We start from the raw sequence: 57,317 nt of genomic DNA on the forward strand, positions 1-57,317 counted from the left end.
GATTCGATCATGGAAAGCATAAAACCCTTAATGCCATACCCATAAAGTTCTAAATTATCCATTTCCTTCCTGAAGAGCTCTTGGTCGATCTTGTTCTTGGTTTCGAAATTTTCGAGCAAATTGGCAAACTGATCCTCGGTTTCACGAAAATAGGTTTCATTTACCCATAAGGTATCGTCCGCATCAAAACCGATTACTTTTATATTACTGAAGTCTATTTCCATGCGGCTTGGGCCTTTTTTAGATCTTCGGGAGTATCAATTTCGATACCACTAACCTTTGTTTCGACCATTTTTATTTTTTTGCCATATTCCAGATACCTAATGGCCTCTATCTTCTCCTTGGCTTCAAGAGGTTTCATGGGCAATCGCTGAAAATCCATCAAGGCCCGCTTTCTAAAGGCATAGATTCCCTTGTGCTTATAATATATATCCTCAATGGTCGTATCTCGGGGATAGGGTATGGGAGACCTTGAGAAATAGAGGGCAAAATTACGATTATCGACAATAACCTTAACCGTATTCGGATCGTTTATTTCATCTTGATCCTTGATGCGCACCATCAGGGAGGCCAGATCGATCTCAGACTCGGTATCCTCCTTGAAAACATTCAAGACACCAGCCAAACTCTCGCGATCGGTAAACGGCTCATCCCCTTGTACATTGACGATAATGTCAACATCCATATCCTGAACTGCCTCCGCAATACGATCACTGCCACAATCATGTTCCTTTACGCTCATGATGGCCTTACCCCCAGCGTTTATTATGGTATCAAAAATGATCTTACTGTCGGTAACCACGTATACCTCATCGAACAATTTTGTATTTACAGCGGCTTCAAAAGTACGCTGTATTACAGGTTTGCCTGAGAGGTCCTGCATTAATTTAGCGGGAAATCTAGAGGCCGCATAGCGCGCCGGGATCATCGCAATAATTTTCACTTTATTTATTTTAAATGTTCGATCAAGATTTTGTTCTAGGTCTAAGTTTTCGGTAAATCATAAAAACGAATACCAAAATAACGATGACCAGAAAGGCAGCCAAGATAGGTGCAAAAATAGATGCTGTGGAAACCAAAACGGCTGTGCCCGTTTCCACGGTAGCTACCAATGGGTTCGCCACTCCCCCTGTCGTCGCCGTCGACGCCAAACGCGTCGAAGCTCCTGCTCCCTTTATGGCCGTTGCCGTACCACCGCCTGCGATAATGGCCAAAGACCATGTGACCACAGGATCTAAATTCGCTACGGTGGACACCATAACCGCAGTACCGGCAATGGCTGCCAAGGGTATGGCTATACTGTCCAATAGATTATCTACCCATGGAATAAAATAAGCGAACACTTCTGCCAAAGTGGCTACCCCAAGGGTCAACAATGCCGCCAAACTTCCTATCCATTGCCAATTTTCATTCAATTCCCAAACTCCAAAATAAGAAGCTAAACTCAACGCGAACAATGGCAAAAAAACACGGAAACCCACCGATGCCGCCAATCCTACGCCCAAGAAAATACTGATTATGGTTTCAGAGGTCATATGTAATACTTTATACTAAAATAGGTTATTCCGAATCAAGAAAAAAATCGGATTTAAAACCGATAAGATACAATTGTTTCTTCGCCCTGGTCACGGCGGTGTACAACCAGCGAAGATATTCCTTATCGATACCATTGGGCAAATAAGGTTGCTCTACAAAAACGGTATTCCATTGCCCTCCTTGCGATTTATGACAGGTAATAGCATATGAGAATTTTACCTGTAGGGCGTTGAAATACTTATTGTTCTTAACCCCTAGAAACTTCTTGTATTTTGATTTTTCATGGGCATAATCCTTCATCACCTCAAGGTACAGCCGGTTACCATCCTCATAGGATAAGGAGGGAGTATTGGCCTTGATCGTATCCAACAGCAATACGGTTTCGAAGGGTTGTTGCTTGGGATAATCGACCATTTTTACTCTTACCTCGGCGAATTTAAATCCATACAGTTCCTTGATTGCAAAAATCTCCAATACCTCGATGATGTCCCCATTGGCAATAAAACCTGCTTCTGAACTAGGCTCTAACCAAAAATAATTGTTCTTGACCACCATCATATAATCCCCTACAGCAAGATCATTTTCCAAATAAAGAATCCTACTTCGAATGTTTTCATTGTACAGATTGGCCCTTTTGTTCGAACGTACGATCAAGGTAGTTTCCTCCTTACCTTCTTCAGCATAAGAAGTTTCAATAGCCTCTTGAATGGCATACCCATCGACCAACCGAACGATATCAGTAAAAGGATTTACATCAAATTTGAACCCGTCAAAGTAAGTGCCGGCCAGCTGTTCGCGCAATAATGTTGCATTGACCAAGATTCCCGAATCCTCAGCTTGGCGCACCACTTCATCCAGCTCGAGTTTGATAACTTCCTTATTGTAATTAAGTGCCAATTTTCCCTCGTCCAAGGCGGGGCTTAGATCTAGATGTACAGGGGGCAATTGCGCGGTATCCCCGATCAAGATCAATTTGCAATTATGGCCCGAATACACGAACATCATTAAATCGTCTAAGAGGGAACCGTTCTCAAAAAGCTTGGTGTCTGTCACGGTGTCCGGAATCATCGAGGCCTCGTCGACGATAAAAATCGTATTTCTATGCTTATTTGGGGCCAAGACAAACTGCACCCCCCCTCCGCTTTGTTTTTTGGGAAAATATATTTTACGATGTATGGTAAAGGCCGGGGCCTGTGAATAATTTGACATTACCTTGGCCGCTCTACCCGTTGGTGCCATGAGGACCGCTTTCATGGTCGTGTGCCATAAATTGCTCACCAAGGTCCCAACAATGGTGGTCTTACCAGTACCTGCGAATCCCTTTAACAAAAACAATCGCTCCTTTTCCTTTGATAGTACATACCCCGACAATTCCTGCAAGGCCACAGCCTGTTTCGGAGTAGGTACATGGGGAAATTTTTCCTTGAGAATGGTATAATAAGAAGAAACTGTAAGGGCTTTCATTGCATCCAAATATAATCATGATTATTCGTCAAAAACAGCATAATCCCAATATTCTATTCACAAGGCCGGCCTCGCGAAAGAATACCCCCCGTCCCGGCAATCTTTTTGGCATCATGTTATAATACCTACTTATCAATGTATATCAAGTGTAAATGGGAACAGTTTAAAAATAAAAAAGGTAAATAAATCCATACAGAAAATATTAGGCGGTTTGCAAAAAAATTGTAGATTTGTGTCAACCACTCAATTAAAATAACACGTACGAAATGAAGACCATCATACAAATTGTACTTTGGATCGCCTGTATCGGATTCGGATACCTTATTTATCAATCTGTTACAGGACCAATTGAATTCAAAAAGGTGAAGCAAGAACGTTTTGCGAAAGTCGTTTCCAAGTTGAAGGACATTCGAAATGCACAGGAAGCCTATAAAACGGCTACTGGTAAGTATGCCAATGATTTCAAGACTCTTATTAGTTTCGTTGATACAGGAAAGTATACCATAACCCAACAGCGGGATTCCTCTTACATGGAGATGGATAAGCATTATGGCATTGAACTTTTAAAAGAAATTAAGATCATCGATACCTTGGGATTTGTTTCCGTTAAGGATTCCTTGTTCAAAAATGACGATCGTTACAAAAGCTTAATGGACGTTCCTTATGCTCAAGGAGGCGAAAAGTTTGAAATGAAATCGGCCATCATTGACAAAGGGGGGTATAAAGCACCTGTTTTTGAAGCCAAGGTTAAAAAGAACGTTATTCTTTATGATCAACCAAAAGACTTACAAGATCGTGAGAATGCGCAGATAAGCGTTGAGGAAGTTAATGGTGATGTTATTAAAGTAGGTTCCCTGGAGCAAGTAAGCACGAGTGGAAACTGGCCTCCGATCTATGACAAAAAAGAAGACTATTAATACGGGAGGGATTCCTTTGGAAAAATTCAATAAATTGTCCATTCAAGTTAACTTGAATGGACTTTCTTTTTGTATCCTAGACACGCTTTCAAACAAGATAATCAAGGCTGACCGACTGCTGTTCGATAAAACACAAAACCCCATCGAGCTCGAAAATAATCTTGAAGCTTTGATGAAAAAACACGAATTGGACAAGGCTTCCTTTTCTGAAGTGATCGTTGTGCATAGTAATGGGCTGTTCAGTTTCGTACCTAAATCCCTATTCGACGAAAAGGAACTGGCCAACTATTTAAAATTGAATGCCAAGTTATTGGCCAATGACCACATAGCGCATGATACGCTGCACAACCATGACATGATCAATGTTTATGTCCCTTTTGTGAATATCAATAATTATATATTCGGGCTGTTCGGCGAATTTGAATATAAACACAATGCGACCGTATTGGTAGAGGCGTTATTGAATAATTCCGGGACCCAAAAAAGTCCGGTGTGCTATGTTCATGTTGACAATAAACAAATGGACATCACCGTAATTTCAAAGAAAAAATTGTTACTCCATAATAGTTTTGAGTATACCACCAAAGAGGATTTTATGTATTATCTACTCTTTACCATGGAGCAACTGAATCTCGATACGGAATCGATAAAACTCAAACTTTTCGGCTTCGTTGAAGAAGATGACGCTATATACCGACTCTGCTATGATTATGTTAAGGATGTTTCGATCTTCGTACCCGCTATAGCTTCGTATCCTATGGCCGAACTACACCAAGACACCATCGATTTCACCATAATCAATGCGCTATAATGCGGATCATTTCTGGCAAACATAAAGGTAAAAGAATAATAGCCCCCAAGAAGTTGCCGGTGCGTCCAACAACCGATATGGCCAAGGAAGCACTATTCAATATCCTGAACAATTCCTATTACTTTGAGGATGTTTCCTTTATCGATCTTTATGCCGGTACCGGTAATATCGGCTTTGAATTTGCCTCACGTGGCACGACCGATTTGGTTTCCGTTGATGTCGATTATGGGTGTATCCAATTCATTGATAAAATATCAAAGGAGCTCGAATATGGGATTTCTACCGTAAAAAGCGATGTCCATCAATTTTTGGAAAAGACCACCCTTAAGGCCGATATAATTTTTGCCGATCCTCCTTATGAATTTCCCTTAGTGGATTTTACCAAAATTCCCGAATTGGTTTTTAAAAACGAACTACTCAAAGAAGGTGGGGTTCTCATTATTGAACATTCAAAACATACCGATCTTTCGCACTTAGGGCACTTTACCAACCAACGCCGGTATGGGGGTAGTGTTTTTAGTTTTTTCGCTTCTAATATACACTAAGCTCTCTCACAACAGCGGGTATCATTTCCCAAAAAAGCAACCATGCCAATCACGTTTTTATGCACTTTGGAACGGAGTATAAAATGTAAGGTTAAAAAAAAGCAGGTCATAAGCCGGATTCTGTAAAGTCATAAAGACCCTCCTTATCATTTATCTGGACCCTTGGTTGCCCAAAGGCTCTAACCGCCTACCCTTCAGCTTGGGCGCGCAACCCTCAAGCACTGATTTACATGACGTTTCACCGCATAGAGTTTACCTGGTTTCACTACAGCATTACCTGTACATACTTTCTGTTGCACTTGTCCGTCCCGCCGGGGCGGGAGACGGGTGTTACCCGCTATGCTGCACTATGGTGTCCGGACTTTCCTCTACATCCCGAACTTGATTCGGGACCGCCTACATATTGAAACAATATACAAGAAGGTGCTGAAACAAGTTCAGCACGCAGCGATAAGGTGACCTGCTATCGGCAAATTTACTTCAATTGTTGATAAAAAAGTGTTTAATCCATCATAAATAATCCCCTAGAACCCCCGCTATTTTTATATTTGTAATTATGCCATGGTATTCCCGAAATGCCTTTAAACACAAACGAATTGGAGCCATTTATTGTATCAGCACGGAAATATAGACCACAGACATTCAAGGATGTTGTGGGGCAACAGGCGATAACCAATACCCTGCTGAATGCCATAGAAAGCAACCATTTGGCACAGGCCCTACTGTTCTGTGGACCTCGTGGTGTAGGAAAGACCACCTGTGCACGTATCCTGGCGAAACAGATCAACCAAGATGGTACCGTTCATGAGGATGAGGACTTTGCCTTCAATATTTTTGAATTGGATGCCGCCTCCAACAATTCGGTCGATGATATCAGGAACTTGATCGATCAGGTCCGTATTCCCCCTCAGGTGGGTAAATATAAAGTGTATATCATCGATGAGGTGCATATGTTATCCCAATCTGCCTTCAATGCCTTTCTAAAGACCTTGGAGGAGCCTCCCAAACATGCCATATTCATTTTGGCAACTACCGAAAAGCACAAAATCATACCAACAATCCTCTCCCGTTGCCAAATATTTGATTTTAAACGCATTACAGTTAAAGATGCGGCGGAATATCTTAAATATATCGCTGAAAACCAAGGGATTGAAGCCGATGATGACGCCCTGCATATCATAGCACAGAAAGCCGATGGTGCCATGCGGGATGCGCTCTCGATCTTCGATAGGGTAGTAAGTTTCGCTGGAAAGAACCTGACAAGAAAAGCGGTTACCGAAAATTTGAACGTCCTTGATTACGATACCTATTTTTCGGCTACCAAGTTGATCTTGAACCATGATATCCCGTCCTTATTGCTATTGTTCAATAAGACCTTGGCCTTAGGTTTTGACGGACAGCATTTCATAGCCGGACTTGCTTCCCACTTCAGGGACCTAATGGTTTGTAAACATGAGGAAACCATTACACTTTTGGAAGTCGGTGAAATGGCAAAAAAGAATTATTTAGAGCAATCCAAGCAGACTTCGAGTTCCTTTTTATTGCAAGCCCTGAATATTGCAAATGACTGTGACCTAAAGTACAAAACCAGTAAAAACCAACGCCTTTTGGTAGAGCTTTCGCTCATGAAATTGGCTTCGATTGACTTTGGGGCTGAAAAAAAAAATCCTGAATCCATTGCTTTAGCCAATAGTACCGTTGAATTCATTGCCCCCGCGGCATTTTACAGACAAAATCGTGCTGTAATCCCAAATATCCCAACCAAAGAGGAAACCATTGCTGACACCTCGGCCACGACCGAAAATGAAAAACCAACGGAAGCGCAAGAATCCAATTTCACTGAAGGTCTTGCGGAGAATGCCCAAACAGATACCGATTCTCCTACCAACGTCGTGCCACCTGTAATGCAAGCTGAAGTTCAGGACGAACCTATCAACATCAAACTCCAAACAAAACGTGTATCGGGTCTCTCTATTTCGAGTTTAAAAGCAAAGAAACAGCATCAAATCAATAAGATCGAAGTAATTATCGATGAAAGCGACCTCCCCAAGGAGGCTTTCACGGAGGAGGATATGCAAAGACATTGGAATGATTTTGTTAAAAAAATCGATGATGAAGGGCGAAAAATATTGGCCTCCAGTTTAAGTACCGATGTTCCCAAACTCAGAAATGAGACTACGATTTGGATTGAGCTTCCCAACGATACCATGAAGAAGGAGGTGGAACGTGAAAAATACCATCTCATGGAACATTTGCGTACCAACCTGAATAACCAATTTGTAACCCTTAAGATCACGGTAAACGAAGAAGTGGCCAAAAAATTCGCCTTCACCCCAGAAGAAAAATACCAAAAACTAAGGGAAAAAAATCCCGCTATCGATATACTGCGTAAAACTTTCGATCTAGACCTTTAATGTTTTTCGCCATCGTATTCTTGCACTGAATATAAGCATAACGATGGCCATGATCAACAGTCCAAAGGCCTCCCTCCCCTCCTCGACATTCTGTTTGTCCCCTTTATTTATATCAAAACCTTCAAATCTAGCCGGAAACTGATAAACAAAACCAAAAAATCCCATTAATCCAACAAACAATGGGACTATATAGGATACTTTGTTGAACAAAAAGCCAAGCATGACCAATGCTGCACTGGTGTAGATGATGATCCACACCAGCGCATCTGGATCATTATACTGCAATAGTGCTGCGGTTGAAAACAAAACCAAAAAGACCCAACCTAAAAACTTAAAAAGAAGTTCCATATGATAAATATAGCCGCCATATTTTGAAACGGATGGCAATCCTGCTATTTTTGAATTCTAAAATATAGCACTATGCTCGGCCTTAAATTACCTACAGATCCTAGATGGGTCAATATCGTGGAAAAGAACATCGATGAAATTCTTACCGATCATGCCTATTGCGAGCAAAAAGCGGCGAGTACAGCAATTTCATTAATCGTGTCCTTTCCTGAATATACAGAACTTACCCAGGAAATGGTTGCCCTTTCCCGAGAGGAAATGGGCCACTTTAAAATGGTGCATGACCGAATAATCGCAAGGGGGCAAACGTTGGGTAGGGACAGAAAGGACCTTTATGTGGTCGAATTGATGAAGTTCTTTCCCAAAGGGGGAAGTAGAACCGACCAATTGGTACATCGGTTGTTATATGCAGCCCTAATTGAGGCCAGAAGTTGTGAACGTTTCCGATTATTATCAGAAGAATTAAAGGATAAGGACCTTGCGGAATTTTATCATAAATTGATGGTCAGCGAAGCAGGCCATTATACCATGTTCTTAAAATTCGCACGTAAATATGGTGACTTGGCAGAAGTAAATAAAAAATGGGAAGACCTATTGGACTATGAAGCCACTATTATGAAGGACTTGGGTAAGAATGAAACCGTTCACGGGTAGTGGATCTTAATTTTCAGAATAATAGAGTGTTTTTATAATACCATCGGAAAGCCCGATTTTAGGCACATGAATTTGTTTGGCACCGCTCCATTTGGCAGCCATAAGGAATATTCGTGTGGCAGGAATTATGACATCGGCCCGATCTGTATTGAGGCCCAATTCAGAAACCCTATCTTCATAACTTAGACTATTCAAGAAATTAAATTGTGCGTTCAGCCAAACGTAGGATAAATGTTCGCCTTCTTTTCTTCCCGACATTTTATGCAACTTATTGATATTGCCGCCAGAACCGATTATCGATATCTTATCGATATTGGTGGTATTCAGTTTTATCCAATCCTCCAATTTTTTCCAGGTGGCCTCCCCGACCATATTATTCAATAAGCGTACGGTCCCCAGTTTAAATGACTTGGAGGTTTGTATTGCTCCTTCATTAAAGAGTGTAAACTCGGTACTTCCTCCTCCGACATCGATATAAAGATAGGCCTGATCTTTCTGTATCAATTGCTTTAAATCTGTAAATGCTATTATTTCAGCCTCTCTTTTACCGTCGATCAATTCGATTTTCAACCCTGCTTCGAGGGCTATTTTCTCAATGATCTCCATGCCATTATTGGCTTCCCGCATCGCAGAAGTTGCACATGCCATATACTTCTCGACCCGATTTACCTCCATCAAAAGTCGAAATGCCTTCATCGCCTTAATGATGCGGTCCGCATTATCTTCCGATATTTCCCCAACCGTGAATGAATCTTCCCCCAGACGAACAGGTACCCGCACCAATTCACTTTTGGTAAACAGGGTCTTTTTCCCTTTTTCCTCTATGACATTGTTTATGAGGAGTCGTATGGCATTAGATCCAATATCTATGGCGGCGAATTTTCGAACTTTCAAATTATGGAAATTTAAGGCATTAATTTTTTTGCGTAATAATCATAGATGGCGAATTGGGACCGTACTTTGGGCTTGTTATCCTTTTTATAGGCATTATCCTGTTTTTGGGAAAAGACCCTGGCTTTCACATTGTCGCTCCAGGAAATCTCAAAAGTATCGATCAATTCCTGTTTCACCTCCTTGTCGTAAATAGGACAACCGACCTCTACCCTATTCAGTAAGTTTCGGGTCATCCAATCAGCTGATGATATATACACCTTAGGGTCGCCTCCATTGCCGAAAATAAAAACCCTGGGGTGCTCCAAAAATTTATCCACGATGCTAATGGCCTCAATATTTTCGCTCATTCCCTCGATGCCTGGAATAAGGCAACAGATACCCCGTATGATCAATTGGATCCTTACACCCGCATTGCTGGCCTCATATAATTTATCGACCATCTTATAAGAGGTAAAGCTGTTCATTTTAATTTTTATATAAGCCTTCTTGCCAGCCTTAACATTGGCAATCTCCCTATCGATCAGTTTAATGAAGTAGGTTTGGGTATAATGCGGGGATACGACCAAATGCTTGTAGGTATTTATTTTATAGGGCGTATCAAAAAAGTCAAAAACCTTGTTCAATTCCCTTAAAATAGGGGCATTGGCTGTGAAAAGGGTATAATCGGTATAAATTCGGGCTGTTGATTCATTGAAATTACCCGTACTGATAAAACCATACCGTCTTATCTTATCTTCTTCTTCCCGTTCAATAACACATATCTTACTATGCACCTTTAAACCGGGAACACCAAAAATAAGCTTCACCCCTTCGGCCTGCAATTCCTCTGCATATTCGATATTGGCCTGCTCATCAAAACGGGCCCTTAGCTCGATCTGCATGGTAACCTGTTTCCCGTTCTTTACCGCATTTACCAATGAAGCGGCTACCTGTGAGTTCGAAGCAAGTCGATATACGGTAATCTTGATACTTCTTACCTTGGGATCTAGGGCGGCCTCCCGTAAGAACTTGATCACATAAGAAAAGGTATGATAGGGGGTATATTGCAAGTAATCTTTTTGGGCTATGCGTTCAAAAAGACTGCCTTCCATACGTAAGCCCTTTACAGGAAGGGGCTTAATGGTCTCATACATTAAATCTCGCCTACCCAAACTCGGGAATCCCATATAATCCCTTCTATTATGGTAGCGCCCACCAGGAATTACACTGTCGGTATCCTCAATATCCATTTTATCCTTAAGAAATTGAAGCGTATCCTTGCCCAAGTTCTTGTCATATACAAATCGAACAGGGTCACTGAGCTTTCTACCTTCAACACTGGAGGATATTTTCTCAATAAAACTTTTACTCAGGTCACTATCGATATCCAATTCCGCATCGCGGGTAATCTTTATCATGTGCGCCGTAATCGATTCATAGGAGAACATGGTGAAGATATTACGCAAGGAGTAACGAATCAAATCATCGAGAATAATGATATAATCCTTATTATCTATTTTTGGCAAGACAATAAAACGATCGATCCCCTTTGGTATTTCAATGAGCGCATATTTTACGTTCCTTTTGTTCTTGGCAGCGCCCTCTTCGGGTATCAGCACCATTTTTATGGCCAGATAAGCTGCGGTGTCCTTTAGGGTCGGGAATTTGGTAAGGTCATTCAAGATAATGGTCATCAGAACCGGACTGACTTTTTGAACGAAATATGTTTTTATAAAGTCCTCATGTGCTTCCTGAATTTGGGTCTCATCGATCAGGAAAATATTCTGGGTCTCGAGTTCTTTTCGTATTTGATTTAAAATATTCAGACTCTTGGCTTGTTGCCGTATGACGATATTTGTAATCTCGGCCAAAAGATTTTTTGCCGTTTCACCCCCCAATTCACTTTTTCCCGTCTTACCTGCCTGCACAATTCGCTTGACGGTCGCATAGCGCACCTTGAAAAATTCATCCAAGTTATTCGAGAAAATACCCAAAAACCGAAGACGTTCGATCATGGGCACTTTCTTATCGGCACATTCCTGAAGCACCCTTTCATTAAAGCTAAGCCAGCTAATTTCCCGATTTACATATTCATTTTTAGCTTTTATCATACTTTTAAGTTTTTTGGAAAAATAATATCCAATGTAGTTCCCTTTGCTATGGTACTCCAATGATCAGTGTCAAAGGTCATTTGCACCAGTCCGCTTGTAGGGACATTATCGATGTACCGACTTCCCAAGCTATTTGCAAGATGTGTGAAAGCGTGGTTATGGCCAAATAGCATTACCGTATTTAAGGAAGGGTCCATTCTTTTGATAAACTCCAATACATACTCCCCTGAAAAATCGTAGAGTTCATTGCTGATCTCAAATTGGTTATATGGAAAATGGAGTTGTCTTAAAAAAATAAGACAGGTATGCAGGGCCCTATTGGCTGGACTGGAAAAAACGGCATCGGGCATCAAATCCTTTTCCTTGAAGGACCCAGCCACCAAATGGCCATCATCGATTCCCCTTTGCAACAAGGGTCTATCTTTATCATTAACCGAATATTCCCATGAGGATTTACCATGCCGAACCAAAATAAGTTGTTTCATTTAGCTTGTTTTTAAGGAGCTAAACGCTCAATTTTCCAATCAAAATCCTCTTGTAAGGCAAACCGGATCCTATCGTGTAATCGGTTGGGACGTCCCTGCCAAAATTCGATGGAAATGGGCCGTACCAAATACCCGCCCCAATAATCGGGACGAGGAATTTCCTTGCCCTTGTATTTCGCTTCCAATGCCTTTACACCATCTTCCAAAACATCCCTCGAAGCGATTACTTCGCTTTGATTGGAAACTATGGCCCCAAGCTTGCTGCCATCAGGTCGGGATTCAAAATAACCATCGGACAAATTTTCCGAGATTTTTTCGGCGGTACCTTTAATGATCACTTGCCTTTCCATGGAATGCCAGAAAAACGAAAGACAGACTTTCGGATTCGCTTCAATGGCCTTTCCTTTTTCACTTTCATAATTGGTATAAAAAATAAAACCCTCGTAGGTGTACCTTTTTAAAAGAACCACTCGACTCTTGGGGTAGCCATCCAGTCCTATGGTTGCAATGGTCATAGAATTGGTTTCATCAACGGTATTGGAGGCCTCGACTTCATAAAACCATTTTTGAAACAACTCCATAGGATTGTCCGAAATGGCATCTTCCATCAATGCGCTTTTTTCGTATGATTTTCTATAATTGCCCAGGTCTTTTTCCATTGTATATCAATCTTTGAACAAGATATACAAAGTTCTTTAAAAGATCGGTAAATGGGAAGGCTTCTGCAGTATTTATTCTTAATTATTAAGTAAAAAAAAGTATCCTATAATAGGGGCTCAATATGAGCTCCTCATGGGTTGACTTTATCATAACCCATTTGGGTTGGTACGGGGGCATCAGCCGGATAAGAAATATAATACAGCATGAGTCTATCAGCTACGATTTTGAATTTAGTGCCATATACTATACCGTTCAACATAATGGTTTGGGGGTCTGGATGAAACCCTTTTTCCCATGAAGTGTTCACTTCTGCCTTTATAAATAGACTGTCACCACTTACCTCATACGTACCGATATTTTCAGATGAACCCATAACTTCCTCAGGATTTTCATCCTCAAACCCATAAATTTCAACCTTATACGAATATTGTTTGTCAGGATCGAACGTATAGGTCGTTATCATATCAAAATATCGTAGATCAGTATTGGATACACCACTCGGAACAACATCGATTCTACTCCAGGAACCGACGATATCCGATTCATACCCATCTACGGCTACAGCATTCTCCTTGTCGCAGGAACTTAGGATAAGAAAGGAGGTAAGTATACTGAAAGAAAGTCTCATGCGCATCACAGGTTTACTTGATAGATACTTTATGAAATAAAGGTTGCGTAACTCACGTCTTATTATAATTCGAATACCTTACCATCATCTGCCAACTCCACCTTCGGGAAAATTTCCGAAGCTTCTTCCTTAAAAAGAGCAATGGACTTATATCTTGTGGAATAGTGCCCTAAAATCAATGTCCCTACCTCAGCCTTTTGGGCAATCGTAGCGGCTTCCTTGGCCGTGGCATGTTTGGTCTTGTTGGCCAAATGTGCCTCAGATTCCAAAAAGGTGGATTCATGGTACAACGTATCCACCTTTTGTATTTGGCCAATGATATCAGGAAAATAGCCCGTGTCGCTGCAATAGGCATAGCTTTTTGGTTTGGGGGGATCGAAGGTAAGTACCTTATTGGATATTACCCTCCCATCCTCTAGGGTTATATCCTTTCCACGTTTGATATTCCGGAAATAACATTTATCAATTTTATATTCGGCTACCGCATCAATGTTGAGCTTTCTTTCGCCTACTTTTTCCTTGAACAGAAAACCGTTCGTATATATTCTATGTTGTAGGGGAATGGTCTCTACCTTTACCTTGTCATCCTCAAAAACAAGTTGGGGATCTTTTGAGGTGAGTTCATGAAAAACCAAGGGATAATTGGTCCAGGAGTCCCCTAATTTCAAGAGCAGGGTTATGGCCTCTTTGGTTCCTTTCGGTCCATAGATATGCAGTTCCTTATCCCGTCCTAAAAGTCGAAATGTAGAGATCAATCCCGGTAAACCAAAAAAGTGGTCCCCATGCAGGTGTGAGATGAAGATATGGTTGATCCTCGAAAACTTGATTTTAAGTTTGCGCAATTGCACTTGGGTGCCTTCCCCACAATCGATCAAAAACATATGATTTCCAATCTCCAGTACTTGGGAGGTCGGGTTGGTCAATGTACGTGGGGTCGCAGCATAACAACCCAATATATGTAATTTCATTAATTCAGAATTGTGAATTCAGAATTCTGAATTCTTGTGTATCAAAGATCAAGATCCCGTTCAATCTCCTCCATTTCAATAATATCCCTGGCTTCCTGAATCGTGGGCACCACACATAATTCTTCCGGAACTTCATCATAAGACACCTTTTCGGTGACCAATACAAAGGATTTCTTTGATTCCCTATGCTTGTTCGAAAAGGGCAGAAATTCCAAAATATCACCCGTGGTAAGCTTAGTGAATGAAAAAAGATTAACAATGATATTGTCATTTTTGATCTTAGGATACTCTTTTTCAAAATTCCTTAGAAATTCCTGGATCGAAATATTCTCTTGGAATACAATCGTGGTGGTATCCTCCTTATCAAATATCATAAGTCTTATTTTATTTTTGAGGCCAAAAGGTAGATCACTGCCATACGAATGGCCACCCCGTTTTCAACCTGATTCAAAATTATCGATTGTTTTGAATCGGCAACATCACTGGTAATCTCAACCCCTCTATTTATAGGCCCTGGGTGCATAATCACAATTTCCTTGTCGAGCGAATCGAGAAAGGCCTTGTTCACCCCAAATTGTTGGGTGTATTCCCTTGTTGTTGGAAAATAACTCATATCCAAACGTTCGTTCTGTATGCGCAGCATATTGGCAACATCGCACCAGTTCAGGGCTTTCCTCAAATCAGTCTCCACCTCTACCCCTAACGATTCAATATGTTTAGGTATCAATGTTTTTGGACCACAAACCTTAACATGGGCACCCTGCAACCTTAATGCAAAGATATTGGAAAGTGCCACCCTTGAATGTAGAATGTCACCTACGATGACAATTTTCTTTCCGGTAACGCCCCCTAATTTTTCGCGAATTGAAAATGAATCCAACAATGCTTGTGTAGGATGTTCATGGGCACCATCACCGGCATTAACGATAGCGGCCTTAACATGTTTTGAAAGAAAGATGCCGGCACCGGGATTGGGATGCCGCATCACCACCATATCGACCTTCATTGATAGGATATTGTTCACCGTATCGATCAAGGTCTCCCCTTTTTTGACCGAAGACTGGCCTGCGGAGAAGTTTATCACATCTGCAGAGAGCCGTTTTTCGGCCAACTCGAACGATAGCCTGGTCCTAGTACTGTTTTCGAAAAATATGTTGGCTATGGTGATGTCCCGTAACGAGGGGACCTTTTTAATGGAACGATTGATCACCTCCTTAAAATGATCTGCGGTTTCAAAAATGAGCTGAATATCTTTTTCATTGATATATTTAATACCCAGTAAGTGCTGTACACTCAGTTCGCTCATCGCTTATTTATTTATCAAATAGATTTCGTCTTTACCATCATTCTCCTCCCACATGACCTTAACCCTTTCATTGTTAATGGCATCGACCTGCCGTCCCCTATAGTCGGGTTGAATAGGCAAGTGTCTACTGAATCGTCTATCTATCAAGGTCAATAATTCTATTTCGGAAGGTCGTCCAAAAGATTGTATAGCGGTTAATGCCGCACGTATACTTCTACCGGTATACAATACATCATCGATCAAAACCACTTTCCTATCCTCAACCAAAAAGTCGATTTTGGTCTGATTGGCCTCAAGGGGCTTTTCCCCTCTCCTAAAGTCATCCCTATAAAAGGTTATGTCCAAAAACCCTAGATCAATGTGCTTTACACCATATTCCTCTTTCAATATTTTGGTAAGTCGTTTGGCCACGAACGTTCCCCTAGGCTGAATACCTATCAATACCGTATTTGTAAAATCGAGATGATTTTCAAGTAATTGGCAAGCCAAACGATGAAGAATGATATTGATTTCCTTTGAGGAGAGTAGTACTTTTTGACTCATAATAGGCCAGCAACACTTTTGTTACACAAAAATAGGGAATTATTACAAATATTCATTGCTTCGGATGCCAACAAAAAAGCCCTGATGGAATCGTCAGGGCTTTTAAAATGCTACTTTTACAGGAAAGACTGCTGTTATGGCGCTTTTATTTCTTTTTAGAATTAGCTTCCATTTTATCCTTTGACGCTTGTAACGCCTCATTGGCATCACCGTGAGTAGGTTTGGCCTCATCAGCAATGGCTGCAAACCTCTAATTATACTTCTTGCCCCTTCATTTTAAACCTTAATTCCCTATTTCCACAGAACTATATTCTATACCGAAGTAGTGCATAGTACCATCCTAGTAATTAAATAGATGTTCTTGATCTATAGTACCGGCTACTTGATCAAAGTATATGGGGCAACTACATAATCATATGAAAAAATTAACACTCCAGCATTTAGAAAATCACAATAAAGTGAAAGAAATCAATAGCGTCTGCGTAGTAATGGGTGAAAACAGAAATAAACTTTCTGTAAAAATCAAAAATCAAATACTATGAAAAAAATATTTTTATTACTAGCGTTTATGATTTTAGCAACTTCAATGCTAACAGCACAAGACAAATACCATGATCAGGATCAAGAACGTATAATGGCAGTTAATGGGGATATACTCTTAATTAAAGACCATAACCCGATACCATTACAAAGCAGGCTAACATTAATTGAGGGTACTATTGTAAATCCAGATGGTACTTATCAAACAAAAGACCTTAAAAAATTGCATTTGCATGAAGGCGAATGTTTAGACAATGATGGTATTAAATATATTAATGATTATCAATATAGATTCAAAGTTGAACAAGAAAATAAGGGCTTATCCCAAACCAAAATTGAGAAACGAAACCAAAATCGATTTCAATTGATTCTTATAAATGGAGAAATGTTCCAAATTATGAACCATTCCCAAAACCGGTTACAGGAAAAGATCAATCTTGGAAATGGAACAGTCGTAAACCCCAGCGGAACTGTCCAAACATCTGAACATAAAAAATTTAGTCTTTTGGATGGTGAATGTTTAAATATGGAAGGTGAAATTTTCCATAACAGTTGTGTTCATCAAAATATGTTCGTCGAAAAAAATACCAAAAAAAATAATGGTTTAAAATAACAGGTGGCCTATTTATATACCCAAAGTTGCACAAAGTATCTGTAAAATTAAATGTTCAACTTATTTTATTCATTCTTAGGTGGTTATGGGCCTTATTAATTCACGCAATAGTTAGTTTTAAATTAAAACAAAATGAAAAATGTAATCAACAACAGCACGTACAGCGTATTGCTTGTACCGCTCATCGCAATGTTCTCTATAATAGGAACGATCAATGCACAAAATACCATTCAAAATAAGCAGCAAAGTACGAACACGGTTCAACGATTTATCGATGTGGATACGAATAATGATGGCTTTATTAGCCAGGACGAATATCAGTTCGGTCCTTTCAACGAATTTGATACCGACAAGGACGGAAGACTTTCACGCAATGAATATCGGGATAAAAACCGCGCCTTAAACAGAAATATAGTGGGCAATGGTAAGGCAGGTATCAACAATGGCAAAGGTAATGGTCAAACCCAAAGGGGTAATGGCAAGGGTCAAAGAATAGGCCAGGGCAATGGCCAAAAAAACGGTACAGGTGTTTGCCCTTATGGTAATCAATGCCCTAGGAAAAAGAGTGGTACAAAAACCAGGGGACGAAGGGCTACGTAATACAAATCGGGTCAATTGGGTCGGTGATTCGAAATTTCTTCCAATATTCCTTTAAAACAAACACCGCTAATTCAACGTTTGGCGCTGTTTGTTTTATTAATTTACAATTCTTGAAATGCCATAGGGGGAGAATAAATACCAGTCTAGTTTTATAACCAATACCATGTGCGCTATATTTAAGTCAATTATTCAAAGATGATGGTCGCCGAAGAGATATGCAAACAATTAAGTGACCGGGAAATCGTAAAGAAATCACTTGCCGATATTGATTACTTTTCATGTTTGTACGATCGGTATGAACCGAGGCTTTTTAGATATATCAAGCGTATCGCTTTGGTCAATGACGAACAGGCCCATGATATTCTCCAAGAAGCTTTTATCAAAATATGGCGGAATCTCAATGACTTTGACCAAAGCCTGAAATTGTCGAGTTGGATCTACAGAATCGTCCACAACGAGACCGTTTCGTATTGGCGAAAACAAAAGTCCTTTGGCAAAGATCGAGAGGTGAAATTGAATATCGATCTTTTTGACAATACTTCAAGGGATCTCGAGACTCATGAGGACCAGGAACAAAACGACGAGCTTACCCATGAGGTTCTGGAACTTTTGCCTTTGAAATACAAGACCGTCTTAGTCTTAAAGTTTATGGAAGATATGAGTTATCATGAAATATCCGATATTTTGAAAATACCTGAGGGCACGGTTGCGACCTGGATCAATAGGGCTAAAAATATATTTATGAAAGTAGCAGCGGATAAGCATATTTCTTTTTTTAACTAAAACTACTTCAATGGAAAGGTCAAAAAAAATAATCGATAAAATAAAGAATGAAAATATCAAACCAATACCAAAATGGTATTTCGTGGTACCGAATATCTTGATTTGGCTGGTTTTTATCATTTTAGTGTTCGTTGGGGCAGGGGCGTTTTCCGTCATTCTGCTTTCCATTCAACAAACAGATTTCGACTTGGTCTCCCATATGTCACATTCCAGAATGGAATGGATATTAGGGCTGCTCCCTTTTTTCTGGATTGTTCTACTGATTATATTCCTTGTAGCAGCCATTTTCACTTTTAAAAAATCAAAAAAAGGGTACAAATTTGGCTGGCCCCGTTTGCTCGGTCTAAGTACTGCGGCAAGTATATTTCTAGGCACCCTTTTTTTTATCGGGGGAGGTAGCCATTGGCTAGAGAATACCTTTGCCCAACAAGTGGGCTTTTATCAAAGCATCCAAGAAAAGAAACAGCGGATATGGATGAGACCCGAAGAAGGGTTCTTGTCCGGGACGATTGAAAAAGTGGACAGTCATAGCTTCGACTTAATCGATTTTAATACAAAAAGGTGGCAGATAGAGTATAGGGATGCTTTTATACCCCCACGTGTTTTGTTAGAAAAAGGGGAAAGCGTGAAATTGATAGGGAAGATAACCCAAGAACATAAATTTTATGCTAAGGAAGTGCGCCCATGGGAAGGTCGTAATTATCTGAAGAAAAGGATGGGAAGGATGAAAAATTCAGGTAAGAAGTAAGGTTTTGGACGACTCCCTTATCAACTAAAGGTAAAACCGATATGCCCGCTATAATATGTTGCTTCAATCGTCACATTGAACCCAGGCTCATTGACCTTAACTTTTGTTCCAACGATGAAGGTGCGTATTTAAAATTGAACGTATTCGGAATATTTGACCAACGAATGTTCTTTAAGATATTGGCTGATGTCGATGATTATGGGATACGGCAAAAATAGGATCAGCAAATTAAATTCAAATGAATAAATTCTTGAATTTACTTTAGGAAAACGGAAAGATTACAATACGTTGATTTTGTATCAACTTATACTAAGAGCGCATCACAATGAAAAAAGCCCTGACGATACCGTCAGGGCTTTTGAAATCCTGTTTAGACAGGAATCTATGCACAATGGATCGCTTATTTCTTTTTAGAATTAGCTTCCATTTTATCCTTTAACGCCTGTAAGGCCTCATTGGCATCCCCTAAAGTAGGTTTGGCCTCATCAGCACTGGCAGCTTGTCTTTTGACCGCTGCTTTAACATTACGTTGCTCTTCTTCTCTAAAGATCGCGGTGTGACTTGCAACAACACGCTTAAAGTCCTTATTGAATTCAATGATCTTGAATTCGGCCTCTTCGCCTTTGCCCAATTTCTTACCGTCCTCTTTTTCCAAATGACGTTGTGGAACAAATGCGGTAATATCCTCATTGAAGTCGATCGTTGCACCTTTATCCACGATATCTGTGATGGCCGCCTTATGTACGGTACCAACGGCAAACTCAGTTTCATATTTGTCCCATGGATTTTCGGTAGTCTGTTTGTGACCCAAACTCAATTTGCGTCCTTCAACATCCAACTCCAATACTTCCACTTCCAAGATATCCCCAACGGCTACAAATTCTGATGGGTGCTTGATCTTCTTGGTCCACGAAAGATCTGAGATATAGATCAACCCGTCGATTCCTTCTTCCAATTCCAAGAATACCCCGAAATTGGTAAAGTTTCTAACGATACCCTTATGTTTAGATCCAACAGGATATTTAGTTGTGATATCGGTCCATGGATCTGGGGTCAATTGCTTAATGCCCAGGGACATTTTGCGATCTTCCCGATCCAAGGTCAATACGACAGCTTCTACCTCATCACCGACTTTTACAAAGTCCTGTGCAGAACGCAAATGGGTAGACCATGACATTTCAGAAACGTGGATCAAACCTTCAACACCTTCTACAACTTCGATAAAGGCACCGTAATCGGCTATGACAACAACCCTTCCTTTTACCTTGTCACCAATTTTAATGTCCTCACTCAAGGCATCCCAAGGATGTTTCTCCAATTGCTTAAGACCTAATTGGATCCTCGATTTGTTCTCATCAAAATCCAAGATAACAACGTTCAATTTCTGATCCAATTCAACAACCTCATTCGGGTGGTTGATCCTGCTCCATGAAAGGTCGGTAATATGTACCAAACCATCAACACCACCTAAATCGATAAAGACCCCGTACGAAGTAATGTTCTTCACAATACCTTCAAGTACCTGTCCTTTTTCCAACTGGCTGATGATCTCTTTTTTCTGTTCTTCAATATCCGCCTCGATAAGTGCTTTATGCGAAACAACAACGTTTTTGAATTCGTGATTGATCTTAACGACCTTGAATTCCATGGTTTTATTCACATACTGATCGTAATCCCTAATCGGTTTCACATCGATTTGTGAACCTGGCAAGAAGGCCTCGATTCCGAAGACATCGACGATCATACCTCCTTTGGTCCTACATTTAACGAAACCACTAACAATTTCTTCTTTATCGTGTGCGGCGTTCACCCTATCCCAAGCCATAATGGTGCGGGCCTTTCTGTGAGAAAGAACCAATTGACCACTTTTATCTTCACGGATATCGATCAACACCTCTACCTTATCACCCACTTTCAAGTCTGGGTTATAACGAAATTCGTTCAAGGAAATAACACCTTCTGACTTTGCATTGATATCGATAATCGCTTCCCTATCGGTCAAATACACTACGGTACCTTGTACAACTTCTGCATCTGCTGTATCGACAAAATTTTCGGCAACCAATGTTTCGAACTCCTGAAGTTTAGAGTCATCAACACGTTCAATGCCTTGTTCGTACTTATCCCAATCAAAATTTTCCAAAAATTCCTTGGGATCCTGTACCGGTGTCTCCACCTTGGTTTCTTGAGTAGCTTCGGTAGTTTCCTCTACCTCAACTGCTTTTGTTGCTTTTTCTTCAGCCATTTGCTGATTTAAATTTGTATTCCGTAGCGCTACAAGAGTTAAACAATTACTACAGAAGCTGTTATATGTTTCTTTTTTTCTTCCCTTTTTCTCTTGATTCTCTGTAAAAAAGGAGTGCAAAACTACAATTTTATTATGGATATACAAACAATCACGGGAACCAGATTCAACAAATCTGGAGTATTTCATTCATTTTTTCGTAAATAAAGCATTAATTCTTATCTTCACCCCTACAAATATTAACCGTAATTAAATTAAAACTATGAGCGTTAAAGCAAAATATCAGCCAGTTTTGGACCTTGGTGAAAAATTGGCCATCAAGGAGGGCAATGTTACTGAAGAAAACGGCATTCTAAAAATCAAGGGAATAGCTGGGACCCAATATGAAAAAAATCTTTTGTGGGATAAAATCAAGGAAATCGGGGGAGAACATCCTGCTGACGTAAAAGCCAATATAACCATTGCCGATGAAACTGTATTTCATAGACATACGGTTAAAAGTGGGGAATCGTTGAGTAAAATCGCCAAACAGTATTATGGTGACCCAATGAAATACAAGCAAATTTTCGCTGCGAACACCAATATTCTAAAGAATCCGGATGTAATCCATCCCGATCAGGTCTTGGTTATTCCGAACTTATAGATAAGAAGATCCAATGATTTAAAAAGGCGTTCATTGAACGTCTTTTTTTTGTTTATCGATGACCCGGTTTGCAAAATCCAAAATCCTGGAGAATTGGTCGGCAAGACCCATATCGCTATTGTCAAAAACAATGGCGTCATCGGCTATTATCAAAGGGGATATCTCACGATGTGAATCGATATAATCGCGATATTCCACATTCTTCAACACTTCGGCATAGTTGACATCCTCCCCTTTATCCAATAACTCCTTATAACGACGGGTCGCTCTTTTCTCTGGCGATGCCGTCATAAAGATCTTGAGTTCCGCTCCGGGGAAAACAACGGTGCCAATATCCCTGCCATCCATGACAATCCCTTTTTCCTGTCCCAACTTCTGCTGAATCGCCACCAATTTTTTCCGCACGGCATCAATGGTAGCCACCTTGCTGACTAATTGTGAAACGGCCATGGATCTGATTTCACGTTCCACGTTCTCGTCATTCATATACATTTCAGCAAACCCCAAAGAGTTGTTATAGACAAAGCGCAGCTCAATCGTATCCAATGCGGCTATCAACCCTTGCTCATCGTTACTGTCCTCATTAATCAAACCATTGCGTATGGCATACAGGGTAACAGCCCTATACATAGCCCCCGTATCTACATAGATATAGTTGAGTGCCTTGGCCAATTGTTTTGCGATGGTACTTTTTCCTGTCGATGAATACCCATCAATAGCAATAGTTATTTTTTCCATACCTTAAAAATAAATAGAAAAAAGAACTTCTTAAAGCGTTACAGCTTTTTTGCGTTCTTAACTTTCTGGCTTGTAATGGCAAGATCAATCACCTCGCTCATATCACTGACATAATGAAAGGTAAGGCCCTTGAGGTAATCTTCCTTAATTTCCAATATGTCCTTTCTATTATCCTCCGATAAAATAATTTCCTTGATCCTTGCTCGTTTTGCCGCCAGAATCTTTTCTTTGATACCGCCTACGGGAAGTACTTTGCCCCGCAAGGTTATTTCACCGGTCATGGCCAAACTTTTCTTTACTTTTCTCTGGGTGAACAAAGATACCAAGGAAGTAAGCATAGTGACACCTGCGCTAGGACCATCTTTCGGGGTTGCCCCTTCAGGTACGTGGATGTGTACATTGTATTTTTCAAAAATAGCAGGATTGATTCCAAAACTCTCGGCATTCGATTTTATATACTCCAATGCGATTGTGGCCGACTCTTTCATCACCTTGCCCAAATTGCCGGTGATATTCATTACCCCCTTGCCTTTCGATAAGATCGATTCTATGAAAAGGATATCCCCGCCAACGCTGGTCCAAGCCAAGCCGGTAACTACCCCAGCCACATCGTTGTTCTCGTACTTATCCCTTTCCAACCTTGCAGGTCCCAGGATCTTTTCAACGTCAGCATTACTGATCTTGATATGGTATTCCTCCTCTATGGCAATTGATTTTGCCGCATAGCGCACCATTTTGGCAATTTGCTTTTCCAAAGAGCGTACACCCGATTCCCTGGTATACCCTTCGACTATTTTTTCGAGTTGTGGTTTTCCTATTTTCAGGTCTTTTGAAGACAGCCCATGTTCTTTCAATTGCTTTGGCAATAAATGCCGTTTGGCGATTTCCACTTTTTCCTCGATCGTGTATCCCGTGACGTTGATGATTTCCATTCTATCCCTTAAAGCAGGCTGAATGTTAGACAAGGTATTCGCTGTTGCTATGAACATGACCTTAGAAAGGTCGTAACCCATTTCCAGAAAATTATCATGAAACGAATTGTTCTGTTCGGGATCCAATACCTCGAGCATCGCAGAGGATGGATCTCCTTGATGGCTACTGGCCAGCTTATCGATCTCATCAAGAATAAACACGGGATTAGAGGTCCCCGCCTTTTTAATACTTTGAATGATTCTGCCGGGCATGGCACCGATGTAGGTCTTACGATGGCCGCGAATCTCGGCCTCATCACGTAATCCGCCCAAGGACATTCGAACATACTCCCTACCCAAGGCCTCGGCCACCGACTTGCCCAAAGAGGTCTTACCGACACCTGGAGGCCCATATAAACAGAGGATGGGCGACTTCATATCATTCCGTAATTTCAACACCGCCAAGTACTCTATAATACGTTGCTTGACATCCTCTAGACCGTAATGGTCCCGATCCAAAATCTTTTGGGCCCGTTTTAAATCGAATTTATCTTCTGAATATTCGTTCCAAGGCAGGTCAAGAAAGAGGTCCAAATAATTTCTTTGAATGGAATACTCCGCAACTTGCGGATTCATACGCTGTAATTTCGCAAGTTCCTTTTCAAAATGGTCCGCGACTTTGGCATCCCATTTTTTATCCATGGACTTCATACGCATTTCTTCGATTTCCTCATCATAGGAAACCCCGCCTAATTCTTCCTGAATGGTCTTCATCTGTTGGTGTAGGAAGTATTCGCGTTGCTGTTGGTCCATATCACTTCGTACCTTGGACTGGATCACATTCTTCAGTTCCAATTTCTGAAGTTCCACATTCATATATTTCAAGGTAGCCAAAGCCCGATCCTTAAGATTATCGATCTCTAACAGTTCTTGCTTTTCCTTAACTTCCAAATTGAGATTGGAGGAAACAAAATTTATCAGGAACGAATTGCTTTGGATGTTCTTGATGGCAAAAGAAGCCTCACTGGGAATATTCGGATTGTCCCTTATGATTTTAAGGGCCAGATCTTTAATGGATTCTATGATCGCCAAGAACTCTTGCCCATCCTTATCTGGTCGCTCTTCCATTGTTTCCCTTACCGTGGCCGTGATGTAGGGCTCTTCGGTAAGTACCTCGGCCAGTTCAAAGCGCTTTTTGCCTTGTATGATAACCGTCGTGTTCCCATCGGGCATTTGAAGCACCCTTAAAATACGGGCTGCCGTCCCCAAGGTATGGATATCCTTGACCCCGGGATTCTCGGTTTTTTCATCTTTCTGTGCGACTACCCCGATAACCTTCGAGCCATTGTTGGCGTCTTTTATCAATTTGATCGATTTATCCCTGCCCGCCGTAATCGGGATAACGACTCCTGGAAACAATACCGTATTACGCAAAGGCAAAATCGGCAAGGTTTCTGGCAACCCCTCATTGTTCATTTCCTCTTCATCCTCGGGGGTCAATAAAGGTATCAACTCAGCATCCTGGTCAATACTTTGTAAGGACATATTGTCAAAATTTGCAAATTTAGAATCTCCCATAGTATAATTTCAGCCATTCTGTCATATTCATAACAGCAATGGATGGTTTTTAGTGTTTAAAAAAAATCCGACAATGGCTATAGCTCCTTGTTTCTAAGCCACAGCGCACATCATTTCATCCTATCTTGGGCAATTCCTGTGCCAACAGCCACAAATATTTTCTATAAACTGTAACATTGGCTAAATTGGTTCATCTATTAATTAAAATCTATCACTTTTTGAGCCACGAAAGATTACATACTGATGATTTAATACAATTGTGTCTTAAAGGGAACCAAAGAGCACAAATGGAAATTTACAATCGCTATTACAAGGCCATGTACAATATATCGCTGCGAATTGTAAAAGACAGTGCCGAAGCCGAAGATGTAATGCAGGAATCGTTCTTGAACGCGTTGACGAAACTGCATACCTTCAAAGGCGAAGTAACCTTTGGATCCTGGTTAAAGCGCATCGTGATAAACAACAGTATCTATCATTACCGAAAGCAACAAAAGAAACATGAGGTTGCATTGGATGATATATTATACAAGGTCGAAGATAATGATGGCGTTGCTTCGGATCATGTGTTTACAGAACAGAAGGCTCAAAAAGTGATGGAGACCATGAATCGGTTAAAAGATAATTACAGAATTTCTTTGACCTTATATTTAATTGAAGGGTATGATTATGAAGAAATCAGTACCATAATGAACGTGAGTTATGCCAATTGCCGAACTATGATTTCAAGGGCAAAAGAAAGCTTGCGCAAAAAAATGATAAATGCTTACTAATGAAGAAAGATGAATTAAAAGATCTCTTTGAAGGTCTCGAAGGCACATTTGATACGGAAGAACCCCGAGAAGGGCATCAGCAACGATTTCTGGAAAAATTGAACCATGCCAATGATGTGGTGGTTTTATCAAGAAAGAAAACGAATTGGTGGAGACCCCTTTCCATAGCTGCTTCGATAGCCGTGCTTTGCCTAATCGCCATTGGGGTTTATACCTTGAGGCCTACCTTGGATGAACAGGTTGCCCAGATTTCCCCAGAGGTAAGCAATACTCAAGTTTATTTTGCCAGTCTGATCGAAGACCAGGTAAAACAGCTCGAAAATGAAAGTTCCCCTGAAACACAACAGATCATCAATGCTACCATGCAACAGTTGAAAAAACTGGAACAGGATTACAAATCACTTGAAACCGATTTGATCAATGGTGGCAATGACAGACTGATCTTAAGTGCCATGATCACCAACTTTCAAACACGAATTGACCTCTTACAGGATGTCATTACCCAAATTGAAATTATTAAAAATCTAAAAACTCAAAGCGATGCGAACTTTACTATATAAATACGTTACCGTGCTATTTTTTATAGCCCCGATGATCATGGCTGCCAATGATGGCAAGCTTAAAGGCAAATACACGAAGGAGAAAACCATAACTAAGGAATATAATGTAAACTCCGATGCGCTGTTAAAGGTAAGCAACAGTTATGGCAATCTGAACATCATTTCATGGAATGACAACCGCATACTCATCGAAGTCCATATCAAGACCAGCGGCAACAATGAGGAAAAAGTAGTAAAGAAATTAGAGGACATCACCGTTGATTTTGAAGCGACCAGTTCGATGGTATCGGCCAAAACAAACTTCAACAAGAACAAAAGTAGTTGGGGTTGGAACTGGGGCAACAACAATGTGAACATGCAAGTCAACTATACCATAAAATTACCTGTAAAAAACAGCGTACATCTGAATAATGATTATGGCAATATTATTTTGGACAGGATTGATGGACATGCCAAGATCAACTGTGATTATGGAAGATTGGAAATTGGCGAACTCCGTGGCAGGAACAACTATCTGAATTTTGATTATACCTCCAAATCAAGTATTGGGTACATCAATAGTGGTGAGATCAAGGCCGATTATTCCGGTTTTACGATCGAAAAGGCCGGTGATTTAAAAGTAAATGCCGATTATACCAATTCTACCATACATCATATGGAAAACCTACAATACGCTTGTGATTATGGAAATATTGAAGTAGGTGAGGCACAAAATGTCAATGGAAACGGGGATTATATCAATGTCAAATTGGGCACCATTCATGGCAATGTGGATATCAATGCGGACTACGGCTCCCTTAAGATAGGGGAAATGGCCGAAGATGCCGGTAATCTTAACATCAGTTCTGACTATACGGGCATTAAGATCGGATATGCGCCCCAGTACCATTTCGATTTTGAAATAAGGGCCGAATATGCAGGGGTAAATGGTAAGGAAGATTTTGAGATCAATATCAGTACCGAAAAATCGAACAATCGCTATTATAAAGGATACTATGGGTCACCCAATAGTGGCAATAACGTATCGATCAGTAGTGAATACGGAGGAATATCGTTCACGAAAAATTAATCAATCAATCAGACCCTGAAACCAGTTCAGGGTAAAAAAGCAGAAAAAGATGAAAAATTTAGCAGCACTTAGTTTTGTCGTATTACTCACAATCTCCTGTTCAGCCCAATGGGGCAAAAAAGTAAATGGAAATGGAAACATGGTAACCATTGAAAGGTCAACTGGTGATTATGATGCCATAGCCTTATCAGGATGGTTCGATGTGGACCTCGTGGATGGAAATGAAGGCGTTCTTACTTTAAGAGGTGAAGAGAATCTTTTAGAACATATAAAAACCGAAGTAAAGGATGGTAAATTGGTCATAAAGGTTGAAAAGGGATATAATCTTAAACCTTCATCTTGGAAACAAGGGATAAAAATAACCGTGCCTGTAGAAAGTATCAACGAAGTTACCTTATCGGGTTCCGGTGATATTGTTGGTAAGACGGCTATAAAAACAGGAAGCTTCAAGACGTCAATGTCCGGATCTGGTGATATTACCTTAGCGATTGAATCCCGCACCTTAGAGGCCACCATGTCAGGGTCCGGTGATATAATGTTAAGTGGATCTACCTCAAATTTTGAGGCCACAATTTCGGGGAGTGGCGATATCAAGGCCTATGAATTGGAGGCCGATCATGTGAATGCCACGGTTTCTGGATCAGCGGATATCAAAGTAACGGCCAATAAGAGTTTGAAGGCAAGGGTATCGGGCTCTGGGGATATCCATTATAAAGGCAATCCTGAAAAAGTGGATACCAAAACCTCGGGTTCCGGAGATATAACCAAGGTATAACCTGTTTATACACAGGGAAATCAAAAAGCGAACAACAATCAGGTAAAAGCCTCTTTCAATAAGGGGCTTTTTTATGTTGTTTTGGGTTCACCCGGGTCAACAGGATCATTCCTATCAGAAAGAACACTCCCAAAAATATTATAGCATAGCGCATACTTCCCGAATACTGTGCCACAAATCCGTATAAAAAGGTACCTATAACGATGCCGATCTTTTCCGCTACATCATAAAAACTAAAAAATGAGGCCGTATCCGTAGTTTCCGGAATAAATTTGGAATAGGTGGATCGGGATAAGGCCTGAATGCCTCCCATGACCATTCCTACACATCCTGCGGCGATGTAAAAATCTACCGGGGTAATCACAAAATAGGCATAGATACAGATAAAGACCCACAGGATATTAACGACGATCAGGGTCTTGATGTTCCCAAAAATCCTTGAAGCATATGCGGTCAATGTCGCTCCCAATATGGCTACGATCTGAATGACCAAAATACTTACGATAAGTCCGGTCGTGCGCTCTGAATCAGAACCCCAATGTATTTCTTCTTCCCCAAAATAGGTTGCGATCAACATGACCGTCTGTACAGCCATACTATATACAAAAAAAGCCCCCAAATAGCGTTTTAACCGTATTTCATCCCCCAATTGATGCCAGACCAATTTCAGCTCCCTAAACCCATTTAAGACAATGTGGTCCCGTTTGCCTTTCTTTTTAAATCCTTTAGGCAAATGGTAAAAGGTATACTGGCTAAAAAGAATCCACCAAATACCCACCGTAACAAAAGAATATTTCATGGCCTTTATTTCTGCGGCTTCGCCGGCGTCGCTTATAATACCAAAGAAATCAGGATTCATGACCATGGCTAGGTTGAACAGCAGTAGTATCACACTTCCTATATAACCCATTGAAAACCCTTTCGCACTGATCCCATCCTGCTGCTCGGGAAAAGCGACATCGGGCAAATAGGAATTGTTAATGGCAAAACTTACCCAAAACCCTACCAAACCAAAAAAATAGCAAAGCAGTCCTACGTAAATATTATCCAGTGAAAACCAGTACAACCCGATACAGGATATGCCGCCCAGATAGCAGAAGATCTTTAGAAACAATCGTTTGTTCCCCAGATAATCCGAAATACCAGCTATCAATGGGGTTATTATCGCTATGAACACAAAAGCCAGGGAGGTAACGTAACTTATAAGGGGTGCCCTTGCGATCTCACCTCCAAAAATGGAAACCTTATCAATGTTGGCAACCCTAAAAAGGGCCCCATAGAAAATCGGGAAAATTGCCGAGGAGATGACCAAACTATATACTGAATTGGCCCAATCATAAAAGGCCCAGGCATTCAATAATCTTTTACTGCCCTTTATGGCCAAAGCTACAGTCATAAGTCTTCGTATGGTATCATAAAAAAAGCTGCTCTTTTTAGAACAGCTTTCAATATACAATTATTACTATAAATCCGAAGTCGTGATTTCTATTTAAATGTGGTTACCCCGAATTTCATGGCTTCTTGCTTGGCAAGGGGTGCCCACTCGGTTAAATTGGCGATACGCGTATCGTTCGAGGGGTGTGTACTTAAAAATTCTGGAGGGGCCTCACCACCACTATTGGCTTTCATGCGTTTCCATAATTCGGCCGCCTCAGCTGGATCATAGCCTGCAATGGCCATAATCTGTAGCCCTATCCTATCCGCTTCGGTCTCATGACTTCTACTGAACGGAAGCATTAACCCTACGGTAGAGCCCAGTCCATATGCCTGATTGAACATGTTTCGTTTTTGTTCATCCTGAATGGCAATATTCCCTGCCACAGCACCTAGCTGTTGCAAGGTACCGGCACTCATACGTTGCGCCCCATGATCTGCCAAGGCATGGGCAACCTCATGGCCCATAACCACGGCAACCCCAGTCTCGGTTTGGGTAATAGGTAATATTCCGGTATAAAAGACAATTTTTCCACCAGGCATACACCAGGCATTCACTGTTTCATCGTTGACCAGATTATACTCCCATTTGTAATCGTTCAAATAGCCCGGATACCCATTGGCAGCCAACCATCGTTCGGCCGCAGAGGAGATACGTTGACCTACTTTGGTGATCATGCGCGCTTCTGGGGAATCCTCGATTACCTTATTTTCAGTCAAAAACTGGTCATATTGGGCAAATGCCATGGGGAAAATTTGACTATTCGGATAAAAATTAAGTACTTTTTTACCCGTGAATGGATTTACCTTACACGCAGCCACTACCATAAAAACGGCAATGGTCAATACTAATTTTTTCATTTTATCTAGTGTTTAGTAATGTTAAATTACAAAAAATTATTTTCCCTTAATCAGCACTTGCGTAAAATCCTTACTCACTACGATTACATTGTTCCCATTGGGTTTTACCTGCTTTAAAGGCACTACTTCATTATCTACCTCAACCGATTTAATGGTAAAGGGCAACCCGTGTAAATTCAACCTCAAGGAATTATAAGAGGTCAAGAAAGCCCCATCTTTAAACTGTTGTATGGCAAGACTTTGCGCTTTGCCGTTCAACTTAAAGTTCCTTAAACTATAATTCCCTTTGTTATAGTCATACCCGTCTTGATCGTCTTCATATACCGTCGAATTCTCGATTCCCAATTTATAGTACACGTCCAAATCCAACTGCTTTATGACCAATTCCCCAACATATTGTTGTACAGGGAATTTTGGAATGATCGCCCCTTCGAGCACAAATAAGGGCGTAATATCGATATCGGCATCAACCCATTGCTCTTTACCACCCACAACTAGTGAGTCATCCCAATAATTATACCAATTTCCCCTGGGGATATACATACGCCTTCCTTGGGCATTCGGTTCTTGAACGGGACATACCAGAATATGGTCCCCAAAAATGAACTCATCGGTCCTAAAATGTGTTTGCGGATCCTCTTGGTCAAAATAGACCAAAGGTTTCACCATCGGATCTCCATATTTCGAATATTTCCAGAACATGGTATATAAATAAGGCAGCAATTGGTATCTCAATTCGATGAATTTCCGAACAATATCGGTGACATCACTATCAAAGGACCATGGTTCCTGATCCCCGTGGTCCCCACTCGAATGCACCCGGCAAAACGGATGGAAAACCCCTAACTGTATCCATCGGGCAAAAAGTTCCCCATTGGGTTGTTCCGCAAAACCTCCAATATCCGAACCTACGAACGACATGCCACTCATACACATGCGCTGTACCTGAACATTCGCCAGCCATAGATGCTCCCACGTCGCGACATTATCACCTGTCCAGGTAGAGGAATATCGCTGCGTACCGGCATAGGCCGCCCTGGTTATCACAAAGGGTCTCTTTGGATATACATGTTTCTTGATACCTTCATAGGTCGCCCGCACCATTTGCATACCATAAACATTATGTGCCTTACGGTGGGTACAAGGGTGTCCATCGAAGTTATGCCTCGTATCCAACGGGGCCGTTTTTGTAGGTACCTCCATGACAGCTGGTTCGTTCATATCGTTCCATACGGCATGAACTCCCAATTCCGACATAAATTCCTTATACAATTCTGCCCACCATTCACGTACTTCCGGATTGGTAAAATCGGGGAAATGACATTCCCCAGGCCAAACCTTGCCTTTCATATAAGGACCATCACCACGCTTACAGAAATAACCTTTTTCCATAGCTTCCTGATATACCCAATAATCCTTATCTATTTTGATACCCGGATCGATCATCACAACCGTTTTAAAGCCAACCTCATTCAATTCGGCCATCATGCGCTTGGGATCGGGAAACTTTTTCTTATCCCACGTAAAACAGCGAAACCCATCCATATAATCTATATCCAGATATAATGCATCACAGGGTATTTTTAACCTCCTGAACTTACGGGCCAAAGCCTTCACATTACTTTCCGGGAAATAACTCCATTTCGATTGATGGTATCCCATGGCCCACATAGGCGGTAATTCCGGCGTTCCTGTTAAATTGGTATAGGCCTTGATTACCTTGGACATTTCCGGTCCATAGAAAAAATAGAAGTTCATCTCACCACCATCGGCCCAAAAGCTGGTAACGTGTCTTTTTTCATGGGCAAAATCAAAATACGTTCTAAACGTATTATCAAAGAAAATCCCATAGGCCATATTGTTATGTAGACCCGTAAAAAAGGGAACAGCCTTATACAACGGATCTAAATCCTTAACATAGGCATATTGATCCATACACCAATTACTGACCTGTTTGCCCTTTAGGTTAGAGTGTGTGGCCTTATCACCCATGCCAAAAAAGCTTTCCCCATTTTGGGTGATCTTACTCATTTTTACGATATTACCCCCGTATTCATAATTTTCCTCCCAGTGAAAACCGATTTCATCCTCATTGATGATAGACCCTTCCAAATCAGATATCTGAACACGCAGTGACTTTTTATCAATCAAGACCTTGAGCTTGGAGGTACGGATCAGATACTCGGTTGCGGTCTCGTCCACTTCCAAGCTACTATATCCCCTACTCGCATCCTCACTGATGGCATAGGAGAAGTCGGGTTCAAAGACATTTTCGGTAGCATACCTAAACCGTAGGGCACTATTGCGTAATACGGTAATCTGTAAGACCACTTCATTCTCGGTAGTGAAATAGAATTTATCTACATCTTGTTTAAAGTCTATTATATGGTTAGGGTAAAGATTTCCCTTATATTCAAGTTCTGTATTGGTAATCATAAATATTCAAAATTTAAAACGCGACAAAATACGCACATTACCCTGTAATTGCGAAATGAAAAGCGACCAATTGTCAACAATTGCGATAAAATTGATAGGGACTATTGAAAAATAACGATTCCTAAAGGTGGTATTGAAATTTCAATGGAGTCTTCAAAACCATGCCATGGTTTTTTTTCAGTGGTTACCGGTGATTTCTTGGAACCAGATCCGCCATATTTTTTGGCATCACTCGTGAAAATTTGCTTCAAGGTGCCTGTTTTAGGCACTCCTATGCGATACTTATCCCTTGGTACCGGCGTGAAATTTGCCGCAACGATCAAGTCATCCTCCGCATTATGTCCCTTTCTGATATAGGTCAGTACCGAATTGGCAGCATCCCCATAATCTATCCATTGAAAACCTTCTTGACTAAACTGTTTTTCGTATAAGGCGGGATACGACTTATATATGGCATTTAGGTCTTTGATCAATTCCTGAATGCCCGAATGCAACTCGTACTGGGTCAAATGCCAGTCCAGACTTTGGTTGTAATTCCATTCGGAAGACTGTCCGAATTCGCCCCCCATAAATATGATATTGGCCCCAGGATGTGTGAACATATAACCATAAAGCAGGCGCAGATTCGCAAATTTTTGCCATTCATCCCCTGGCATCTTGTATAACAGGGATTGTTTTCCATAGACCACTTCGTCGTGTGAAAACGGAAGCATAAAGTTTTCGGTAAACGCATAGGTCATACTGAACGTAAGATCGTTCTGATGGTGCTTTCTATAAATAGGCTCTTTCTTAAAGTACTCCAAGGTATCGTGCATCCAGCCCATCATCCATTTCATACCAAAACCCAATCCACCCATGTTCACCGGTTTGGAAACCATTGAAAATGAGGTAGATTCCTCGGCGATGGTCTGTACGCCTGGGAAATTTCCATAGACCGTTTCATTCAATTCCCGAATAAGGGAAATGGCCTCTAAGTTTTCATTATTACCGTAGATATTCGGTTCCCACTCCCCTTCTTCCCGTGAATAATCCAAATAGAGCATGGAGGCAACGGCATCTACCCGTAAACCATCGACATGGTATTGATCTAACCAGAACAAGGCGTTGCTTATCAAAAATGCACGCACCTCATTTCTCCCATAATTGAAAATCAAACTTTTCCAATCGGGGTGATATCCTCTTCTTCGATCCGGGTGTTCATATAAATGGGACCCATCGAAGAATCCCAATCCGTGGGCATCTTCAGGAAAATGGGATGGTACCCAATCCAAGATCACCCCAATACCTGCTTGATGTAATTTATCGACCAATAGTTTGAATTCCTCTGGATTCCCAAAACGCGAGGTGGGGGCAAAATAACCGGTAAGCTGATAGCCCCAGGATGGGTCATACGGAAATTCCATGATCGGCATAAACTCAACATGGGTAAAGCCCATCTCCTTTACGTATTTCACGAGATCCACCGCTAGTTCCCCATAGGTCAGAAATTCATTGTTCTCATTGCGTTTCCAGGAACCTAAATGCACTTCATAAACGGAATAAGGTTTGTCCAGGGCATTTTTGTCTTCCCTGGTATCCATCCATTTTTTATCTTTCCACGTATACTCCCCGTCCCAAACAACCGAAGCTGTCTTTGGTGGGTGTTCGCAATACCTGGCGAAGGGATCGGCCTTTTCGGTCGCAATACCAAAATTGTTCGAGTGTATATAATATTTATAAAGCGTACCAGGGCCAAGTTCCGGAATAAATCCTTCCCAGATGCCACTGGCGTCCCAACGCACGTTCAGTCGGTGTTCCATATCCCTCCAACCATTAAAATCACCTACCACGGAAACTGCACTCGCCGTTGGCGCCCAAACCGCAAAATAGGTACCCTTCACCCCGTTCAATTCGATCGGATGAGATCCCAATTTTTCATACAGTTTAAAATGCTTACCGGACTTGAAGAGATTAATATCGAATTCAGTAAAAAGCGAATGAACAATAACTTTTGACATACTTAGGTTATATTTTTGGGCAAAGCTAAACAACTTTAGATAAAGTGTTTCGTAAATAAGGCTTTACTTTGACCTATTAATATTTTCTAATCATAAAAATAGGGAATATTTGAAAAGTGGAACGCTTTTTGAAGATTTGATTGCATAACTATTGAAACAAACAATTAAAATCATAATTATGAAAAAAATGAGCATAGTATTTGGCGCGGTCCTGTCTTTATTCTTCATTGCCTGTGAAGGTCCCGCTGGCCCCCCGGGATATGACGGGTTTGATGGTCTCGATGGATTGGATGGCTTAGACGGTAGGGATGGCCAAGAACGGGGTACAGTCGTTGATATTACGGGCGACTTCGTAGCCGATGATTACAGCCTATTCTACGAATTCATACAAGATGATATCGAAGTATTCGAAACGGATATCGTTTTGGTTTATTTATTATGGGACCAAACCGAGGATGGCAATGGAGACCCTGTTGATATCTGGAGATTACTGCCCCAGACCCGGCTTTTGGACCAGGGCATATTACAATATAATTATGATTTCACCTTTTTTGATGTGAATATATTCCTTGAGGCAGACTTCGATTTGAATACCTTGCCTACTGGGGATACCGATGCACAGACTTTTAGAATTGCCATTATACCAGCAGAAATGCTACAGGGTTCACGTTTAGATCGCTCCAATGTGCGAGCTGTGATGAATACCATGGGCATCACCGAAAAAGAGGTACGAAAATCAACCTTGTAATAACATGGATACCCATTAAAAACCACCCCGCTTACTTAGGCGGGGTTTTTTTATGTGTTCTTTCAAAATACCCTGATTAACAAAACCTTAATGATTTGCCACACCAAAGATCTTTATATTTGAAAGGATGGTGGGCATACATCGTCTAAAAACTAAAAAGAAACCAATGATAAAGAGAATAATTTTGATATTCCTGGTACTGATGGTAGGCTGTAAAGGCAACTCCCAGGAAAAAACCGAAGAAGACAACATAACACAAGGGAAACAGTCGAAATATATGGTGCATAAGTCCGATGCGGAGTGGCGTAAGGAACTTACCGACCTACAATATTATGTATTGCGCAAGGCCGGTACCGAACCGGCTGGCTCCAGTGAGCTATTGAACAATAAAAAGAAAGGGGTCTATGTTTGTGCTGCCTGTAATACCGAACTTTTCCGCAGCGAGAACAAATATGATTCCGGTTCGGGTTGGCCCAGTTTCGATCGGGAAATCAAGGGCAATGTCGCCTATGATGTCGATTATAAAATAGGGGTCAAACGTACTGAGGAACATTGCGCCGTCTGCGGGGGGCATTTGGGCCATGTTTTTGATGACGGCCCCCAAGAAACCACAGGCAGAAGGCATTGTGTCAATGGAGCGGCCTTAAAATTTATTCCGGCCAAAGGTCAATAACATGCCTATGGAAATTGCCCAAAATTATCTTGATAGCATACGTTTCGAATTCGAGCGTTACAAAACCATGGGCGATGCAACCTTTGCCCAATTGGATGATTCCGATATTCTCTGGAGATACAATGATTTAGACAATAGTATTTCGCAGATCGTAAAGCACCTTTCCGGGAATATGTTGAGTAGGTGGACGAACTTCCTTACAGAGGATGGGGAGAAACCATGGCGGCATAGGGATACCGAATTTGAAGACCCCTTCACCACAAAAGCGGCCATGATCGCAGCTTGGGAAAAAGGCTGGCAATGTCTTTTTGAGGCCCTAAGTTTGGTGAATCCCGATAATTTTGACACCGTGATAAAAATCAGGAACGAAGACCATACCCTCGTAGCTGCCTTTAATCGGCAGTTGGCACATTATGCAGGTCACGTGGGTCAAATCGTGCTTATGGGAAAAATGATCAAAGGGGAAAAATGGGTTTCCCTATCCATCCCCAAGGGTCAATCAGAGGCCTTCAATACCAAAAAGTTCAATAAATAACCGTTTTTGCAAATTCGTTTTTATATCAATTTCCCATTGGTACGCAAATTTGTGATTTTAAATTGGAATTTGAATTACTTAGGTTTGGTTTTGTATTTTTACAGCTGAAATTCGAAAATCAAAGACTATAAAAGTATGAGCAATTTTGATGTTATTGTTTTAGGGAGTGGCCCTGGAGGATATGTGACTGCAATACGTGCGTCCCAACTAGGGTTGAAAACAGCAATTGTTGAAAAAGAAAATCTTGGTGGCGTTTGTCTTAATTGGGGTTGTATACCTACCAAAGCCTTATTGAAATCCGCTCAGGTTTTCGAATACTTACAACATGCCGGGGATTATGGCCTTAAGGCGGAAGGTGTTGATAAGGATTTCGATGCCGTTGTGCAACGGAGTCGCGGTGTTGCCGATGGCATGAGCAAGGGCGTACAGTTCTTGATGAAGAAAAACAAGATAGAAGTTATCAATGGGTTTGGCACCCTTAAACCAGGCAAAAAACTCTCAGTTAAGGATGCCGAGGGTAAGGAAACCGAATATAGTGCCGATCATATTATCATCGCCACCGGTGCTAGAAGTAGGGAACTACCTAGTTTGCCCCAAGATGGCAAAAAAATCATAGGATACCGTGAAGCCATGACTCTGGCCAAACAACCCAAAAAAATGATCGTAGTAGGTAGTGGTGCCATCGGCATCGAATTCGCCTATTTCTACAATGCCATGGGAACCGATGTCACTGTGGTAGAATATTTACCCAATATCGTTCCCGTAGAGGACATCGATATTTCAAAACAACTGGAACGCAGTTTTAAGAAAATAGGGGTCAAAATAAAAACCTCGGCAGAGGTCACTTCCGTCGATACTTCCGGTGAGGGCGTAAAAGCGACGGTAAAAACAGCAAAAGGGGAAGAAATCCTGGAAGCGGATATTGTTCTTTCCGCCGTGGGGATCAAAACGAACATTGAGAACATCGGTCTTGAAAATGTTGGTATCGCCACCGATCGCGATAAGATCATGGTGAATGATTATTACCAAACCAATATCCCGGGTTACTATGCCATTGGCGATGTTACCCCAGGACAGGCTTTGGCCCATGTGGCTTCTGCCGAAGGAATACTTTGTGTGGAAAAAATTGCAGGTATGAAGGTTGAACCCTTGGACTATGGCAATATTCCCGGTTGCACATATTGTACGCCAGAGATAGCATCCGTAGGCCTTACCGAACAGCAGGCCAAAGATGCAGGTCATGATATCAAAGTGGGTAAATTTCCATTTACTGCAAGTGGCAAGGCGAAGGCAGCTGGTACGCCCGATGGTTTCGTAAAAGTGATTTTCGATGCCAAATATGGCGAATGGTTAGGGTGCCATATGATTGGAGCTGGTGTTACGGATATGATCGCCGAAGCCGTGGTGGCCCGTAAATTGGAAACCACTGGGCACGAAATCCTGAAAGCGGTACACCCTCACCCAACGATGAGTGAAGCCGTTATGGAAGCCGTTGCCGATGCTTATGATGAAGTCATCCATTTGTAGCATAAGGGTGTCCGTGCAAACAATAAAATCTTTTTGATAATTCGTTAATAGCAACAGCAGGGTCCCCGGCAAACGGTAAGCCTTTGGTGTGAATAAAAACGTGTCAATACGCAAATACATCGATTAAAATATGTTGAGAACCTTTAGATATACAGCCATCCTTGAGGGCATTTCGTACCTGGCCCTTTTTGCAATCAGTATGCCCTTAAAATACTTGGCCGAACTTGGGGAACCTAACAAATATATCGGGTATGCCCATGGTTTTTTGTTCATTGTATATATTGTTTTGGCCGTTTTGTTGACCAAGAAATACCAATGGGGCCTTAAGAGGTTCGGGGTGCTCTTCTTAGCCTCGCTCCTACCCTTTGCCACCTTTTATATCGATAAAAAGTATTTGAGGGATTGAGGGTTCAGGAGTTTTTCCTATACCTCCGTACCATGAAAAAGTGCGTTATAAATACAAAGAAACACCTGCGAAATACCGGGAAACTACTAAGCAATCCACTTCCTTTGGCAGGGCCTTTATTTTTCCTTGTGAAAAGGCCAAGCCGCGAGACCACCTTCCAAAACCTTTACATTGGTATACCCATGGGCCTTCAATAGTACGGCGGCCTCATAGCCTCTTAGGGATATCTTACAATAGGCTATTATCTCCTTGTCTTTTTCCGGTGGCATTTCATATAATCGTGTACGTAACAAACCTAAGGGAATAAGGGTTTCCCCAAGTCCTAAACGGGTTTGTTCATATTCATCGGGACCCCGTACATCCAATAAAAAGACATCTTCATTAGCATGTATTTTATCCATAAGTTCCAGACCTGATACACCTTCAAAAACACCATTCATTTTATTTTGCAGGATATGGGCCGAGGCGATACTATGATCGATTGCCAAGGAGAAAGGGGGGGCATATGGAAAATCGGCATTTACCATATCTTCCACGGTCAAATTACCTTTGATCGCCGTTGCCCAAATAGCGAGTTGTTTACTTACATCCCCAGGGCCGATACATTGGGCCCCCAATATCTTTCCAGAATCTTTTTCGGCGATGAGTTTGGTAATGAGCATTTTACCATCCATGAACCCGGGTTTATCGGGACTGGCATTGATTACTTTTACAAAATTGAAACCCGCTTCATCTGCTTTGGTTTCTGACAAGCCCGTTATACCAATGCCATAATCGAACAACAAACAAATACCTGTTTGTATTGTTCCTGGAAAAGTGGCTACATTACCCATAATTACGTTTTCGCCCGCTACACGTCCTTCTAAATTGGCCAAGTCACCATAAGGTGCCAGCACATTTTTACCGGTAATCGTATTCTTTATTTCACAACAGTCGCCCACGGCATAAATATCGGGGTCCGAAGTCTGCATATATTTATTTACGGTAATACCCCCTAAACTGCCAATATCCAATAAGGCCTCTTGGGCAAGTTTTACATTGGGCCGAACCCCAATGGCTACTACAGCTAATTCACATGGGATTTCCGTTCCGTTTTGAAGTTTGACCCCCGTGAGCTTTCCGTTTTCCCCCTTGAATTCCGCCACGCCATTTTTCGTGATCACATTGGCCTTTGATTTTAAATAATTCTGAACCAACTTGGCTATTTTCCAGTCTAAAAAAGTCAATAATTGTGGCAGAAGCTCAACCATGGTCAACTCTATGCCCGCCAAATGCAGCGCTTCAAGTGTTTCAATACCAATAAGACCGCCACCAATGACAACCGCTTTTTTGATTTTTCCCTCATCCCTGATCTTTCTTAAATAATCGGCATCTTGCATAGACTGTAAATTGGTGATTCCTTCTAGGTCCACACCAGGTATGGGAGGCATATTTGCGGTTGCTCCTGTAGATATGATCAGCTTGTCATAGGCTTGACTTCCTTTTTCGCCCGTTACCAAATCGATATAGTCCACTTTTTTGTTTTTTCGATCTATACGTGTGACTTCGGTATTCACTTTGGCCACTATACCCTTTGCATTCCAATAGAATTTGGGGTCACGTACCACTCCCGAGGGCGTACAAAGCAATTGATTCCTATCATCAAAATAGCCCCCTATAAAATAAGGGAACCCACAGGAAGCCATGGAGAGGTCAGGCCCTTTCTGAAACATGGTAATTTCGGCAAATTCATCCATTCGACGAGCTTTTGCCGCCGCTTTCGGCCCTGCAGCGGAGCCTCCTATTACAATTATTTTTTTACTCATTCTATCAATTGATTTTATTTACAATATTTTTTAAACGTTCTATTTGGTATTACTTTTTATAGGTGTGTTTGACCCTTATCCGATAAAAGCGCTCAAAGGATCAGGACCATTCCTGTCTTAATCTGGATAATGGAATATTCCGATGAGAATGAACAAAGGGCCTCAAGTTCTGTACAGTGCGATGGAAAAATAGTCTCAACGTTCAAAGTTTTTAAGCATTGCACCGTCATCTTGGTCTGTTCATCATTGTATGTAAGGTGAAATCCACCTATTACTGTTTTTACTTTACCTATTCCGGTTACCTGCATGGCATGTTTGATAATATTACAAATTCCCGCATGGGAACAACCCGTGACAACGATCAACTCATTATTCTCGACAATGGCCAGCGCGGAATCATCAGCCACAAAATCCGGATTTCCATCCCCGTCGATATGATTGGTGGTTTTGGATTCGAAACTGGTCACTCGCGGTATCTCCCCTAGGAAAATTATATGATCTCCTATATAAACCGGTTTTTTTGAGACTACGACTTTAAACCTTTGGGACAATTCCCCAAGGGATAATTGTAACCCAATGGAGGAATTGTTTTTTTGCCTATATCTTTTCATAAATGCATCGGGATGGGCGATCAAGGTCTTATTCTTAAGATATCGCAAACCATTACCATGGTCCCAATGCCCATGGCTAAGTACTATTTCATCAATCTTGTTGGGAATATCCAAACCAAGTCTCCTGCTATTTTCCAAAAAAACATCGGTACTTCCGGTATCGAACAGCACAGTCTTTCCCTTAACTTCAATTAAATAAGACAATCCATGCTCTGCAAGAAATCCAGGTCCTGCAACATTATCGGTTAAAACGGTCAATTTCATAATGGTATGCTTTTAAAACGGTTGTAAAATGCCATGCGGCCTTCTCAATCGGAAATTCCTATTGGACTGAATAAATGGTTCATTCTGAGCTGTTTGGTAGCTAAATAATCACGATTGTACCTATTGTCCCTTATCACTATAGGAATGCGCTCAACCACTTCGATATTTGCCGACTCGATACCTACTATTTTATCAGGATTATTGGTCATAAGTCGCACTTTATGAACCCCTAAGGCTTTTAGTATATCGGAGGCCACCTTGTAATTTCGTTCATCGGGCCTAAAGCCCAATTGAACATTGGCCGCTACGGTATCATAGCCTTCTTCCTGCAGTTTATAGGCTTTGATCTTGTTCATTAAGCCGATACCCCTACCTTCTTGCTGTAGGTAGATCAAAAGTCCCTTACCCTCACGTTCAATTTGTTTTAAGGACATGTCCAACTGTTCCCCGCAATCACACCTCAGCGAACCAAATAAGTCCCCTGTTGCACAAGCGGAATGAATTCTTGTCAATACGATATCTTCAGGTTCAATGGTACCCTTCACCAATACGATATGCTCTTTATTGTTTTCTTTCTCTAGAAATGGGATGATTTCAAAATGACCATATTTGGTGGGGAGTTTTACCCTTGTTCCTTGCACAATGTTACTTTTCAAGTTCATCTATTATCTTTTTCCTTTATTTTCCTTTTCGTATTGTACGCCAACGATACCAGACATTATTTCACGTCGGAATCGGTCGTTAACCATGTGGCGTCAACCGTGGTTTCTTGACTTGTCTTTATTTTGTTCCAAACATCCCGTATCTGAATCGCAATTGGCGAAGTTGGGTTATACTCTATGATGGTTTTACCTTGGGTCATGGATGTTACCATTTCGATATCGAAAGGAATTTTAGCCAATAAGGAAATCTTTCGGGATTTGAGATAATCCTCAATAATCGTGGTCAACGCTAAGTGAAGATCATATTTATTGATCACTGCATAGGTCGCAATATTGAAAATACCGATTAAATCAATCAAGCGTTGGGCGTCTTTAAAGCCTGAAATGGTGGGTTCAATAATCAAGAGAACGGCATCTGTGCCAGAGATCGAGGATATTGTTGCACACCCAATGCCAGGCGGACCATCATTGATGATGTATTCCGCTTGGGTATTTTTGGCTATTTCCATCGCCTTCTTTCTTATTTGGCTCACAAGCTTTCCCGAATTCTCTTCCCCGGGACCCATTTGGGCATGTACCAATTCGCCAAAACGCGTATGGGATACAAACCATTGATTATTGTTGTTTTGCGATGAACTTATCGCATGTTCGGGGCAGATCCGTTCGCAAAGCCTACACCCTTCACATTGGTAAGGGTCTATCACCAATTGGCCATCGGAGTTATAGGCAATGGCATCAAATCGACAATGATCCATGCAGATACCACAGTTCGTACATTCCATTTCATCGATTACGGCCTTCCAACCACTTGAAAAACGGTATACCTCCAGTATTTGGGGCTGTAAAATCAGATGAAGGTCTGCGGCATCAACATCGTTATCGCAAAAAACAGCTTTCTCGGCAACCGAGGCTATGGCTGCAGTTAATGAGGTTTTCCCTGTACCGCCCTTACCACTTACTATGGTTATCTCCCTCATAATGCATGATTTTTCGATTCAAAACATCAATTATTCCCGTATAACTTTGGTATATTTCTTCCGGAATTTTATGTGTTATTTCGCCTTTGGCGTACAGACTTGCATAGGCCCTATCGAAGGGTAGCTCTCCGAGTAATTCAATCTGTTCATTCTTCAGGTAGTCGTGAACACTATCGTCTCCTAAGCCTACTTTGTTGATTACGACACCAAAGGGCATTCCCAACTCCTTAATCAGTGCGACCATCAATTTAAGATCGTGCAGACCAAACAAAGTTGGCTCTGTTACCAGAATTACATAATCCGCATCATGAATGGTTTCTACCACGGGACAACTAGTGCCTGGAGGGGCATCATAAATCGTGATATCGTTCAGGTCATAAACCTTCTTTTTAAGCGCCCTGATCAACATGGTTTGCATTGTGGAGCCTACTTTCAATCTTCCTTCGGCCAAGCGGCTATTTCCCGTGGTTTCGTACATCGTTATCGTACCGATGGGCTTGGGGTGTTCCGTTATGGCCGCATCATCGCAAGCCACCAAACAGGCACCGCAGGAATGGCATAAACTTGAATTGATCTCAGCATACGGAACCGTGGGAAGAACAACGATGGCGTTGAACTCGCAATACTCCACACATTTTCTACAATACGAACATTTTTCTTGATTGATATGGGGAATCAACTGAGATATTTCCTGTTCGTCGATCGTTTCAGCTTCACTGAAGAAGATGAGATCATTAGGTTCTTCTACATCACAATCGACCAACAAGACACTTTCGTCACGACTTTCATTCAATCGCTTGAATAGGGTAACCGAAACAGACGTTTTTCCGGTTCCCCCTTTTCCACTCGCTATGGCGATTCTATAGGACATCTTTGTAAGGTTATGTCATGATACGCCCAGTCTTTTAAAGAAGCTTTCGATACAACTTAGGCGTGCTATGAATTAGGGTACCCAATAGGCTTTAATGACCATTGCACCCCTCGTGATGCTCATGGTCACAATAATTGGCCGTTAGGCTCAAGGAATTGTTCAAAAAACCATGGACCAAATCAACGGATGATTCTTGAGGCGCACCTACAAAGGCATTCACCCCTCTTTGATTGAACAATTTTAAGGCCATTTGCCCCATACCTCCAGTTATTACATCGGTAACCCCTTGTTCGGAAAGCCATTTTGGCAAGACTCCAGGTTCATGGGGTGGAGGTATTACCCTTTCTTGGTTGATAATCTGTCCATTTTCTTCAGTAAATACATTGAAGAATTTACAATGACCGAAATGCCCGTCGAGCATTCCATTCTCATTAATGGGTATGGCGATTTTTTTCATTTTTCTATTTTTTTACCCTGAACTAGTTTCAAGGTCTGATTTATAATTAAATTTTTTTTTGAAGTAGATTATTAGAGTATTACCTGTTTGATGGATGTTTACACCACTAAGAATCATAGTCCTGTATTGGGTCATTTTCATGTGATCTACAGCGCCTACCCTTTCCCCTTCCATGGCCATCCCGCAGTGCCATTCCGCTCGAATCGTCTTCGGTTGTATTCGTGTGATCCTTACTTCTTCGTTTGGAATTGCATTTTCCCATTCCTCTACCCGTTCGGGGACCTTGTCCTTGGGGGCCTTTACTATTATGTCCTGGCATAGTGTGGTTTTTTATAACGAGAGTTTTTCGATAATGTGCTGCACCGTTATATCATGATCATTAATAATCACCATTTGTACATCAAATTTGTCTAGAAGGTCTTTGGCCTTAGGGCCAAAATCCCCTGAAATGACCTTCTTTATATTCATTTCGACCATTTTCTCGGCCGCCTTTGTTCCGGCGCCATTACTTGCACTATCATTGGTGTTATCTATAAAACGTGTCTCTTTTGATTCCTCATCAAAAATGCAAAACCAGGCTGCCCTTCCGAATCTTTTATCGAATTGGGCCGTTAGGGTACCTCCGGACGATGTTATTACTGTCTTCATACGTTTATACTACGTGTTTAAGAGTTCAATTTTAGTTGATTTACATAATGGACACTGCTGTTCCTTCATTGTTTTAGGTATGGTAAACCGGGTTTGGCAATCTTCGCATATATACCAGTGTTTATCTAACAATGCATCGCCAAAGGCCGTTCTGATCTCGATAGTCTCAACGAATGCCTTGGCAATCTTTCTACGTGCCGTTTCATAGATCCTAGCAAAAGTCGGCCTAGATATTCCCATTAACTTTGAGGCCTCCAAGTGGTTCATTAAATCGTAATCGGCCAACTTAATGGCTTCATATTCTTCGTACAACAACTCCACATACTCCTGAGCACGTGTATGGGTCCCAAAAGGCTTATACCCTTTGAAATTCGGCGGGGCAACTACTTTTCTCAATGTTTTTGGCCTGGGCATATATGCTGATCGAATTATTTGAAGCGTTAAGACCATACAAAAGTAATGAGAATATTCTCATAATAAAATGTTTTTGGAATATTTTTGCATGACCCTTTACGCGCATTAACGTCAACGTCCTTGCGAATCATTATATACTGATATGCGTTTGGGATGCCAAGACACTTAGAAACCTAAGCCAACAAAAGGGAGGGATTCGTAATTTGGCAAGACACTCCGGCTTACACCACACCATTGATAACGGAATGGACGGGATAGTCTATGACCTGTCGGAATGGAATGAACGGCATTCAAGAGCGTTTTCGGGAAGCATGCCGAACACCGACCTTTTTCGCAATCGTCCTGATATAACGAATAAATAAATCACTGTTTATTTTTTATAAGGCTTTAATTCCTCAAAAAAGAAATCATCGTTGGGAACGTCAAAATCGAAACCAATGACCTTTAGGTTGTTATCGGTCTTTATTTTTAGGGTACCAAAACTAAACCAGGCTTGAGGGTGGTCCCAATGTATTTCCCAAACATCATAATGCCAATGGGTGAGCGTTGCCGATAGCAGTGGATGGTTTTCAAAAACCAATCGTAATTCCTTGTCCTTGGCAACAATAGTTATGTTCCCACAAAGGTCCGAAGTATACGTCCCAAGAATTTGATCAACTGCTATCGATGGCTTGGTATCGAACACCCGTTCTGCCTTGCGGTCCGTAATGCGGGTATCCGATATTGCATTCATATTGTATTGATGCAGTAAATCGGTCGACCAGTCCTTGCCCGTAACTCCCAAAAAAGTATCTAAAGCATAATACGTAGCCGCCATAATCGGACTTTTTACCCCATTGGTCAACACGACAACCCCTAAATTTTCATCCGGTATCAAATTTATCGCCGTGATAAATCCGTCGTACCCGCCTGTATGGCCGACCCTTAATTTTCCGTGATAGTCACTAAGGCCCCAACCTAGTCCATAGCCATTAAAATGCCTATCAAAGTCATTTTCGGAAGTATGGTCCACCATAAAATTGTTGTGGGGTGTCCACACCATATTTCGAGTGGCTTTAGACAATAAAGTATCCCCTTTTATGACCCCATTATTCAGGTTGAAAACCATCCATTTCGAAATATCCTCCACACTTGAAATAAGTCCCCCTGTAGCCGCCACATATTCCCAATCCACCCAAGGAATCACATAGTTCTCATCCTTCTGCCGTGCATGGGGCTGGGCATAATTCCCCATCTTGTCCAAATCTTTTAGGGAAGAGATACTGCGGTTCATATCCAAAGGTTCCAAAATCCGTTCTTTAACATTTTCACCCCAACTTTTGCCTGTTACTGTCTTTATGATTTCCCCGGCCGTAATGTACATGAGATTGGAATATCCATAACCTGCCCTGAATTCATAAGCCTGTGGCACATATTTGATATGTTCGATAATTTCTTTTGATGAAAGGTTCGATTTATACCAAATATTATCACCACTGAAGGTCCCTAATCCTACCCGATGGCTTAAAATATCCCTTATGGTCACATGCGCGCTCACCCACGGATCGTACAGGGCAAAATAGGGTAGGTACTTACTGACCTTATCATTCCAATCCAGCTTGCCTTCCTGCACCAACATACCTATCAGCGCCGAGGTAAAGGCCTTTGAATTGGAAGCAATGGCATAGTGGGTCTGGGAATTTGGCTTGTCTGGTTTACCGACTTCCAAAACCCCATAGTTACCGGCAAAGACCAGTTTCCCATCTTTTACAATACCTATGGAGGCACCCGGCAGGTCCCAATCCTTGACCATTTGGGCGAAATAAGTATCAAGTTTTTGATAATCGACTTCCTTTGTTTCCTGACCTTGGATGACGATAGTTGCAAACAAAGAAAAGGCAATAAGGCAAAGCATCTTTTTCATAGTTCAATATTTTTAATCCCATCATTTAGCAGTCCCAATCAGAACTACCTGTTTCAGGATTCAAATTACTTGTTTTTTTAGAATTACCATGTAGTTTAGTGTAAATAAACTAGAGGTTTTACCCTATGGAACTGCACAATCGACTCTAATCGGGGAAGGCTACGCTAATCTTTTCTCTTCTAAGGAGTAACGCCAATGAAACCCTTATTGCCCAAAGCTAAATCCGGGTTGAATTTGCCATACCTCGGGCTAAACAACATGAAGTCCGGCGCATAGTGGATTTAAACAGAAAAGCCCTTTAAAAAGGGCTTATATCAACTTTTTTTTACATTTAATATCTTGCCTTGAACTAACTTTTGGCAGTACTTGCGGTATTAGGTTTGCTCGATTTCTTTCGTCATTTCTACGATGCCCCATAACTCCCAACTTCTTATTTAATTTGGGGAAACAAGGTGTTGTTAATCATCATTCCAACTTTAAAGGTGGCCCGATAACCTTCATATCATTTTTTTCAAAAAGCCTATTTATTTCTTCCGTAGTCGGTGCATGGTCAAGGGCAGCCACCGATACGAAAAAGTCCTCCAATTTACCTGCCGGTTGTAAAATTACGGCCATTTTTCCATTTTCCGATTTTTGTGTCCAGGCATGGGGAACCTTGCGAGGTAAAAATATGCTATCCCCTACGGCCATATGATATTTCTCATCCCCTACCTGAAAATAGTATGCTCCTTCGAGGATGAAGAAAATCTCGTCCTGCGAAGTATGTACATGAAGGGGGGTACCTCTACCCTGGGATAATGAAGTCTGCTCAAATAGCGCCACATTGCCATCGGTGTCTTTGCCGGACACTTTGACATCCAAAATATTGGAATTCACACCTTTCAATTTTAAATGGCCATGATATCGGCCTTCCCCTGCATTGATCTTAAAACCCTTTTCCTTACGTTTTGTCATTTTCCCAAATGATCCAAATGCCAACATCGGTATGGTCGAGAAGGCGAGAAGTGCTGCAATGAATCCTTTTCTTTTCATAGGTTGAAGTATTACGTTAATAGGGCATTTTCAAAGACCCCCGGTAAAATACCAACTCTAATGTAGTCAATAAAACCATTTGATTTTAAAAATCTTACCGCAAGCAGAAGTCGCTTGTTGGAATTGGCAATCTGCTGGTTTTGAGGCCCTATAGCGGTAATTTACGGCGTCAAAAATAAACTGTTTCACGATGGCTTAATTTACCATGGGTTGAACTTTGAAAATACGCCAATAACCATGTAAACCGTATTCTCAATCCTATAAGTTATCGCCATGGCCGGCCTATATCCTTCACTTCCCATTAAAGGCCAAGTTCATCCATTTTTTGCTTTTCATATCGGCTATCCTCAGCCGGATACCTTAACAACCGGTCATATTTCCCCGATTGCTTTGCCATGGCATAAATCAAGCTTTCCCCTGCAAAATCGAGGTCAGGCACCGTAGTGAATATGGGGTCTTGATACGCTAGCGTGGCATCGACTACATCCCACCCCTTTTCTTTGAATTTTTCAACAAGGTCGCCGAGAAATAGTGCGGAAGTCAAATTGTGGTGTAGTAAGAGGGTGTGATTGATATGTTTTTCATTTATACCAAAGGAAAGTTTCTCGTAAAAGTCCGCCCGTTCCAAGATGTGGTGTAGATAAAAGTCCCTGAACTTTTCAATTTCAGTCTTATCATAACCTACTTCCCGCATTCTTTGGATCAACCGTTGGTTTACATACCAGTCCGAAGCGTCAATGGTCACATAACCATTGGAATACTTGTTGGCGGCAAGAATGGTTCTTATACTATCGACTTTACGTGCGTTCTGGCCCTCCTTTAAATATGGAAATCGAAACAATTTTACGCTATGTTCAAACTTCGAGATAATCGAATCCGTTTTCAGCAATTCCTTTTCAAAAAGCCCAGCAGAATTTGTTTCGGAATTGAAATTTGGATGTGTGAACGAATGATTCGCTATGCGATGTCCTTTATCATTCCAGCTTTTCAGTAGAAATTGACCTTTTTCGTCTGATTTATTTTTGCCGGTAACGAAAAAGACAGCTTTTAGATTTTCGTTATCCAGATGGGATAAAATCATGCCGTTCCATTCCTCAAATTCAAAACCTGCCAGCGCTGAGGTGATTCCATCGTCGAAGGTAAAACTGACTATGGGTTTTGTTGGCGTGCTTGTGATTTTTTTCGATGGTGTGGTTGGTGCATTTTTACACCCGAACAGCAGCATTGAAATCAAGAGAATGCTTAAGCGGTTATTTTTCATGTCTTCTAAGATGCAGCTAGGTTGCCCAATTTGCCATCAACGTTTCGGAATTCGCTCTTTTTTAGTTCACCCAGCCCACAAAAAATTACTTCTTGGCTTTTTTCAATCGCTTTTCTTCTTTTTTTTCCTTAGCACTTTTTGCGGGTTCTTTTTTTACATTTTTCTTTGAATCCTTACCTTTTGACATGATATACGTATTTAAGTGTTTGTTTTCTGATTACTGTTTTTATCGATTTCAATGCCATGTGGCACATCGTCTAAAGATAAGGATTTTAACTTGTTAAGTTCAGCCTAATTTCCCTAGTACTATTTTTATGTAGTCCGTATTGGGAGTACTACTGCGACCTTGTTTTTCACTATTCCCATTCAACAAATTACCGAGGCAGGCATCAGGCGTCCGTCTCCCCATCACAGTTATGGTCAATCCCATCCATTTTTTCTGTAGCCAAGGGATTAATCCCGGGATCGGCATCATCACAATCGTTTCGATTCGACACGTAACCCATAGGCGCTGAGCATGCCTGAAAAGGTTTGGTTAGATCACCGAATCCATCGCCGTCTGCGTCTTTATAAAACGTGATGACCTCACAATCACCAGCCTGTAGGGTTTGATCCACTGCCCTTAACAATGACAATTCATGTACGGTGTCTTGGGTAATCTCCCAAAACATCACCCCATTGAGTTTTTTCTTTGCCAGCTGTGTTTTTGCGACGATGGTAGGGATCCCATTGAAATACAAACTGTCCAATTGGTCGACATAGGCATTTTCGGGATTTTCACGGACTATCTTACGATACGTTTTGGAGTTGGCCGGTTTTGTGAATTCCCAACCATAAAAAGGCATCCCAAGAACAATTCGCTCTGATGGTATTTTTCGTTCATCGATCCAGAATCGCACAGCCTCTTCGGCATATGAGAATGGCGCATGTGGACCGACATCATTTGGTCGCCATGGTCCGGTTTTATCGTATACCATTACATTGATGAAATCATAGGCCTCCAAAGATTGTTGGGTAACGGATTCATGAAAACCAACGGCGCCCAAAGCACATGAAATACCCTTTCCTTGTGCATGCATTGCATCCCGCAGTTCGAGAACGAATGGCGTATAGGCATTACCGATAAACGGCAATAGGTTCCCTTCGATGTCTACATCAACCCCATCCAGATCATTATCCGCGACGTAATCCAAAATGTTTTTTATGAACGTTGGCATGTTTTCTGGTTGTAAAACGGAATTCCAGATTACGGTATCGACCTCACCACCTCCGGCCAGTGAAATAAATACTTTTAACCCAGCTTCATGCCCTTTTTTGACTACCGGTTTGATATCGGTATCACTTTGGAACAACAGTTTTCCATCTTCATCGGGATTTGCAAAGGCAAGATTCAAGTGCGTGAGTTTCTTAAGTTCCAAATCATCGATTCGATCAAATCTACCGCCACCAAGATAGCCTACAATTTTAAAACCAGGATCTTCAATATATATATCTGGACCCGTGGCATATGCTTTTTCATCCTTTTGGTCACAAGAAATTAGGGTCATGAGAATAATAAGTACGGTACAAACAGAAAGGAAGTAAGTTTTTAAATATGCCATTTTTAAAATTTTATAATCGACGTCTGTCTAGTCATCATTTGGTAGAAGGTCTGGAATTTTTCAACACCCTCACAGGAACGTTTTGTAATGCAATTTTTTTTGACATTAATACGGGATGAATTTCAAGTATCATATAGTCTGCCCTCTTGTTGATAGAAATATTTAAGCTCTTTATACGCCCCTATTGCGAAATGATTGGTGCATGAGGTTGGTCTTTATTGATTTTCAAAACTCTGAACCGCCAAGTCATAACTTTGAAGGCCAAAGCCCAAAACAACCCCCTTGGCCGCCGGGGAGATATACGAAGTATGCCGAAAGGTCTCCCTACCAAACGTATTTGAGATATGCACCTCGACCACCGGCGTGGTAATCGATCGGATCGCGTCACCGATCCCAATGGAAGTATGGGTATAGGCCCCTGCATTCAAGATGATACCGTCATAGGTAAAACCGACCTCCTGAAGCTTATCGATAAGCTCCCCTTCGATGTTCGATTGGTAATAGGCCAAGCTTACCTTCGGGAATTTTTCCTGAAGCTGCTTAAAATAGGCTTCAAAAGTGGTGCTCCCGTAAACTTCGGGTTCCCGTTTGCCCAAAAGGTTCAAATTGGGCCCGTTGATGATCATTATTTTCATTTTTTGTCTTTTTCGACCTTAGCTACCTTAGTACTCCTTATGACACCGTACTAACTACCCTACCCATTGTAAAGGATCTTTTGTAGGTCAAGTTTCATTTCTAGGCATAAAAGTATCGAATTATAGGACATAAAAAAAGGGAAGCCCGATGGGTTCCCCGAATGTGGTTTTTATTCTTGGAAAATATTCAGATCATCGACTGCGTTTGGACTTAAAGGTATATAAGACCCCGAGGTTGAGTGTGTTCCATGATGCCCCATCGAGTTCTACCGTGGAATAGGAGAAATTGACCTCGGTACTGGGGCCCATAAGATACCCGATAATGGGTCGGTAATACAAGCCTCCATCGTTACCTTCATTGATACCCATGGCATACCCCCCATCTACCCCTAAGGAGAATGAGTTCGAGGTCCAAATACGAACCGAAGCGGCTAAAGGCACAAACTCCACGTTGGGAAAATCGGCGGCTATGGCCTCTGAACTGAAACTCTCGGCGAAGCCATGTATGAACCCCGTGGCAATACCAATATCGATGGTTTCGTTCACGGCATACATATAGCCCCCATCCAGAGCCAGGGTCAGAGTTACAGCATCATTAAAATCATTGATAGGAAAGCCCGCATGGAATCCGAGTTTAAACCCTTCTTGGGCTTGGATTCCCATTCCCATAAGTACGAGAATCATGGTAAATAGTATTTTTTTCATTGGTTTAGGTTGGTTTGGTTATCGAATAAAACTACATGCATGAACGCATCCCAGGTCTTTTTGTTGCAAAAAGCCCTAAAAATATCTCCCAAGGAATGCAAGGATCACTTTAGGATAGGCGTATTGTATGGCCAAAGACACCAAAAAAAACGACCCTTTTTTAGGGTCGTTCATGTCTTATTGTTTTTGGTGTTATCTAACCTTTGTAGGGTAAAATATACTGTTTATTGCACTATAATCATCAGAACATATAGGCCAGCCCGACTTGGAATGCGGACCCTTTTATATCGAGGACCCCACCGGCTGGACCTGAATACCTGTCGCTCACCTCAAAGGAATACCCTGCCTGAATGGTAAGGCTTTCGGTAACATCAAAGCCTGCTCCCAAACCTTGGTCTACCCCAACGGTACGAAGTACGTCGTCTACATCACCATGGGTGCCTAAAAGTTCTTCAGCATCGCGAATGGTTCTTTTAATACCGTCCAAATTGGAGGAAAAGTTCAATTATGATTCGGCCAGTACATGAGATTTATCGGCTATGTAATACTTGGCCATAATGGATAGGTACACAAAAGAAAGATCCTCGGACTTCCCATAGGTCAATTCGGGTTATCCATGAAATTTTTCGGTAGCGGCCATATCGACCAAAACACCCACATAAAAACCGGTATTGTTTATGTTTGCGAATTTTTCAACACCGACAAGGTTCCATAAGGAATTACCGGTCTTAATATCCACATTGGTGTTAAATAGTCCGCCCGTGACCCCAAAACGAATAGGTTCCTGGGCATGGGTCATGGTCATGGCGAAAAGAGTGGTCAACGATAAAAGGAATAATTTTTTCATAATGGCATAGTGTTTAGTGAAACAAAAATGAATTGCTTTTTCCTTGGAATAGAAATACAATGCCTACATCGAAAAAGTGTAAAAAAAAAGCGAAAACAGAAACTGTTTTCGCTTTCACCCTATTGGTTTTAGATTATTATAGACTGAATAGTACTCCTAGATTTACGGTTGACCATGTGCCACCGTCCAAACTGATACCGGTATAGGAAGCATTGATCTCAATACCTTCACTAACGGCATATCCTACGGTAGGTCGATAATAGAATCCACCATCGTTACCGTCATTGATACCCAAGGCATACCCTAAATCGGCACCGATAGAGAATTCCTCGGAAGCCTTATAACGGGCTACCCCTGCCAACGGCAAAAACTGCACGTCGTCAACTTCAATTGAAAAGGTAGAATCTCCAATGGTCTTCCCAAAAGAATTGGTAAAACCGGTGGCAACCCCCAAATCGAATTCACCCGCCGTTTCGAACATATACTGGGCATCCAAACCAACGCTGAAACCGGAAACATCCCCGGCATCCCCGACCGGTAGGCCCAAATTAGCGCCAAGTTTAAAACCATCCTGTGCATTCATTGAAAATCCAATCAATGCCAATGATGCTACTAAAACTACTTTTTTCATAATTGTTTATTTAGTTAATGAATTTTAAAATTTAAACTTTATAAATTATGCCCAAACTTAGATTGACATCAATTGTCCGACTAATTTTCGTTGTGTAGTTATTAGAATACGTTGTGAAGCGACGATATTTGTGGTTTGAGAACGCATTTCAACGATAAAAACCCAATCTTTGTACCATGAAATGGAAACAAGCCTTGGAAGATTTCGAACACTATCTAAAGATAGAACGGGGATTATCTGAGAACTCCATTAAGAATTACCTTTGGGACGTTGCCAAATTAATCGATTTTCTTGAAGACAATACCCTGAACCTAAGTCCTTTGATGATTGACAAGGATACGGTACAGCGCTTCATTTACGAAATTGCCAAGACCATAAATCCCCGTTCACAGGCCCGCATTATCTCGGGCCTGAAGAGTTTTTTCAACTATTTGAACTTTGAAGGGTATCGCACCGATAATCCCATGGACCTCTTGGAGTCGCCCAAAATCGGTAGAAAACTTCCAGATACCCTCTCAGAAGATGAGATCAACGAAATTATTAGTGCTGTTGACCTTTCCAAACCAGAAGGAGAACGTAACCGAGCCATCCTAGAGACGTTATATGGTTGTGGATTGCGGGTTTCCGAACTCATCAATCTTCGTATATCGGACCTTTTTTTTGAAGAGGATTTTATTAAGGTCACCGGGAAAGGGGATAAACAGCGCTTTGTGCCCATCAGTGATTTCAATAAAAAATATATCAATATCTACCAAAAGGAGATTCGGGTTCATCAGAACATACAAAAAGGATACGATGACATCCTATTCTTAAACAGACGGGGCAAACAGCTCACGCGGGCCATGATATTTACGATCATAAAACAGTTGGCCATCAAGATCGGAATGGAAAAAAGTATCAGTCCACATACCTTTCGCCATTCCTTTGCTACCCATTTATTACAAAATGGGGCCGATCTTAGGGCGATCCAACAAATGTTGGGTCATGAGAGCATCACAACAACCGAAGTATATATGCACCTTGACCGCACCCATTTGGCCGATGTCATGAACAAATACCATCCCCGTAAATAATGCAATGCCCCGTATAAAATAGGTTAAGGGGAATCATGAAATAATGGCACAATGCCAAGCAATTTTGATAGGAATTCCCGATTTTTAACGATAAGTGTAACATTTCTAAATTTGATACTACTAATACGGTAGCAACTACCAACCAAAGCGTGAACAAAAAACTGGAGCATCAATTTGTGACCGAGCTTGAGAACAATCAGAACATTGTTCATAAGGTATGCACATTGTATACCAATGATAGGCATTCGCACAATGATCTGTTCCAGGAAATAACGATACAGCTATGGAAAGCTTACCCAAAATTCAGAGGGGAATCAAAATTCAGCACTTGGATGTACCGGGTTGCGCTGAATACCGCCATCACACTGTACCGAAAATCAAAAAGAAGCATACAGACCCAAGATTATGACTCAGTCATCTATAAGATCACGGCCAATGAATATGACCCTAAGGAAGAAGAACAATTAAAGCTGATGTATGCCGCGGTGAAGCAATTGGGCGACATCGAAAAAGCATTGGTGTTCCTTTATCTAGAGGATAAGGACTACCGTGAAATTGCCGAAACGCTCGGTATAACCGAAGTGAATGCCCGAGTTAAGATGAACCGGATAAAAAAGAAATTAAAAACAATATTGAACCCTTGACCTTATGATCGATGAACTGGATTTATTAAAAAAGGATTGGCAGAAAAGGGAGGCACATCATCCCCAGTTGTCATTTGACCAAATCCATAAAATGATCTGGAAGAAATCTTCCTCAATCGTAAAATGGATATTGATCATCAGTATTTTGGAGATTACCTTACCGAATTTGATCTACCTTTCCCCTTCCTTACGGGAAAAGAATTTCCTTGGGGAAATAGAAAGCTATAATACCATTTTCATCGTCTTCAATGTTTTTTTCTATGGTATTGTGGCCTATTTTATTTACCAATTTTATAGACGGTATCGCGAAATCTCGGTCTTGGCCAGTGCCAAGAGTTTGATGCACCAGATCATCAAGACCAGAAAAACGGTGAAAAACTATATCATTTTCTGTCTTTCAATGGGTCTTGTTTTATTTGCTATATGCATTTTTGGTATCTACCTCGATGATAACATATTGCTCGCTTTCGATGGTATCGCCGAAAAGAGCCGGGAGATTCCCTTTGAAAAGATCAAGACCACTGCGATCTGGGTACTTTCTATTGGAGCGATTGTATTTACGGCCGTTGCTGCTGGCATTTACTTCCTACTCTACGGATTGTTGTTGCGAAAACTGAAACGAAATTACAAGGAATTGAAACAATTGGAGGTTTAGACCTTTTTTCTATTTCGATATCGGCGGAGCTCATTCTCTTCTTCCAAGGCCAGAAGTTCTTTTTGGGAAATCACTTTTAAGAACGAAGGATGTTGCTCAATGGCGTACTCCAACTTCTCGATGATCGAATCAAAAGACTCATTTTCATAATCGATATCCAAAGGC

The 57,317-nt window shown here is 41.3% G+C and carries 61 protein-coding genes, 1 other RNA gene and 1 pseudogene (1 of these 63 running past the window's edge); 22 read left to right on the forward strand and 41 right to left on the reverse strand.

The annotated features are described in order from the left end of the window. The 4 genes and pseudogenes from WBM98_RS07835 to WBM98_RS07850 form a co-directional block, all read right to left on the reverse strand. Positions 1 to 224 (reverse strand): annotated as a pseudogene (locus tag WBM98_RS07835) (HAD family hydrolase); the annotation flags it as partial. Next, entirely contained in the window at positions 215 to 928 is a 714-nt protein-coding gene (gene kdsB, locus WBM98_RS07840; protein WP_424365527.1) for a 3-deoxy-manno-octulosonate cytidylyltransferase, read from the reverse strand. The pseudogene WBM98_RS07835 and the gene kdsB, both read right to left, overlap by 10 nt. Before the next feature lie 37 nt (positions 929 to 965). Further along, positions 966 to 1,535, reverse strand: a complete 570-nt coding sequence (locus WBM98_RS07845; RefSeq protein WP_424365466.1) for a DUF4126 domain-containing protein — start codon at positions 1,533 to 1,535, stop codon at positions 966 to 968. 25 nt (positions 1,536 to 1,560) lie between these two features. After that, complete coding sequence (locus WBM98_RS07850; protein WP_424365467.1) at positions 1,561 to 3,000, reverse strand: ATP-dependent DNA helicase; 1,440 nt, start codon at positions 2,998 to 3,000, stop codon at positions 1,561 to 1,563. Between the two features lie 266 nt (positions 3,001 to 3,266). Here WBM98_RS07850 and WBM98_RS07855 point away from each other — a divergent pair, with 266 nt between their 5' ends. The 3 genes from WBM98_RS07855 to WBM98_RS07865 are packed head-to-tail and all read left to right on the forward strand — an operon-like array spanning position 3,267 to position 5,273. Next, complete coding sequence (locus WBM98_RS07855) at positions 3,267 to 3,917, forward strand: hypothetical protein (protein ID WP_424365468.1); 651 nt, start codon at positions 3,267 to 3,269, stop codon at positions 3,915 to 3,917. Next, positions 3,895 to 4,728 carry a DUF3822 family protein gene (locus WBM98_RS07860; RefSeq protein WP_424365469.1) on the forward strand — a complete coding sequence of 278 codons (834 nt, stop codon included), beginning with the start codon at positions 3,895 to 3,897 and terminating at the stop codon, positions 4,726 to 4,728. The genes WBM98_RS07855 and WBM98_RS07860 overlap by 23 nt, the downstream gene beginning before the upstream one ends. Further along, the gene (locus tag WBM98_RS07865) at positions 4,728 to 5,273 is read left to right on the forward strand and encodes an RsmD family RNA methyltransferase (RefSeq protein ID WP_424365470.1); all 546 of its coding nucleotides are present in this window, start codon (positions 4,728 to 4,730) and stop codon (positions 5,271 to 5,273) included. The genes WBM98_RS07860 and WBM98_RS07865 overlap by 1 nt, the downstream gene beginning before the upstream one ends. A gap of 93 nt (positions 5,274 to 5,366) precedes the next feature. Here WBM98_RS07865 and rnpB read toward each other — a convergent pair. Further along, positions 5,367 to 5,677: RNase P RNA component class A (gene rnpB, locus WBM98_RS07870), an RNA gene on the reverse strand. Positions 5,678 to 5,869: 192 nt separating this feature from the next. Here rnpB and WBM98_RS07875 point away from each other — a divergent pair. After that, positions 5,870 to 7,687, forward strand: a complete 1,818-nt coding sequence (locus WBM98_RS07875; RefSeq protein WP_424365471.1) for a DNA polymerase III subunit gamma/tau — start codon at positions 5,870 to 5,872, stop codon at positions 7,685 to 7,687. On the opposite strand, the gene WBM98_RS07880 is transcribed toward WBM98_RS07875, so the two are convergent. After that, the gene (locus WBM98_RS07880; RefSeq protein WP_424365472.1) at positions 7,676 to 8,074 is read right to left on the reverse strand and encodes a transmembrane 220 family protein; all 399 of its coding nucleotides are present in this window, start codon (positions 8,072 to 8,074) and stop codon (positions 7,676 to 7,678) included. The two genes, WBM98_RS07875 and WBM98_RS07880, sit on opposite strands and share 12 nt — an antisense overlap. A gap of 33 nt (positions 8,075 to 8,107) precedes the next feature. On the opposite strand from WBM98_RS07880, the gene WBM98_RS07885 reads away from it, so the two are divergent. Further along, positions 8,108 to 8,689, forward strand: coding sequence for a tRNA-(ms[2]io[6]A)-hydroxylase (locus tag WBM98_RS07885; protein ID WP_424365473.1), 582 nt, complete (start codon positions 8,108 to 8,110; stop codon positions 8,687 to 8,689). A 6-nt stretch (positions 8,690 to 8,695) separates the two neighbouring features. Here WBM98_RS07885 and WBM98_RS07890 read toward each other — a convergent pair whose 3' ends face one another. The 9 genes from WBM98_RS07890 to pyrR form a co-directional block, all read right to left on the reverse strand. Beyond that, complete coding sequence (locus WBM98_RS07890; RefSeq protein ID WP_424365474.1) at positions 8,696 to 9,583, reverse strand: Ppx/GppA phosphatase family protein; 888 nt, start codon at positions 9,581 to 9,583, stop codon at positions 8,696 to 8,698. An 11-nt stretch (positions 9,584 to 9,594) separates the two neighbouring features. After that, positions 9,595 to 11,673: a polyphosphate kinase 1 gene (ppk1, locus tag WBM98_RS07895; RefSeq protein ID WP_424365475.1), complete on the reverse strand. Its 2,079-nt coding sequence runs from the start codon at positions 11,671 to 11,673 to the stop codon at positions 9,595 to 9,597. Further along, positions 11,670 to 12,158, reverse strand: a complete 489-nt coding sequence (locus WBM98_RS07900; protein ID WP_424365476.1) for a SixA phosphatase family protein — start codon at positions 12,156 to 12,158, stop codon at positions 11,670 to 11,672. The genes ppk1 and WBM98_RS07900 overlap by 4 nt, the downstream gene beginning before the upstream one ends. An 11-nt stretch (positions 12,159 to 12,169) precedes the next feature. Beyond that, positions 12,170 to 12,817, reverse strand: a complete 648-nt coding sequence (gene pdxH / locus WBM98_RS07905; protein ID WP_424365477.1) for a pyridoxamine 5'-phosphate oxidase — start codon at positions 12,815 to 12,817, stop codon at positions 12,170 to 12,172. Between the two features lie 131 nt (positions 12,818 to 12,948). Then, the gene (locus WBM98_RS07910; RefSeq protein ID WP_424365478.1) at positions 12,949 to 13,446 is read right to left on the reverse strand and encodes a hypothetical protein; all 498 of its coding nucleotides are present in this window, start codon (positions 13,444 to 13,446) and stop codon (positions 12,949 to 12,951) included. A gap of 62 nt (positions 13,447 to 13,508) precedes the next feature. Beyond that, on the reverse strand, positions 13,509 to 14,414 hold the full coding sequence (locus WBM98_RS07915; protein ID WP_424365479.1) for a ribonuclease Z: 906 nt from the start codon (positions 14,412 to 14,414) through the stop codon (positions 13,509 to 13,511). Between the two features lie 41 nt (positions 14,415 to 14,455). After that, a complete protein-coding gene (locus WBM98_RS07920) occupies positions 14,456 to 14,788 on the reverse strand; it encodes a ribonuclease Z (RefSeq protein ID WP_424365480.1) in 333 nt (110 codons plus the stop codon). Between the two features lie 5 nt (positions 14,789 to 14,793). Further along, on the reverse strand, positions 14,794 to 15,720 hold the full coding sequence (locus WBM98_RS07925) for an aspartate carbamoyltransferase catalytic subunit (RefSeq protein ID WP_424365481.1): 927 nt from the start codon (positions 15,718 to 15,720) through the stop codon (positions 14,794 to 14,796). Positions 15,721 to 15,723: 3 nt separating this feature from the next. Continuing rightward, positions 15,724 to 16,263 (reverse strand): bifunctional pyr operon transcriptional regulator/uracil phosphoribosyltransferase PyrR, encoded by a 540-nt coding sequence (pyrR, locus tag WBM98_RS07930; RefSeq protein ID WP_424365482.1) that lies wholly within the window; start codon positions 16,261 to 16,263, stop codon positions 15,724 to 15,726. A 538-nt stretch (positions 16,264 to 16,801) separates the two neighbouring features. Here pyrR and WBM98_RS07935 point away from each other — a divergent pair. From WBM98_RS07935 to WBM98_RS07950, 4 genes are all read left to right on the forward strand, one after another. Next, the gene (locus tag WBM98_RS07935) at positions 16,802 to 17,416 is read left to right on the forward strand and encodes a DUF6799 domain-containing protein (RefSeq protein ID WP_424365483.1); all 615 of its coding nucleotides are present in this window, start codon (positions 16,802 to 16,804) and stop codon (positions 17,414 to 17,416) included. 132 nt (positions 17,417 to 17,548) lie between these two features. Further along, positions 17,549 to 18,016: a hypothetical protein gene (locus WBM98_RS07940; RefSeq protein WP_424365484.1), complete on the forward strand. Its 468-nt coding sequence runs from the start codon at positions 17,549 to 17,551 to the stop codon at positions 18,014 to 18,016. Between the two features lie 195 nt (positions 18,017 to 18,211). Then, positions 18,212 to 18,799 carry an RNA polymerase sigma factor gene (locus WBM98_RS07945; RefSeq protein ID WP_424365485.1) on the forward strand — a complete coding sequence of 196 codons (588 nt, stop codon included), beginning with the start codon at positions 18,212 to 18,214 and terminating at the stop codon, positions 18,797 to 18,799. 10 nt (positions 18,800 to 18,809) lie between these two features. Continuing rightward, complete coding sequence (locus tag WBM98_RS07950) at positions 18,810 to 19,547, forward strand: OST5 family protein (RefSeq protein ID WP_424365486.1); 738 nt, start codon at positions 18,810 to 18,812, stop codon at positions 19,545 to 19,547. 400 nt (positions 19,548 to 19,947) lie between these two features. On the opposite strand, the gene rpsA is transcribed toward WBM98_RS07950, so the two are convergent. Further along, positions 19,948 to 21,792, reverse strand: coding sequence for a 30S ribosomal protein S1 (gene rpsA / locus WBM98_RS07955; RefSeq protein ID WP_424365487.1), 1,845 nt, complete (start codon positions 21,790 to 21,792; stop codon positions 19,948 to 19,950). Between the two features lie 262 nt (positions 21,793 to 22,054). Here rpsA and WBM98_RS07960 point away from each other — a divergent pair, with 262 nt between their 5' ends. Further along, a complete protein-coding gene (locus WBM98_RS07960) occupies positions 22,055 to 22,435 on the forward strand; it encodes a LysM peptidoglycan-binding domain-containing protein (protein WP_424365488.1) in 381 nt (126 codons plus the stop codon). Between the two features lie 30 nt (positions 22,436 to 22,465). Here WBM98_RS07960 and cmk read toward each other — a convergent pair whose 3' ends face one another. Together cmk and lon are read right to left on the reverse strand one after the other, a co-directional pair. Further along, on the reverse strand, positions 22,466 to 23,173 hold the full coding sequence (cmk, locus tag WBM98_RS07965) for a (d)CMP kinase (RefSeq protein WP_424365489.1): 708 nt from the start codon (positions 23,171 to 23,173) through the stop codon (positions 22,466 to 22,468). A 38-nt stretch (positions 23,174 to 23,211) separates the two neighbouring features. Further along, positions 23,212 to 25,662, reverse strand: a complete 2,451-nt coding sequence (lon, locus tag WBM98_RS07970) for an endopeptidase La (RefSeq protein ID WP_424365490.1) — start codon at positions 25,660 to 25,662, stop codon at positions 23,212 to 23,214. 287 nt (positions 25,663 to 25,949) lie between these two features. Between lon and WBM98_RS07975 the strand changes: the two genes are divergently transcribed. From WBM98_RS07975 to WBM98_RS07990, 4 genes are read left to right on the forward strand one after another with little or no spacing between them, the layout of a single operon-like run. Further along, entirely contained in the window at positions 25,950 to 26,435 is a 486-nt protein-coding gene (locus WBM98_RS07975) for an RNA polymerase sigma factor (RefSeq protein WP_424365491.1), read from the forward strand. Beyond that, positions 26,435 to 26,995 (forward strand): hypothetical protein, encoded by a 561-nt coding sequence (locus tag WBM98_RS07980; protein WP_424365492.1) that lies wholly within the window; start codon positions 26,435 to 26,437, stop codon positions 26,993 to 26,995. Before WBM98_RS07975 ends, WBM98_RS07980 begins: the two co-directional genes overlap by 1 nt. Then, complete coding sequence (locus WBM98_RS07985; protein WP_424365493.1) at positions 26,976 to 28,064, forward strand: hypothetical protein; 1,089 nt, start codon at positions 26,976 to 26,978, stop codon at positions 28,062 to 28,064. Before WBM98_RS07980 ends, WBM98_RS07985 begins: the two co-directional genes overlap by 20 nt. Before the next feature lie 49 nt (positions 28,065 to 28,113). Then, the gene (locus tag WBM98_RS07990; RefSeq protein WP_424365494.1) at positions 28,114 to 28,839 is read left to right on the forward strand and encodes a head GIN domain-containing protein; all 726 of its coding nucleotides are present in this window, start codon (positions 28,114 to 28,116) and stop codon (positions 28,837 to 28,839) included. Between the two features lie 55 nt (positions 28,840 to 28,894). Here the strand turns inward: WBM98_RS07990 and WBM98_RS07995 are convergent, their stop codons facing one another. The 4 genes from WBM98_RS07995 to glgB all read right to left on the reverse strand — a co-directional run bounded on the left by WBM98_RS07995 (position 28,895) and on the right by glgB (position 35,567). Then, the gene (locus WBM98_RS07995) at positions 28,895 to 30,235 is read right to left on the reverse strand and encodes an MFS transporter (protein WP_424365495.1); all 1,341 of its coding nucleotides are present in this window, start codon (positions 30,233 to 30,235) and stop codon (positions 28,895 to 28,897) included. A gap of 89 nt (positions 30,236 to 30,324) precedes the next feature. Beyond that, positions 30,325 to 31,134 carry a M48 family metallopeptidase gene (locus WBM98_RS08000; protein ID WP_424365496.1) on the reverse strand — a complete coding sequence of 270 codons (810 nt, stop codon included), beginning with the start codon at positions 31,132 to 31,134 and terminating at the stop codon, positions 30,325 to 30,327. Positions 31,135 to 31,170: 36 nt separating this feature from the next. Then, complete coding sequence (locus WBM98_RS08005; protein ID WP_424365497.1) at positions 31,171 to 33,570, reverse strand: glycoside hydrolase family 31 protein; 2,400 nt, start codon at positions 33,568 to 33,570, stop codon at positions 31,171 to 31,173. Between the two features lie 101 nt (positions 33,571 to 33,671). Further along, complete coding sequence (glgB, locus tag WBM98_RS08010; RefSeq protein WP_424365498.1) at positions 33,672 to 35,567, reverse strand: 1,4-alpha-glucan branching protein GlgB; 1,896 nt, start codon at positions 35,565 to 35,567, stop codon at positions 33,672 to 33,674. Between the two features lie 178 nt (positions 35,568 to 35,745). On the opposite strand from glgB, the gene WBM98_RS08015 reads away from it, so the two are divergent. The 5 genes from WBM98_RS08015 (at position 35,746) to WBM98_RS08035 (ending at position 39,456) form a co-directional block, all read left to right on the forward strand. After that, the gene (locus tag WBM98_RS08015) at positions 35,746 to 36,315 is read left to right on the forward strand and encodes a collagen-like protein (RefSeq protein WP_424365499.1); all 570 of its coding nucleotides are present in this window, start codon (positions 35,746 to 35,748) and stop codon (positions 36,313 to 36,315) included. A gap of 166 nt (positions 36,316 to 36,481) precedes the next feature. Continuing rightward, the gene (msrB, locus tag WBM98_RS08020) at positions 36,482 to 36,988 is read left to right on the forward strand and encodes a peptide-methionine (R)-S-oxide reductase MsrB (protein WP_424365500.1); all 507 of its coding nucleotides are present in this window, start codon (positions 36,482 to 36,484) and stop codon (positions 36,986 to 36,988) included. Between the two features lie 7 nt (positions 36,989 to 36,995). Continuing rightward, entirely contained in the window at positions 36,996 to 37,523 is a 528-nt protein-coding gene (locus WBM98_RS08025; protein ID WP_424365501.1) for a DUF1572 domain-containing protein, read from the forward strand. A gap of 135 nt (positions 37,524 to 37,658) precedes the next feature. Continuing rightward, positions 37,659 to 39,050, forward strand: coding sequence for a dihydrolipoyl dehydrogenase (lpdA, locus tag WBM98_RS08030; RefSeq protein ID WP_424365502.1), 1,392 nt, complete (start codon positions 37,659 to 37,661; stop codon positions 39,048 to 39,050). 130 nt (positions 39,051 to 39,180) lie between these two features. Continuing rightward, positions 39,181 to 39,456: a DUF3817 domain-containing protein gene (locus tag WBM98_RS08035; protein ID WP_424365503.1), complete on the forward strand. Its 276-nt coding sequence runs from the start codon at positions 39,181 to 39,183 to the stop codon at positions 39,454 to 39,456. A gap of 116 nt (positions 39,457 to 39,572) precedes the next feature. Here the strand turns inward: WBM98_RS08035 and WBM98_RS08040 are convergent, their stop codons facing one another. From WBM98_RS08040 to WBM98_RS08125, 18 genes are all read right to left on the reverse strand, one after another. After that, entirely contained in the window at positions 39,573 to 41,261 is a 1,689-nt protein-coding gene (locus WBM98_RS08040; RefSeq protein ID WP_424365504.1) for an FAD-dependent oxidoreductase, read from the reverse strand. Between the two features lie 92 nt (positions 41,262 to 41,353). Further along, positions 41,354 to 42,136 (reverse strand): MBL fold metallo-hydrolase, encoded by a 783-nt coding sequence (locus WBM98_RS08045; protein WP_424365505.1) that lies wholly within the window; start codon positions 42,134 to 42,136, stop codon positions 41,354 to 41,356. A gap of 44 nt (positions 42,137 to 42,180) precedes the next feature. After that, positions 42,181 to 42,798, reverse strand: coding sequence for a GTP cyclohydrolase II (gene ribA, locus WBM98_RS08050; RefSeq protein ID WP_424365506.1), 618 nt, complete (start codon positions 42,796 to 42,798; stop codon positions 42,181 to 42,183). Positions 42,799 to 42,854: 56 nt separating this feature from the next. Beyond that, positions 42,855 to 43,775, reverse strand: a complete 921-nt coding sequence (locus WBM98_RS08055; protein WP_424365507.1) for a 4Fe-4S binding protein — start codon at positions 43,773 to 43,775, stop codon at positions 42,855 to 42,857. Beyond that, complete coding sequence (locus WBM98_RS08060; RefSeq protein ID WP_424365508.1) at positions 43,747 to 44,646, reverse strand: P-loop NTPase; 900 nt, start codon at positions 44,644 to 44,646, stop codon at positions 43,747 to 43,749. Before WBM98_RS08060 ends, WBM98_RS08055 begins: the two co-directional genes overlap by 29 nt. 91 nt (positions 44,647 to 44,737) lie before the next feature. Further along, positions 44,738 to 45,103 carry a NifB/NifX family molybdenum-iron cluster-binding protein gene (locus tag WBM98_RS08065; protein ID WP_424365509.1) on the reverse strand — a complete coding sequence of 122 codons (366 nt, stop codon included), beginning with the start codon at positions 45,101 to 45,103 and terminating at the stop codon, positions 44,738 to 44,740. Between the two features lie 106 nt (positions 45,104 to 45,209). Next, complete coding sequence (locus WBM98_RS08070; RefSeq protein ID WP_424365510.1) at positions 45,210 to 45,422, reverse strand: DUF5320 domain-containing protein; 213 nt, start codon at positions 45,420 to 45,422, stop codon at positions 45,210 to 45,212. 11 nt (positions 45,423 to 45,433) lie between these two features. Then, entirely contained in the window at positions 45,434 to 45,751 is a 318-nt protein-coding gene (locus WBM98_RS08075; protein ID WP_424365511.1) for a NifB/NifX family molybdenum-iron cluster-binding protein, read from the reverse strand. 9 nt (positions 45,752 to 45,760) lie between these two features. Beyond that, entirely contained in the window at positions 45,761 to 46,201 is a 441-nt protein-coding gene (locus WBM98_RS08080) for a DUF134 domain-containing protein (RefSeq protein ID WP_424365512.1), read from the reverse strand. A gap of 334 nt (positions 46,202 to 46,535) precedes the next feature. Then, complete coding sequence (locus WBM98_RS08085) at positions 46,536 to 48,068, reverse strand: serine hydrolase (protein WP_424365513.1); 1,533 nt, start codon at positions 48,066 to 48,068, stop codon at positions 46,536 to 46,538. A 465-nt stretch (positions 48,069 to 48,533) separates the two neighbouring features. After that, a complete protein-coding gene (locus WBM98_RS08090; RefSeq protein ID WP_424365514.1) occupies positions 48,534 to 49,100 on the reverse strand; it encodes a cupin domain-containing protein in 567 nt (188 codons plus the stop codon). A gap of 301 nt (positions 49,101 to 49,401) precedes the next feature. After that, entirely contained in the window at positions 49,402 to 50,361 is a 960-nt protein-coding gene (locus tag WBM98_RS08095) for a polysaccharide deacetylase family protein (protein ID WP_424365515.1), read from the reverse strand. Between the two features lie 389 nt (positions 50,362 to 50,750). Further along, complete coding sequence (locus WBM98_RS08100; protein WP_424365516.1) at positions 50,751 to 51,962, reverse strand: glycosyl hydrolase family 18 protein; 1,212 nt, start codon at positions 51,960 to 51,962, stop codon at positions 50,751 to 50,753. Positions 51,963 to 52,177: 215 nt separating this feature from the next. Next, positions 52,178 to 52,597, reverse strand: a complete 420-nt coding sequence (gene aroQ, locus WBM98_RS08105) for a type II 3-dehydroquinate dehydratase (protein WP_424365517.1) — start codon at positions 52,595 to 52,597, stop codon at positions 52,178 to 52,180. Between the two features lie 192 nt (positions 52,598 to 52,789). Further along, positions 52,790 to 53,302 carry a hypothetical protein gene (locus WBM98_RS08110; RefSeq protein WP_424365518.1) on the reverse strand — a complete coding sequence of 171 codons (513 nt, stop codon included), beginning with the start codon at positions 53,300 to 53,302 and terminating at the stop codon, positions 52,790 to 52,792. Between the two features lie 241 nt (positions 53,303 to 53,543). Further along, entirely contained in the window at positions 53,544 to 53,807 is a 264-nt protein-coding gene (locus WBM98_RS08115; RefSeq protein WP_424365519.1) for a hypothetical protein, read from the reverse strand. Between the two features lie 105 nt (positions 53,808 to 53,912). Next, positions 53,913 to 54,149: a hypothetical protein gene (locus WBM98_RS08120; RefSeq protein WP_424365520.1), complete on the reverse strand. Its 237-nt coding sequence runs from the start codon at positions 54,147 to 54,149 to the stop codon at positions 53,913 to 53,915. Positions 54,150 to 54,285: 136 nt separating this feature from the next. Next, a complete protein-coding gene (locus tag WBM98_RS08125; protein ID WP_424365521.1) occupies positions 54,286 to 54,780 on the reverse strand; it encodes an outer membrane beta-barrel protein in 495 nt (164 codons plus the stop codon). Between the two features lie 176 nt (positions 54,781 to 54,956). On the opposite strand from WBM98_RS08125, the gene xerD reads away from it, so the two are divergent. The 3 genes from xerD (at position 54,957) to WBM98_RS08140 (ending at position 57,152) form a co-directional block, all read left to right on the forward strand. Continuing rightward, positions 54,957 to 55,853, forward strand: coding sequence for a site-specific tyrosine recombinase XerD (gene xerD / locus WBM98_RS08130; RefSeq protein WP_424365522.1), 897 nt, complete (start codon positions 54,957 to 54,959; stop codon positions 55,851 to 55,853). A 149-nt stretch (positions 55,854 to 56,002) separates the two neighbouring features. Beyond that, on the forward strand, positions 56,003 to 56,497 hold the full coding sequence (locus WBM98_RS08135) for an RNA polymerase sigma factor (RefSeq protein ID WP_424365523.1): 495 nt from the start codon (positions 56,003 to 56,005) through the stop codon (positions 56,495 to 56,497). Positions 56,498 to 56,501: 4 nt separating this feature from the next. Continuing rightward, positions 56,502 to 57,152: a hypothetical protein gene (locus WBM98_RS08140; RefSeq protein ID WP_424365524.1), complete on the forward strand. Its 651-nt coding sequence runs from the start codon at positions 56,502 to 56,504 to the stop codon at positions 57,150 to 57,152. Here the strand turns inward: WBM98_RS08140 and WBM98_RS08145 are convergent. Continuing rightward, positions 57,149 to 57,317, reverse strand: the end of a protein-coding gene (locus WBM98_RS08145; RefSeq protein WP_424365525.1) for a lysophospholipid acyltransferase family protein. The gene runs 647 nt beyond the window's last position; only the last 169 of its 816 coding nucleotides appear in the window; its start codon lies off the right edge, out of view — the gene reads right to left on this strand; its stop codon occupies positions 57,149 to 57,151. The genes WBM98_RS08140 and WBM98_RS08145 overlap by 4 nt on opposite strands.

This window comes from Maribacter sp. (genome assembly GCF_049667165.1).
Classification (GTDB): domain Bacteria; phylum Bacteroidota; class Bacteroidia; order Flavobacteriales; family Flavobacteriaceae; genus Maribacter_A.

Excerpts from the sequence above, each read along its gene's own strand:
- kdsB (WP_424365527.1), bottom strand. The coding sequence starts at position 928 with ATGATCCCGGCGCGCTATGCGGCCTCTAGATTTCCCGCTAAATTAATG.
- WBM98_RS07845 (WP_424365466.1), bottom strand. The coding sequence starts at position 1,535 with ATGACCTCTGAAACCATAATCAGTATTTTCTTGGGCGTAGGATTGGCG.
- WBM98_RS07850 (WP_424365467.1), bottom strand. The coding sequence starts at position 3,000 with ATGAAAGCCCTTACAGTTTCTTCTTATTATACCATTCTCAAGGAAAAA.
- WBM98_RS07855 (WP_424365468.1), top strand. The coding sequence starts at position 3,267 with ATGAAGACCATCATACAAATTGTACTTTGGATCGCCTGTATCGGATTC.
- WBM98_RS07860 (WP_424365469.1), top strand. The coding sequence starts at position 3,895 with ATGACAAAAAAGAAGACTATTAATACGGGAGGGATTCCTTTGGAAAAA.
- WBM98_RS07865 (WP_424365470.1), top strand. The coding sequence starts at position 4,728 with ATGCGGATCATTTCTGGCAAACATAAAGGTAAAAGAATAATAGCCCCC.
- WBM98_RS07885 (WP_424365473.1), top strand. The coding sequence starts at position 8,108 with ATGCTCGGCCTTAAATTACCTACAGATCCTAGATGGGTCAATATCGTG.
- ppk1 (WP_424365475.1), bottom strand. The coding sequence starts at position 11,673 with ATGATAAAAGCTAAAAATGAATATGTAAATCGGGAAATTAGCTGGCTT.
- WBM98_RS07900 (WP_424365476.1), bottom strand. The coding sequence starts at position 12,158 with ATGAAACAACTTATTTTGGTTCGGCATGGTAAATCCTCATGGGAATAT.
- pdxH (WP_424365477.1), bottom strand. The coding sequence starts at position 12,817 with ATGGAAAAAGACCTGGGCAATTATAGAAAATCATACGAAAAAAGCGCA.
- WBM98_RS07910 (WP_424365478.1), bottom strand. The coding sequence starts at position 13,446 with ATGAGACTTTCTTTCAGTATACTTACCTCCTTTCTTATCCTAAGTTCC.
- WBM98_RS07915 (WP_424365479.1), bottom strand. The coding sequence starts at position 14,414 with ATGAAATTACATATATTGGGTTGTTATGCTGCGACCCCACGTACATTG.
- WBM98_RS07920 (WP_424365480.1), bottom strand. The coding sequence starts at position 14,788 with ATGATATTTGATAAGGAGGATACCACCACGATTGTATTCCAAGAGAAT.
- WBM98_RS07925 (WP_424365481.1), bottom strand. The coding sequence starts at position 15,720 with ATGAGCGAACTGAGTGTACAGCACTTACTGGGTATTAAATATATCAAT.
- pyrR (WP_424365482.1), bottom strand. The coding sequence starts at position 16,263 with ATGAGTCAAAAAGTACTACTCTCCTCAAAGGAAATCAATATCATTCTT.
- WBM98_RS07935 (WP_424365483.1), top strand. The coding sequence starts at position 16,802 with ATGAAAAAAATATTTTTATTACTAGCGTTTATGATTTTAGCAACTTCA.
- WBM98_RS07940 (WP_424365484.1), top strand. The coding sequence starts at position 17,549 with ATGAAAAATGTAATCAACAACAGCACGTACAGCGTATTGCTTGTACCG.
- WBM98_RS07945 (WP_424365485.1), top strand. The coding sequence starts at position 18,212 with ATGATGGTCGCCGAAGAGATATGCAAACAATTAAGTGACCGGGAAATC.
- WBM98_RS07950 (WP_424365486.1), top strand. The coding sequence starts at position 18,810 with ATGGAAAGGTCAAAAAAAATAATCGATAAAATAAAGAATGAAAATATC.
- rpsA (WP_424365487.1), bottom strand. The coding sequence starts at position 21,792 with ATGGCTGAAGAAAAAGCAACAAAAGCAGTTGAGGTAGAGGAAACTACC.
- WBM98_RS07960 (WP_424365488.1), top strand. The coding sequence starts at position 22,055 with ATGAGCGTTAAAGCAAAATATCAGCCAGTTTTGGACCTTGGTGAAAAA.
- cmk (WP_424365489.1), bottom strand. The coding sequence starts at position 23,173 with ATGGAAAAAATAACTATTGCTATTGATGGGTATTCATCGACAGGAAAA.
- lon (WP_424365490.1), bottom strand. The coding sequence starts at position 25,662 with ATGGGAGATTCTAAATTTGCAAATTTTGACAATATGTCCTTACAAAGT.
- WBM98_RS07975 (WP_424365491.1), top strand. The coding sequence starts at position 25,950 with ATGGAAATTTACAATCGCTATTACAAGGCCATGTACAATATATCGCTG.
- WBM98_RS07980 (WP_424365492.1), top strand. The coding sequence starts at position 26,435 with ATGAAGAAAGATGAATTAAAAGATCTCTTTGAAGGTCTCGAAGGCACA.
- WBM98_RS07985 (WP_424365493.1), top strand. The coding sequence starts at position 26,976 with ATGCGAACTTTACTATATAAATACGTTACCGTGCTATTTTTTATAGCC.
- WBM98_RS07990 (WP_424365494.1), top strand. The coding sequence starts at position 28,114 with ATGAAAAATTTAGCAGCACTTAGTTTTGTCGTATTACTCACAATCTCC.
- WBM98_RS07995 (WP_424365495.1), bottom strand. The coding sequence starts at position 30,235 with ATGACTGTAGCTTTGGCCATAAAGGGCAGTAAAAGATTATTGAATGCC.
- WBM98_RS08000 (WP_424365496.1), bottom strand. The coding sequence starts at position 31,134 with ATGAAAAAATTAGTATTGACCATTGCCGTTTTTATGGTAGTGGCTGCG.
- WBM98_RS08005 (WP_424365497.1), bottom strand. The coding sequence starts at position 33,570 with ATGATTACCAATACAGAACTTGAATATAAGGGAAATCTTTACCCTAAC.
- glgB (WP_424365498.1), bottom strand. The coding sequence starts at position 35,567 with ATGTCAAAAGTTATTGTTCATTCGCTTTTTACTGAATTCGATATTAAT.
- WBM98_RS08015 (WP_424365499.1), top strand. The coding sequence starts at position 35,746 with ATGAAAAAAATGAGCATAGTATTTGGCGCGGTCCTGTCTTTATTCTTC.
- msrB (WP_424365500.1), top strand. The coding sequence starts at position 36,482 with ATGATAAAGAGAATAATTTTGATATTCCTGGTACTGATGGTAGGCTGT.
- WBM98_RS08025 (WP_424365501.1), top strand. The coding sequence starts at position 36,996 with ATGGAAATTGCCCAAAATTATCTTGATAGCATACGTTTCGAATTCGAG.
- lpdA (WP_424365502.1), top strand. The coding sequence starts at position 37,659 with ATGAGCAATTTTGATGTTATTGTTTTAGGGAGTGGCCCTGGAGGATAT.
- WBM98_RS08035 (WP_424365503.1), top strand. The coding sequence starts at position 39,181 with ATGTTGAGAACCTTTAGATATACAGCCATCCTTGAGGGCATTTCGTAC.
- WBM98_RS08040 (WP_424365504.1), bottom strand. The coding sequence starts at position 41,261 with ATGAGTAAAAAAATAATTGTAATAGGAGGCTCCGCTGCAGGGCCGAAA.
- WBM98_RS08045 (WP_424365505.1), bottom strand. The coding sequence starts at position 42,136 with ATGAAATTGACCGTTTTAACCGATAATGTTGCAGGACCTGGATTTCTT.
- ribA (WP_424365506.1), bottom strand. The coding sequence starts at position 42,798 with ATGAACTTGAAAAGTAACATTGTGCAAGGAACAAGGGTAAAACTCCCC.
- WBM98_RS08055 (WP_424365507.1), bottom strand. The coding sequence starts at position 43,775 with ATGAGGGAGATAACCATAGTAAGTGGTAAGGGCGGTACAGGGAAAACC.
- WBM98_RS08060 (WP_424365508.1), bottom strand. The coding sequence starts at position 44,646 with ATGTCCTATAGAATCGCCATAGCGAGTGGAAAAGGGGGAACCGGAAAA.
- WBM98_RS08065 (WP_424365509.1), bottom strand. The coding sequence starts at position 45,103 with ATGAAAAAAATCGCCATACCCATTAATGAGAATGGAATGCTCGACGGG.
- WBM98_RS08070 (WP_424365510.1), bottom strand. The coding sequence starts at position 45,422 with ATGCCAGGACATAATAGTAAAGGCCCCCAAGGACAAGGTCCCCGAACG.
- WBM98_RS08075 (WP_424365511.1), bottom strand. The coding sequence starts at position 45,751 with ATGAAGACAGTAATAACATCGTCCGGAGGTACCCTAACGGCCCAATTC.
- WBM98_RS08080 (WP_424365512.1), bottom strand. The coding sequence starts at position 46,201 with ATGGTCTTAACGCTTCAAATAATTCGATCAGCATATATGCCCAGGCCA.
- WBM98_RS08085 (WP_424365513.1), bottom strand. The coding sequence starts at position 48,068 with ATGAAAAAGATGCTTTGCCTTATTGCCTTTTCTTTGTTTGCAACTATC.
- WBM98_RS08090 (WP_424365514.1), bottom strand. The coding sequence starts at position 49,100 with ATGAAAAGAAAAGGATTCATTGCAGCACTTCTCGCCTTCTCGACCATA.
- WBM98_RS08095 (WP_424365515.1), bottom strand. The coding sequence starts at position 50,361 with ATGAAAAATAACCGCTTAAGCATTCTCTTGATTTCAATGCTGCTGTTC.
- WBM98_RS08100 (WP_424365516.1), bottom strand. The coding sequence starts at position 51,962 with ATGGCATATTTAAAAACTTACTTCCTTTCTGTTTGTACCGTACTTATT.
- aroQ (WP_424365517.1), bottom strand. The coding sequence starts at position 52,597 with ATGAAAATAATGATCATCAACGGGCCCAATTTGAACCTTTTGGGCAAA.
- WBM98_RS08110 (WP_424365518.1), bottom strand. The coding sequence starts at position 53,302 with ATGAAAAAAATACTATTTACCATGATTCTCGTACTTATGGGAATGGGA.
- WBM98_RS08120 (WP_424365520.1), bottom strand. The coding sequence starts at position 54,149 with ATGAAAAAATTATTCCTTTTATCGTTGACCACTCTTTTCGCCATGACC.
- WBM98_RS08125 (WP_424365521.1), bottom strand. The coding sequence starts at position 54,780 with ATGAAAAAAGTAGTTTTAGTAGCATCATTGGCATTGATTGGATTTTCA.
- xerD (WP_424365522.1), top strand. The coding sequence starts at position 54,957 with ATGAAATGGAAACAAGCCTTGGAAGATTTCGAACACTATCTAAAGATA.
- WBM98_RS08140 (WP_424365524.1), top strand. The coding sequence starts at position 56,502 with ATGATCGATGAACTGGATTTATTAAAAAAGGATTGGCAGAAAAGGGAG.